Annotated in this window: 56 protein-coding genes and 3 tRNA genes; 21 read left to right on the top strand and 38 right to left on the bottom strand. The window is 40.9% G+C overall.

The genetic code is table 11. From position 1 onward, the window contains the following. The 3 genes from KVT11_RS18790 to KVT11_RS18800 form a co-directional block, all read right to left on the bottom strand. Positions 1-77, bottom strand: a tRNA-Asp gene (locus KVT11_RS18790). An 81-nt stretch (positions 78-158) separates the two neighbouring features. After that, a tRNA-Glu gene (locus KVT11_RS18795) sits at positions 159-230 on the bottom strand. A 6-nt stretch (positions 231-236) separates the two neighbouring features. Next, positions 237-312: transfer RNA gene (locus KVT11_RS18800), tRNA-Lys, on the bottom strand. A gap of 334 nt (positions 313-646) precedes the next feature. Between KVT11_RS18800 and KVT11_RS18805 the strand changes: the two genes are divergently transcribed. Then, entirely contained in the window at positions 647-1,171 is a 525-nt protein-coding gene (locus KVT11_RS18805) for a peroxiredoxin family protein (protein WP_116306588.1), read from the top strand. Positions 1,172-1,201: 30 nt separating this feature from the next. Here the strand turns inward: KVT11_RS18805 and KVT11_RS18810 are convergent, their stop codons facing one another. The 4 genes from KVT11_RS18810 to KVT11_RS18825 form a co-directional block, all read right to left on the bottom strand. Continuing rightward, positions 1,202-1,411 carry a hypothetical protein gene (locus KVT11_RS18810; RefSeq protein WP_024718463.1) on the bottom strand — a complete coding sequence of 70 codons (210 nt, stop codon included), beginning with the start codon at positions 1,409-1,411 and terminating at the stop codon, positions 1,202-1,204. Between the two features lie 15 nt (positions 1,412-1,426). Further along, entirely contained in the window at positions 1,427-2,560 is a 1,134-nt protein-coding gene (locus tag KVT11_RS18815) for a DUF418 domain-containing protein (protein WP_116306589.1), read from the bottom strand. Positions 2,561-2,693: 133 nt separating this feature from the next. Beyond that, complete coding sequence (locus KVT11_RS18820; RefSeq protein WP_007497400.1) at positions 2,694-3,989, bottom strand: adenylosuccinate synthase; 1,296 nt, start codon at positions 3,987-3,989, stop codon at positions 2,694-2,696. Between the two features lie 216 nt (positions 3,990-4,205). Then, entirely contained in the window at positions 4,206-4,808 is a 603-nt protein-coding gene (locus tag KVT11_RS18825) for a TetR/AcrR family transcriptional regulator (protein ID WP_223255611.1), read from the bottom strand. 115 nt (positions 4,809-4,923) lie between these two features. Here KVT11_RS18825 and KVT11_RS18830 point away from each other — a divergent pair, with 115 nt between their 5' ends. Beyond that, entirely contained in the window at positions 4,924-6,129 is a 1,206-nt protein-coding gene (locus tag KVT11_RS18830; protein ID WP_116306590.1) for a cytochrome P450, read from the top strand. Between the two features lie 32 nt (positions 6,130-6,161). Here KVT11_RS18830 and KVT11_RS18835 read toward each other — a convergent pair whose 3' ends face one another. The 3 genes from KVT11_RS18835 to KVT11_RS18845 form a co-directional block, all read right to left on the bottom strand. After that, entirely contained in the window at positions 6,162-6,575 is a 414-nt protein-coding gene (locus KVT11_RS18835; RefSeq protein WP_017359894.1) for a VOC family protein, read from the bottom strand. A gap of 128 nt (positions 6,576-6,703) precedes the next feature. After that, positions 6,704-8,068, bottom strand: coding sequence for a replicative DNA helicase (gene dnaB / locus KVT11_RS18840; protein ID WP_003214779.1), 1,365 nt, complete (start codon positions 8,066-8,068; stop codon positions 6,704-6,706). A 282-nt stretch (positions 8,069-8,350) separates the two neighbouring features. Continuing rightward, positions 8,351-9,307 carry a DUF4885 family protein gene (locus tag KVT11_RS18845; protein ID WP_116306591.1) on the bottom strand — a complete coding sequence of 319 codons (957 nt, stop codon included), beginning with the start codon at positions 9,305-9,307 and terminating at the stop codon, positions 8,351-8,353. Positions 9,308-9,416: 109 nt separating this feature from the next. On the opposite strand from KVT11_RS18845, the gene KVT11_RS18850 reads away from it, so the two are divergent. The 7 genes from KVT11_RS18850 (at position 9,417) to KVT11_RS18880 (ending at position 16,831) form a co-directional block, all read left to right on the top strand. Next, positions 9,417-10,274, top strand: a complete 858-nt coding sequence (locus KVT11_RS18850) for a hypothetical protein (protein ID WP_116306592.1) — start codon at positions 9,417-9,419, stop codon at positions 10,272-10,274. A 499-nt stretch (positions 10,275-10,773) separates the two neighbouring features. Next, the gene (locus tag KVT11_RS18855) at positions 10,774-11,655 is read left to right on the top strand and encodes an alpha/beta hydrolase (RefSeq protein WP_116306594.1); all 882 of its coding nucleotides are present in this window, start codon (positions 10,774-10,776) and stop codon (positions 11,653-11,655) included. A gap of 209 nt (positions 11,656-11,864) precedes the next feature. Next, entirely contained in the window at positions 11,865-13,490 is a 1,626-nt protein-coding gene (locus tag KVT11_RS18860) for an ABC transporter substrate-binding protein (RefSeq protein WP_116306596.1), read from the top strand. 98 nt (positions 13,491-13,588) lie between these two features. Beyond that, positions 13,589-14,554 (top strand): iron-hydroxamate ABC transporter substrate-binding protein, encoded by a 966-nt coding sequence (locus KVT11_RS18865; protein WP_035704087.1) that lies wholly within the window; start codon positions 13,589-13,591, stop codon positions 14,552-14,554. 89 nt (positions 14,555-14,643) lie between these two features. Then, a complete protein-coding gene (locus KVT11_RS18870; protein ID WP_116306598.1) occupies positions 14,644-15,432 on the top strand; it encodes an alpha/beta hydrolase in 789 nt (262 codons plus the stop codon). Positions 15,433-15,450: 18 nt separating this feature from the next. Continuing rightward, entirely contained in the window at positions 15,451-15,594 is a 144-nt protein-coding gene (locus KVT11_RS18875; RefSeq protein WP_008347524.1) for a YycC family protein, read from the top strand. Positions 15,595-15,616: 22 nt separating this feature from the next. Continuing rightward, entirely contained in the window at positions 15,617-16,831 is a 1,215-nt protein-coding gene (locus KVT11_RS18880; RefSeq protein ID WP_116306600.1) for a CynX/NimT family MFS transporter, read from the top strand. A 201-nt stretch (positions 16,832-17,032) separates the two neighbouring features. On the opposite strand, the gene rplI is transcribed toward KVT11_RS18880, so the two are convergent. Genes rplI through KVT11_RS18895 form a run of 3 tightly spaced genes read right to left on the bottom strand, consistent with a single transcriptional unit; the run spans position 17,033 to position 20,426 of the window. Further along, on the bottom strand, positions 17,033-17,482 hold the full coding sequence (rplI, locus tag KVT11_RS18885; protein WP_007497423.1) for a 50S ribosomal protein L9: 450 nt from the start codon (positions 17,480-17,482) through the stop codon (positions 17,033-17,035). Then, positions 17,479-19,458, bottom strand: coding sequence for a DHH family phosphoesterase (locus tag KVT11_RS18890; protein WP_017359884.1), 1,980 nt, complete (start codon positions 19,456-19,458; stop codon positions 17,479-17,481). The genes rplI and KVT11_RS18890 overlap by 4 nt, the downstream gene beginning before the upstream one ends. A gap of 20 nt (positions 19,459-19,478) precedes the next feature. Next, entirely contained in the window at positions 19,479-20,426 is a 948-nt protein-coding gene (locus KVT11_RS18895; RefSeq protein ID WP_017368456.1) for a YybS family protein, read from the bottom strand. A gap of 303 nt (positions 20,427-20,729) precedes the next feature. Here KVT11_RS18895 and KVT11_RS18900 point away from each other — a divergent pair, with 303 nt between their 5' ends. Then, a complete protein-coding gene (locus tag KVT11_RS18900) occupies positions 20,730-21,659 on the top strand; it encodes a manganese-dependent inorganic pyrophosphatase (protein ID WP_048001996.1) in 930 nt (309 codons plus the stop codon). Between the two features lie 44 nt (positions 21,660-21,703). On the opposite strand, the gene rsiV is transcribed toward KVT11_RS18900, so the two are convergent. From rsiV to KVT11_RS18915, 3 genes are all read right to left on the bottom strand, one after another. Next, positions 21,704-22,561, bottom strand: coding sequence for an anti-sigma-V factor RsiV (rsiV, locus tag KVT11_RS18905; protein ID WP_048001995.1), 858 nt, complete (start codon positions 22,559-22,561; stop codon positions 21,704-21,706). Next, positions 22,562-23,056 carry an RNA polymerase sigma factor SigV gene (locus KVT11_RS18910; RefSeq protein ID WP_007497431.1) on the bottom strand — a complete coding sequence of 165 codons (495 nt, stop codon included), beginning with the start codon at positions 23,054-23,056 and terminating at the stop codon, positions 22,562-22,564. A gap of 149 nt (positions 23,057-23,205) precedes the next feature. Continuing rightward, positions 23,206-23,865: a hypothetical protein gene (locus tag KVT11_RS18915; protein WP_060832808.1), complete on the bottom strand. Its 660-nt coding sequence runs from the start codon at positions 23,863-23,865 to the stop codon at positions 23,206-23,208. 196 nt (positions 23,866-24,061) lie between these two features. On the opposite strand from KVT11_RS18915, the gene katX reads away from it, so the two are divergent. Continuing rightward, a complete protein-coding gene (gene katX / locus KVT11_RS18920; RefSeq protein ID WP_230677060.1) occupies positions 24,062-25,561 on the top strand; it encodes a catalase KatX in 1,500 nt (499 codons plus the stop codon). 48 nt (positions 25,562-25,609) lie between these two features. On the opposite strand, the gene wrbA is transcribed toward katX, so the two are convergent. The 10 genes from wrbA to KVT11_RS18970 all read right to left on the bottom strand — a co-directional run bounded on the left by wrbA (position 25,610) and on the right by KVT11_RS18970 (position 33,517). Next, the gene (wrbA, locus tag KVT11_RS18925) at positions 25,610-26,233 is read right to left on the bottom strand and encodes an NAD(P)H:quinone oxidoreductase (protein WP_045034926.1); all 624 of its coding nucleotides are present in this window, start codon (positions 26,231-26,233) and stop codon (positions 25,610-25,612) included. A 59-nt stretch (positions 26,234-26,292) separates the two neighbouring features. After that, the gene (locus tag KVT11_RS18930; RefSeq protein ID WP_024718443.1) at positions 26,293-26,904 is read right to left on the bottom strand and encodes an alpha/beta hydrolase; all 612 of its coding nucleotides are present in this window, start codon (positions 26,902-26,904) and stop codon (positions 26,293-26,295) included. Next, positions 26,901-27,872: a ring-cleaving dioxygenase gene (locus KVT11_RS18935; RefSeq protein WP_189337179.1), complete on the bottom strand. Its 972-nt coding sequence runs from the start codon at positions 27,870-27,872 to the stop codon at positions 26,901-26,903. The genes KVT11_RS18930 and KVT11_RS18935 overlap by 4 nt, the downstream gene beginning before the upstream one ends. Positions 27,873-28,063: 191 nt before the next feature. Beyond that, positions 28,064-29,581 carry an ABC transporter permease/substrate-binding protein gene (locus KVT11_RS18940; protein WP_217609108.1) on the bottom strand — a complete coding sequence of 506 codons (1,518 nt, stop codon included), beginning with the start codon at positions 29,579-29,581 and terminating at the stop codon, positions 28,064-28,066. Continuing rightward, on the bottom strand, positions 29,574-30,539 hold the full coding sequence (locus KVT11_RS18945; protein ID WP_217609109.1) for an ABC transporter ATP-binding protein: 966 nt from the start codon (positions 30,537-30,539) through the stop codon (positions 29,574-29,576). Before KVT11_RS18945 ends, KVT11_RS18940 begins: the two co-directional genes overlap by 8 nt. A 199-nt stretch (positions 30,540-30,738) precedes the next feature. Next, positions 30,739-30,978: a 30S ribosomal protein S18 gene (gene rpsR, locus KVT11_RS18950; protein WP_008347556.1), complete on the bottom strand. Its 240-nt coding sequence runs from the start codon at positions 30,976-30,978 to the stop codon at positions 30,739-30,741. 41 nt (positions 30,979-31,019) lie between these two features. After that, positions 31,020-31,562 (bottom strand): single-stranded DNA-binding protein SsbA, encoded by a 543-nt coding sequence (gene ssbA / locus KVT11_RS18955; protein WP_007497456.1) that lies wholly within the window; start codon positions 31,560-31,562, stop codon positions 31,020-31,022. 36 nt (positions 31,563-31,598) lie between these two features. Then, the gene (rpsF, locus tag KVT11_RS18960) at positions 31,599-31,886 is read right to left on the bottom strand and encodes a 30S ribosomal protein S6 (RefSeq protein ID WP_008347557.1); all 288 of its coding nucleotides are present in this window, start codon (positions 31,884-31,886) and stop codon (positions 31,599-31,601) included. Between the two features lie 108 nt (positions 31,887-31,994). Continuing rightward, on the bottom strand, positions 31,995-33,095 hold the full coding sequence (ychF, locus tag KVT11_RS18965) for a redox-regulated ATPase YchF (RefSeq protein ID WP_007497458.1): 1,101 nt from the start codon (positions 33,093-33,095) through the stop codon (positions 31,995-31,997). Positions 33,096-33,310: 215 nt separating this feature from the next. After that, complete coding sequence (locus KVT11_RS18970) at positions 33,311-33,517, bottom strand: DUF951 domain-containing protein (RefSeq protein WP_008347561.1); 207 nt, start codon at positions 33,515-33,517, stop codon at positions 33,311-33,313. Between the two features lie 294 nt (positions 33,518-33,811). On the opposite strand from KVT11_RS18970, the gene KVT11_RS18975 reads away from it, so the two are divergent. Together KVT11_RS18975 and KVT11_RS18980 are read left to right on the top strand one after the other, a co-directional pair. Beyond that, complete coding sequence (locus KVT11_RS18975) at positions 33,812-35,131, top strand: phage hydrolase (RefSeq protein ID WP_035704112.1); 1,320 nt, start codon at positions 33,812-33,814, stop codon at positions 35,129-35,131. Between the two features lie 15 nt (positions 35,132-35,146). Then, on the top strand, positions 35,147-35,557 hold the full coding sequence (locus tag KVT11_RS18980) for a hypothetical protein (protein WP_007497462.1): 411 nt from the start codon (positions 35,147-35,149) through the stop codon (positions 35,555-35,557). Between the two features lie 25 nt (positions 35,558-35,582). Here the strand turns inward: KVT11_RS18980 and KVT11_RS18985 are convergent, their stop codons facing one another. Continuing rightward, positions 35,583-36,638: a YkvI family membrane protein gene (locus KVT11_RS18985; RefSeq protein ID WP_007497464.1), complete on the bottom strand. Its 1,056-nt coding sequence runs from the start codon at positions 36,636-36,638 to the stop codon at positions 35,583-35,585. A gap of 72 nt (positions 36,639-36,710) precedes the next feature. On the opposite strand from KVT11_RS18985, the gene yyaC reads away from it, so the two are divergent. Continuing rightward, positions 36,711-37,337 carry a spore protease YyaC gene (yyaC, locus tag KVT11_RS18990; protein WP_210552279.1) on the top strand — a complete coding sequence of 209 codons (627 nt, stop codon included), beginning with the start codon at positions 36,711-36,713 and terminating at the stop codon, positions 37,335-37,337. Between the two features lie 25 nt (positions 37,338-37,362). Here yyaC and KVT11_RS18995 read toward each other — a convergent pair whose 3' ends face one another. The 11 genes from KVT11_RS18995 to rpmH form a co-directional block, all read right to left on the bottom strand. Continuing rightward, the gene (locus KVT11_RS18995; protein WP_048001991.1) at positions 37,363-38,217 is read right to left on the bottom strand and encodes a ParB/RepB/Spo0J family partition protein; all 855 of its coding nucleotides are present in this window, start codon (positions 38,215-38,217) and stop codon (positions 37,363-37,365) included. Then, complete coding sequence (gene soj, locus KVT11_RS19000) at positions 38,210-38,971, bottom strand: sporulation initiation inhibitor protein Soj (RefSeq protein ID WP_008360890.1); 762 nt, start codon at positions 38,969-38,971, stop codon at positions 38,210-38,212. Before soj ends, KVT11_RS18995 begins: the two co-directional genes overlap by 8 nt. Before the next feature lie 236 nt (positions 38,972-39,207). After that, positions 39,208-40,044, bottom strand: a complete 837-nt coding sequence (locus KVT11_RS19005; protein ID WP_144683136.1) for a YiiX/YebB-like N1pC/P60 family cysteine hydrolase — start codon at positions 40,042-40,044, stop codon at positions 39,208-39,210. Positions 40,045-40,172: 128 nt separating this feature from the next. Then, positions 40,173-41,048, bottom strand: a complete 876-nt coding sequence (gene noc, locus KVT11_RS19010; protein ID WP_024718432.1) for a nucleoid occlusion protein — start codon at positions 41,046-41,048, stop codon at positions 40,173-40,175. 105 nt (positions 41,049-41,153) lie between these two features. Next, positions 41,154-41,873, bottom strand: coding sequence for a 16S rRNA (guanine(527)-N(7))-methyltransferase RsmG (gene rsmG / locus KVT11_RS19015; RefSeq protein ID WP_007497477.1), 720 nt, complete (start codon positions 41,871-41,873; stop codon positions 41,154-41,156). A gap of 13 nt (positions 41,874-41,886) precedes the next feature. Then, positions 41,887-43,773 (bottom strand): tRNA uridine-5-carboxymethylaminomethyl(34) synthesis enzyme MnmG, encoded by a 1,887-nt coding sequence (gene mnmG / locus KVT11_RS19020; RefSeq protein WP_017359869.1) that lies wholly within the window; start codon positions 43,771-43,773, stop codon positions 41,887-41,889. Between the two features lie 17 nt (positions 43,774-43,790). Continuing rightward, positions 43,791-45,170 (bottom strand): tRNA uridine-5-carboxymethylaminomethyl(34) synthesis GTPase MnmE, encoded by a 1,380-nt coding sequence (gene mnmE / locus KVT11_RS19025; RefSeq protein ID WP_017359868.1) that lies wholly within the window; start codon positions 45,168-45,170, stop codon positions 43,791-43,793. 402 nt (positions 45,171-45,572) lie between these two features. After that, positions 45,573-46,196: an RNA-binding cell elongation regulator Jag/EloR gene (jag, locus tag KVT11_RS19030; RefSeq protein WP_035390148.1), complete on the bottom strand. Its 624-nt coding sequence runs from the start codon at positions 46,194-46,196 to the stop codon at positions 45,573-45,575. Then, positions 46,193-46,975 (bottom strand): YidC family membrane integrase SpoIIIJ, encoded by a 783-nt coding sequence (gene spoIIIJ / locus KVT11_RS19035; protein WP_089374159.1) that lies wholly within the window; start codon positions 46,973-46,975, stop codon positions 46,193-46,195. The genes jag and spoIIIJ overlap by 4 nt, the downstream gene beginning before the upstream one ends. Before the next feature lie 158 nt (positions 46,976-47,133). After that, the gene (gene rnpA / locus KVT11_RS19040; RefSeq protein WP_116306615.1) at positions 47,134-47,493 is read right to left on the bottom strand and encodes a ribonuclease P protein component; all 360 of its coding nucleotides are present in this window, start codon (positions 47,491-47,493) and stop codon (positions 47,134-47,136) included. Positions 47,494-47,571: 78 nt separating this feature from the next. Next, positions 47,572-47,706, bottom strand: coding sequence for a 50S ribosomal protein L34 (gene rpmH, locus KVT11_RS19045; protein ID WP_008360908.1), 135 nt, complete (start codon positions 47,704-47,706; stop codon positions 47,572-47,574). Between the two features lie 620 nt (positions 47,707-48,326). On the opposite strand from rpmH, the gene dnaA reads away from it, so the two are divergent. The 7 genes from dnaA (at position 48,327) to gyrA (ending at position 57,470) form a co-directional block, all read left to right on the top strand. Beyond that, positions 48,327-49,667 (top strand): chromosomal replication initiator protein DnaA, encoded by a 1,341-nt coding sequence (gene dnaA / locus KVT11_RS19050; protein ID WP_008347594.1) that lies wholly within the window; start codon positions 48,327-48,329, stop codon positions 49,665-49,667. Positions 49,668-49,863: 196 nt separating this feature from the next. Next, positions 49,864-51,000 carry a DNA polymerase III subunit beta gene (dnaN, locus tag KVT11_RS19055; RefSeq protein WP_008347596.1) on the top strand — a complete coding sequence of 379 codons (1,137 nt, stop codon included), beginning with the start codon at positions 49,864-49,866 and terminating at the stop codon, positions 50,998-51,000. A gap of 150 nt (positions 51,001-51,150) precedes the next feature. Next, complete coding sequence (yaaA, locus tag KVT11_RS19060; protein WP_008347598.1) at positions 51,151-51,366, top strand: S4 domain-containing protein YaaA; 216 nt, start codon at positions 51,151-51,153, stop codon at positions 51,364-51,366. A 16-nt stretch (positions 51,367-51,382) separates the two neighbouring features. Continuing rightward, positions 51,383-52,495 carry a DNA replication/repair protein RecF gene (gene recF, locus KVT11_RS19065; protein WP_007497487.1) on the top strand — a complete coding sequence of 371 codons (1,113 nt, stop codon included), beginning with the start codon at positions 51,383-51,385 and terminating at the stop codon, positions 52,493-52,495. 17 nt (positions 52,496-52,512) lie between these two features. Further along, positions 52,513-52,758 carry an extracellular matrix regulator RemB gene (remB, locus tag KVT11_RS19070; RefSeq protein ID WP_008360920.1) on the top strand — a complete coding sequence of 82 codons (246 nt, stop codon included), beginning with the start codon at positions 52,513-52,515 and terminating at the stop codon, positions 52,756-52,758. A 57-nt stretch (positions 52,759-52,815) separates the two neighbouring features. Continuing rightward, entirely contained in the window at positions 52,816-54,732 is a 1,917-nt protein-coding gene (gyrB, locus tag KVT11_RS19075; RefSeq protein WP_026050185.1) for a DNA topoisomerase (ATP-hydrolyzing) subunit B, read from the top strand. 233 nt (positions 54,733-54,965) lie between these two features. Next, entirely contained in the window at positions 54,966-57,470 is a 2,505-nt protein-coding gene (gene gyrA / locus KVT11_RS19080; RefSeq protein WP_210552280.1) for a DNA gyrase subunit A, read from the top strand. Positions 57,471-57,671 lie beyond the last annotated feature (201 nt).

The following is a 57,671-nucleotide window of genomic DNA, read 5'->3' on the forward strand; positions in this document are numbered from 1 at the left end:
TGGCGGTCCGGACGGGACTCGAACCCGCGACCTCCTGCGTGACAGGCAGGCATTCTAACCAACTGAACTACCGGACCTCAGTAACTTGCCCGAAAAAGCAATCGTGGTGCTCCTTCAAGCAAGTGAGGAAAAATTAGCTTAACGCTAAAGTAAATCAATGACCCGTACGGGATTCGAACCCGTGTTACCGCCGTGAAAGGGCGGTGTCTTAACCGCTTGACCAACGGGCCAAAACATGGTGAGCCATGAAGGACTCGAACCTTCGACCCTCTGATTAAAAGTCAGATGCTCTACCAACTGAGCTAATGGCTCTCGGTTTGTGAAAAGTAATTCTGAAGAAGTTGTACTGCGTCAAACCAATCGCTTTAAAAAAGCTGGAACATCGCATCCTAACAAGTTTCAGAGACCTTTGCAACAACGAGATTTATAATATCATAGAGTAATTACATATGGCAATACGTTTTTCGACATTTTTTTAAAAAAAGTGTCGGATTTGATATCTTCTGTTAAACCGCCTAATCCTGCAAGCGCCTTCATTCAATCATTGGCTACTGCCCAATCCAGCACACAGAAACGTTTGATTCCGACCAATATTGGTTATACAAGAAACAAACAACATGGTGATTGAAAAAGGAGGAAGCATAGGATGAGTTCATTTAAATTAGGAGATAAAATGCCCGATTTTTCACTGCCAACAGTGCAGGGCGATCGCATTGAGTTTTACAAACATTTAGAGGAGCATCAAAGCTGGCACCTCATCGTTTTCTTTAGAGGATCATGGTGCCCAGTATGTGTCGAGGAATTAAAAGAGCTGGAAAAACAGCAATCCTATTTTCAAGACAAGGATATTCACTTAATGACGATTTCAACAGATAACCCTGAAGACTTGAAGGAATTTGCAGACAAAGAGGGACTTTCTTTCCCCATCATGTCTGACCAAAACCTCACATCATTGAAAGCCTATGAAGTCTTCTATCACGGGGAAGATGCCCCATATGAAGATCACGGGGTGCACGGAGAACCTGCCTATTTCTTATTAAATGAAAAAGGCCAAGTCCTCTATCAGCAAAGACAAACAAGTCCATTTGGCAGACCGCACGCCAACGAACTGCGCAAAATCATTCAATACATTCGTAAAAATTTAAAAGGCCAATATAAAAGCCTAAAATAAAAAAGAAGCTCTCATCAGAGGGCTTCTTTTTTATGAATGTTTTTTGTTGTATAGCCAATCTGCGGTGAAAAACACAAGAAGACCTGTCATTAAAATCACAAAAGTCACAGGTGTACTCTCACCTTGAAAAAAAGCGTAAGACGCATGTCCTCCTAATGCTAGAAGATAAAAAACAAACGCCGATCCTGCTGCTTTTTGTGCATTGGCTTGTTCTCTTTTCGTCGTTTTTTTGAAAAACATTGTATCTATTCCCCTTTAAGATGCTTTCTTCATTGTCACACGGCGAAGTGCCTGTGATCGGATATACTCCATTGGTCCAATTCGCCAGACGTGTAAGCAAAGGGCTGAAATGGCGATTTGCAGCAGAGAGATCAACAACCATGACAAGACGATAAGGGGGGCGTTGATTTGACCGCCAAGACCCAATCCCCAGCTGTAAAAAAGAAGCGAGCAGATGACATTTTGCAGGATATAGCAGCTAAGCGCCATTTTCCCTACATATTCAAACCAAGTCCACATGAACCATGACTCCGTGCGTGCTAGAAGCTTCGCCACGACAGCAATATAGAAAATAGAGAGGAATGGCGAAAACACATAGCGCACCACGAATTCCACTATGTCATTTGGTACAAAGACGAGCGCATTCAGCGGCAGTCCAATCCACAAACCCATTCGGAACAATGTTTTCCGCAGAGTTTGCCCACGCTCATTTGCATAAAATACACCGGCTCTCATCATCCGCACACCTAATAAAAACAAAAAGGTATTCATTGGGATAATAAAGATTGCTTCTTCTCGGTACATCAAAAAGTGCTGTAATCGGTCTTGAACTTGAGATATCCATGTCTCCGGCAGTTGTTCTTCGTACGCTGGTTCACTGCTCTCGTCATAGGATTCATTTTCCAATTCAGAGGAAGAAAATACAACGAGAAAAGCCGTCACCAACAAATGAATGACACCCGAGACAATCATGCCTTTTTTGATGCGCCGACTCCCTCCACGGACAATAAACGCCACAAGCAAACCCGTGACGGCGTAACTCATGAGCACATCATATTCCATCACTAGCGCAAAATGGACAAAGCCTTCAATAAATAAAAATAAAAGAATCCATAAATATGTACCCGGCCAAGTCGTATTTTTTCTTTTCGCCTGCTGGTATTTCAGCTCTAGCCCTACGCCAAACATGATTGTGAGCAGCGATAGCATTTTGCCATAAACGAACATAGAGACAAGACTTTCAAGAAAACTACCATTTTCATATTCATCCGCAATCTGATCTGTCGCAAAGGTATCCCCTGCGTATGCAAAAAACCAGACGTTTGTACCCAATGTACCTAATATCGCAAAACCTCGTAAAATATCTAATAATCGTATTCTTTCTTTCACTAGAACGCTCCTTCCTTTTTATACAGTTATCACATTTTGGTAATGACAGGAAGAGCGTTCCGTAGAAATTAAGGAATATTTAAACAAAAAAAGACACCAGTAAAATGTGTGATTTTACTGGTGTCTGATCAGTCTATAATGATGGACGGTACACGCTGCGGACAACGTTCGTTTGGGAACGGTCTGGTCCGACTGAGAAAATAGAAAGTGGAATACCTGTTAATTGTGAAATGCGCTCTAAGTAATGACGGGCATTTGCAGGCAGTTCACTTAAATTCTTCACACCTGTAATATCCTCTGTCCAACCTGGCATTTCTTCGTAGACAGGTTCACATTTCGCTAATTCATTTAGACTTGCTGGGAATTCTTCAGTGATTTCTCCGTTCAATTTATAAGCGACACAGATTTTCAATTTCTCAATCCCTGTCAGTACATCGATGGAGTTAAGAGATAAATCTGTAATTCCGCTCACACGGCGTGCATGACGGACAACAACACTGTCAAACCAGCCAACACGGCGCGGGCGGCCAGTTGTCGTACCGTATTCACGGCCAACTTCACGAATTTGATCGCCAATTTCATCATGGAGTTCTGTCGGGAATGGGCCATCACCTACACGAGTTGTGTAAGCTTTTGATACGCCGACCACATGTTGAATTTTCGTAGGACCTACACCAGAACCAATCGTCACGCCTCCAGCCACTGGGTTAGATGACGTCACGAACGGATATGTCCCTTGATCGATATCAAGCATAACGCCTTGTGCCCCTTCAAAAAGAACACGGCGGCCTTCATCTAGAGCATCGTTCAATACAACAGATGTGTCCACAACATATTTTTTCACTTGCTGACCATATTCATAATACTCATCTAAAATATCTTCAATTTTGAAGCCTTCTGTGTCGTACATTTTCTCTAAAAGACGATTTTTCTCTTCTAGATTACGTGCAAGCTTCTCTTCAAATACTTCACGATCTAATAAATCTGCGATACGGATTCCGACGCGGGCAGCTTTGTCCATATAAGCTGGTCCGATTCCTTTTTTCGTCGTACCGATCTTGTTAGCCCCTTTCCGCTCTTCTTCTACCTCGTCCAATTTTAAGTGATAAGGCAGAATGACATGGGCTCTATTGCTGATTCTGAGGTTATCTGTACTCACATTCCGTTCGTGAAGATACGCAAGCTCAGTGACCAACGCTTTAGGATCAACCACCATTCCATTACCGATGACACAAGTTTTCTCTTTGTAAAAAATACCGGACGGAATGAGGTGTAGCTTGTAAGTCACTCCATCAAATTTGATTGTGTGACCTGCATTGTTTCCCCCTTGATAACGGGCAATCACCTCTGCATTTTCTGAAAGGAAATCGGTAATTTTCCCTTTCCCTTCGTCACCCCACTGCGTACCTACTACGACTACTGAAGACATATCGTGCACCTCCGTTAACCTTTCAAAACGTTATCTCTTTCAAACACATTTATTTTATCAATGGACAATGAAAAAGTCAACGTGAAATCCGAACATTAATATCTTGAAATCAAATTTTGTTCGTTTTACATGTGAGGAAAAGCGCTTTAATTGCTCATTCTACGCTTAAACAAGGAGATTTCGATCAAAATTACTGTTTTTCTCATTTCCGTTTGTTCAGTGATTTTCAATCAATTGAATCATCGAACTTGCCATAAAGTCGGGTGAGTATGGTCTACCTTTTCTCAGCCACCACTCAGCTGTTCCAACATAAGCAGAAATGACAAATTGCTTCTGCATTTCGAGAGGAACGTGTTGTGGATCAGGTGGTGAACCTGTAACTTCTTCGAGCCCCAAAGTAAAGCTTTCTTCAAAAAAAGCACTGGCCGTCTGATGAATATTAAGCTCTCTTCCTCTTTTCAAGAGAATCTGATACTCCTCTTCATGTTCCTGCAAATGCTGATAAAAGCGGTAAATATACACATATGCTGCATGATCGCTCTTCCACTCACTTTCATGTACAGGAGCAAAAATAGCGATTTTCATGACATCAAACATCTCATCCATGACCTGCTGAGCTAAGTCAAACTTATCCTCATAATGCTGATAGAAGGTGGTGCGATGGATTCCTGCCTTGTTCGTCAAATCTTGTACAGAAATCTTCCCCCATTCCTTCTCCTTTAATAACTGAAATAATGCTTTTCTTAATTGTTGCTTTGATTCAGTTGCGCGCTTATCCCCTCTGTAGCAGTCCGCCACAAGCCGCTCTCCCCTTCCCATTTTCTTCAACAGATTTCGCCTTTCTGTTGGTTGAATCCTTTCTCCTGATGAATTACCTTAAATCTAACACAGTGAAAAAAAGGAATCATCTGACAACCCATAAGGAGTGATGATCATGGAAACAACAACACCTAGTGCCGTTCAGAAAGCGTTATTAAGAGGGAAAAATAAGCAGGACCCGTATCACCCATTTGATTGGTACGCCAAAATGCGTCAAGAATCCCCTGTTCATTTTGATGAACACAGCCAAACATGGAGTGTCTTCACCTATGAAGAAGCAAAGCGCGTCACCATCGATAAAGATACCTTTTCTAGTCAACCTCCTCAAGACCACCGGAAACATTCACTGATGAAAACAATGGTCATGATGGACCCGCCAAAACATACACGAATCCGTTCCATTGTGAGCAAAGCCTTTACACCCCGGGTGATGAAATTGTGGGAACCACGCATTCAAGAGTTAATGGATGATCTCATTGGACAAATAGAAGGTAAGGAAGAGATTGATCTTGTTCAAGACATCTCCTATCCGCTTCCTGTGATAGTCATTGCAGAGCTTTTAGGTGTGCCAACAGAACATAAACAATCCTTTAAAGAATGGTCCGATATTCTCGTCAGCATGCCTAAAAGTGAACATGAAAAAGATGTCGTTGAATGGCAAAAAACACGGGATCAAAGCGAAGCGGACATGATGGCGTTTTTTGCTGACATCATTGAAGAGAAGCGGCAGAACCTTAGTGAGGATTTGATTTCGCTTTTAATCCAAGCGGAGGAAGATGGAGATAAGCTGTCCGCAGACGAATTAATTCCTTTCTGCAATCTTCTCCTGTTAGCAGGCAACGAAACGACCACCAACCTGATCTCCAATATGATCTTTAGTTTGTTAGAAAATCCGGGGTCGTATGAAGCGCTCGCTCAATCACCTGACCTCATTCCTCGAGCTGTGGAGGAGGCTGTCCGTTTTCGTGCCCCTGCGCCTACCATCGTCCGGTATGTCACAGAAGACACCGAACTTGGAGGAAAAGTCTTGAAAAAGGGAGACAGTGTGATTGTCTTTCTTGCTTCTGCGAACCGGGATGAGCGTCAATTTCCAAACGCACATGAGTACGATATACACCGGCACCCTAATCCCCATATTGGCTTTGGCCACGGCATTCATTTCTGCCTAGGCGCACCACTTGCTCGCCTAGAAGCATGCACTGCCATCAAAGCCATACAGTCACGATATGGATCACTAGAGCTTCTCTCTTACGTCCCAATGACAAGCAGCGGTATGTATGGGCTAAAAGAGCTAAAACTCCGTGTCACGCCTCGATCATAACAAAAAGGACTCCCACGAGATGGGAGTCTTTCTTAATCAGGTGTAATTCCTTCTGTATTCATGAGCACCACTCGATATCCATCTGGATCTTCAATCGTCACGCCTCCTCGATCCCAGTACGGGTTCGTAGAGGTGACATGCCGTCCGCCAAATGCGATCAGTCTCTTTTTCATCTGCTGAAATTCTTCTTCATCCGGAATATAGAATACAAGCAGCTGCTCTGGGTGGGGAACAGGCAAGCTTTCGTCTTCTTCATGTTTGGTGATTTCCAGATGAACATGCTGGTGAGGAAGCCCAAGCATGACCCCATCATACCCTTCATGCTGATCAAATGAGCCTATTCGTTTCAGCCCTAAACCTTCTTCATAAAAAGAAACAACCTCTTTCATGTTGACGGTCGGACGTGCGATGCGTAATTGAGCGGCTTCGAATTGTTGAAACTTCATCAGTCATCACTCCTTTTCTCCCTTTAGTATACGATCTGTATTTCTGTCTCTCCTCCTCATTTCGAATGTTTTTCAGTCATTCTTTCGATGTAGATGGATCAAAAAAGCCCAGCTTCTTGAGCTGGGCTTTAAGCACCGGGCGGAACACCCGCATCGTCAAATCTTCTTTCTAAATTGACGAATTTGTTATATTCTTTCACGAAAGCCAGTGATACCGTTCCAACTGGACCGTTACGCTGTTTTGCAATAATAATTTCAATAATGTTCTTATTCTCTGATTCTTTGTCATAGTAATCATCACGATAAAGGAACGCCACAATATCGGCATCCTGCTCAATACTTCCTGATTCACGAATATCAGACATCATCGGACGTTTGTCCTGACGCTGCTCTACCCCACGAGAAAGCTGTGATAAGGCAATGACCGGCACTTCAAGTTCTCTTGCTAGTGACTTTAAAGCCCTAGAAATTTCAGATACCTCTTGCTGACGGTTATCGCTTGATCGTCCACTCCCTTGGATGAGCTGTAAGTAGTCAATCAGGATCATACCAAGCCCATTTTCTTGCTTCAAACGGCGGCATTTCGAGCGAATTTCACTGACTCTAATGCCAGGTGTATCATCAATGAAAATCCCACTGTTTGATAGCGAACCCATCGCCATTGTCAGCTTACCCCAGTCCTCTTCTGTGAGATTACCGGTTCTTAGGTTTTGTGCATTGATATTTCCCTCGGCACAAAGCATACGCATGACCAGCTGCTCAGCACCCATCTCTAAACTAAAGATGGCGACACTTTCATCCGTCTTGGTCGCGACGTTTTGGGCAATATTTAACGCGAAGGCTGTTTTCCCTACGGACGGACGAGCGGCTACAATAATCAAGTCATTTCGCTGGAAGCCAGCTGTCATCCGGTCAAGCTCTGAGAAACCCGTTGGAATCCCAGTGATATCACCTTTTCGATTATGAAGCTGTTCAATATTATCATATGTCTGAACAAGAACGTCTTTAATGTTTTGGAAAGCTCCTGAGTTTTTACGCTGAGCCACTTCCATAATGGTTTTTTCAGCATCACTCAATAGATCTTCTACTTCATCCTCACGCGTATATCCATCTTGTGCAATGGTTGTCGCTGTACGGATCAGACGTCTTAAAATGGATTTTTCTTCCACAATTTTTGCATAATATTCAATGTTAGCGGCAGTTGGGACAGAGTTCGCAATATCGGTTAAATACGAAATCCCGCCTACCTCTTCTAGTAAGTCTGTATTGGCAAGTTCTGATGTCACCGTGACAAGGTCAACCGGTTCCCCTCTATCACCAAGTACAAGCATCGCATTGTAAATCTTTTGATGCGACATTCTATAGAAATCCTCTGGAATTAATACTTCAGAAGCGAGCGTTAGCGCAGATGGTTCTAAAAAAACAGCACCTAATACGGCCTGCTCGGCTTCTATATTTTGCGGCGGCAGCCGGTCATCGAGAAGTTCCGTCATGCCAAGCACCGTCCTTTCATAAAAAAATACGCTACTCATCATTTTAACATTTTCATCAATAAAAAAGTGAAAAACATCAACTATAGTCAAAATTACCATGTCGATGTTTTGTTGAACAGCGAAACAACACACTTCAAATAGAAAAGACTCTGTAACATAAATTGTTATAGAGTCCTTTGTATCGCTAATGGAATTTGTAGCTGTTGTTCACACATGTGATCGATACTCCAACATGGCATGAACACGCACATGATCAAATATTGAAAATATCAGGTGCGTTTTTTAATCTATCGTTTTCTTAACTCCGTAATTCACCTTTTGTCCAATGTCATATAAAGACCCGTTTTCATACCCAATAGATAACACCAAATCGGGAATAGAATCATATCCGTTTTTGGCTAAGTCAAAGAGCTGTGCACCATAATGTGATGCAGCAATACGGGCATTTTCTGCTGTGTATGGGTTTTTCAGAAGTTCTTCTTTGTAGATATCAAAAATATTCGCTCCGGTATCCGTTACAAATTGACCGTTTACAATGCTTAAATCTTTTAAATTGTAGCCTGTCACCGTTTTGATTTGATTGACAAGGTGGAACTTTGCAAGTGAATCCGGCGTGAATTGAGTCGAATCATCATTTCTACTTTTCATAATATGAAAAAATAGTTCTCTTGTATTGTTGCTTGTATTTAATATGTCTTCTATTTGGTTGATCATTGATTCATCAGTTGATCCACTCACCACTAATTTGAAATGATTTGGGTCAATGGTAAAAGTTAAATTGGCGTTTTTAGGAATGTTCAAACCATTGGTAGAAAACAAAGCTTGCAGTTGTTCATTCACCTTTTGACGATTCAATAGTTTCTTTTCGACACTTTCTTGGGTAGGGTCGTACCGATTTTCATTACGGAAGGCGGCATCATTAAAATTATAATACCCTCCTCTCCCATGGTTAGCCCATCCAATTTCCATAGAGTAAGCAGCATCTCTTTCTGGTTTGGTTAGGTCACTTCTGAAATAAGGAGAGTATGGATTTCGATACTTATCAAATATATGACCATGAGGATCTTTGAATCGTTTGTTTTGTTCATTTATTTTTTCGTATTTTTCATCTAATATTTTCATCCGTCTATCAGATTCGGTCATCACTTCATTTGTACTTTTAATAGCTGATTGACCTTTAGAATCTATTTGGTTCAAATTGTTCGAAGAACTGGCTGTATATGACGTATTAATATTCATTTTGATTCTCCTTTTTTAAGAAAATAGTGATTATTAAATATATCGGCAATTCAGTTAAAATTTGTTAGTTTAATGTCGATATAGTAATTATTACAAGGAGGGTTAATATATGACAAATACTATCTTTAAAAGTTTATTATTACCAGCATTATTATTGGCGCTTGTTACTAGTTTTTTTGCACCTAAGTCAGCGGAAGCAGTAATTACGGGGAATAACAGTCCTAACACTGCAAGTTCAATGGGATATTGGAAAAATAGTCGTTCAGACACGACAATCTTACCTGAAGGTGAAAATGAAGCGTATTATCAATTTACGATCAATAAAGGTGAAAGAGTTTATGTCAGAAGTTCGTATAATAAGCAATATACTGGGATGAAAATCGAGGTTTATAACTCAAAATATTCTGATGCGAAAACAGAAGTAATTAATCCTGATTCAGTAACGCCCTTTATTTTTGCAAATACTGGTGACGTGACTTCAACTTCAGAAACTTATTTTGTGAAAGTAACCCGTGGTACATATAGCGGAAACATGTATTTTACTGTTTCCATTCAAGATCGTATTAAATCTGGAAATGGGACATTCAATTTTACAGGCACTGCTACAAACTTGGGGAATTCTTCTTTAAATTTTTTAGGGGTTGATTCTTCTGTCATTACAATGGATTTAACGAACAATTCTTCTATTCCTAAAAGTGCAATTGTCAAATCGATTACGACAACTAGCACTCAAACACCCAACCAAGGGAATGTCACACACAAACTGATGTCTAGCGATAGTAACATTTGGTATCAATCACTTTTCTCCTCTGCAACAAGTGGTTCTTATCGTATATCTCTGGATGATCAATTAAGAGTCGCTCAAAAATGGAGCTTTAAGTACAACGCAAAAGCTACCGCGAGATCTACTATGAGCAATGTCAAAGCCGATATCCGTTACGAATATGATGTCACAGATGGATTTTAATTGAATCGTGTTTACAGATATGTACACCAATATGATCAAAAAGTAAGGGCACATCCCTTACTTTTTTTATTGCCTCATTTTTGATGTTATATGTTATTTCGCCACTTTTAAAACAGCCCCTCCTCTTTCAACACGCTCTCTAGCAGAACCCCGACTGACCATTTCATTTTGTTATGAATGAAAATGTTAAAAAGAAGAGTAGTGTATTTTTGTATGAAAGGACGGTGCTTGGTATGGCGGAACTTCTCGATGACCGGCTGCAGACGCAAAATATAGAAGCAGAGCAGGCCGCACCAATGAATTGGGCGAAATTAACATTTACATAACTTTATGAACATTTGACTTTATAATTAATAACTATTATTATTTGGTTTGCTCACATGATAATTGAGAATCATTTTCACTTGAAATTTTCAAGTAATACTCTCATCCAACCAATATTCACAAGCCTGCTTTTATCACCATATGAGGATCATTTTGAGGAAGGGAATTTTTATATATGTTGAAGCGCCCTGAAGAAATGGGTACTGAGAATTCACTTTTCGGGGAAAGCCGTCCTTTTTTTATACCTGGGACGGAGCAACTGGATATCACAGCACACCCATACAGACTTTTTATATTTAAACCGAATACCACTCCTCCCGCCGCTGGTTTTCCAGTCATGTACATGCTTGATGGGAATTCACTTTTTGGCACAATGGTCGAAGCCATTCGTTTACAGTCAAGAAGACCTGAGAAAACAGGAATCGTACCTGCCATCATTGTGGGAATTGGCTATCAGACAGAAGAACCCTATCATCCGCTTAGGCATTATGATCTCACTCTTACCGCCCCTGATGCTTCCATTGGGAGGAAAAGAAAGGACTTCTCCATCCATACATATGGCGGCGCTTCTACTTTCTTTTCATTTTTAGAAAAGACGGTAAAGCCTTATATCGAAAAACGCTTTCCGATCAACCAAAGTCGTCAAACACTGTTTGGGCATTCTCTTGGTGGTCTTTTTGTATTACACACACTATTTGAGCACCCTGATGCTTATCAGACATATATTGCAGGGAGCCCTTCTATCCACTGGAACAAAAAATTATTTCTAGAAAAAGAACACCAATTCACCAACTATGTACGTCAGGTGCCTATGGATGTCAGGCTGCTTGTAGGTGTAGGTGAATTAGAAAAACATCATCCATGTCAAATGAATGATCATGCCAATTCACTAGCAAATCGTATGTTGCCTTTATCGTCTTACGGCTTGCATACTGCCTATCACGAGTTCCCTGAAGAAGGACATACGTCCGTTTTGCCGGTGCTGATGAATTATGCTTTTCGTTTTGCACTCTATCATGATGATCCTTTAACAACCACAGACATGAAAAAAAGCTAGTGAACACACGAAACATAGTGATCTATCTCAAAAGATTGCCCTTATCACATGCGCAGGACGGACAACGAATGCAAGTATTTCTCTACACCCTACGCACCCTGATCTCCATCAGGGTGCTTTTTTGACAGAATAAACACACCATTTTCCAGCTCTTTCTGATACAATTCAATTGAGAATATTTATCAATTAATAAGAGATCAGGTGGTTTTATGGGAAACAATCATCAATTATGTACAAAGGTAAATGCTGAACAATGCATTTATCGATTAACATATACTGAAAAAATAAATAATGCAGATCTTCCACATACGGAGCAGCAGTTGTCAGATACTTTCTGCCTCCTTTTTAGCATAAGCGGCAGCGGTTTACTTACATTGAACGATCAAAGATGGCGATTGAAACATCTGACACTCTATACGATGATGCCTGGGGAAACATTTATGTTGAAAACAGAGCCTTATCAAAAACACGAGCTCTATCTGTTTCGCTTTCAGATGTACACGCCGCAAGGTCAAAACATAGAAGAAGTATCAACTGAACATGCCCGCTCTTTACTGAATGTATGGCAATTTATCGATATTAGCTCGATTGAACACATTCATTCTTTACTGTCCGACATGACAGCAGAATGGCAAAAACCTGAATCCATTAGCATTTTTAGAAGCCAAACCCTTTTTCAACAGCTCATGATGCAGCTTTTCACACTGCATAAAGAAGACATTTGTGACACAACACACGCCCTTTTTAAAACAAAACAATATATCGATCAACATTCCGAAGAACCTCTCAGCCTTACAAGTCTATCTCATATGGCTGGTATCAGCGCCAATCATTACAGCGAGCTATTTAAAAAGCATTTTGATGTGAGTGTCACTGATTATATCACCAAGAAAAGACTGGCTAGAGCCAAACAGTTAATGGCGAAAGGTCATGCAAAGCTCAAAGACATTGCACAGGACATCGGCTATCAAGACCCCTATTACTTTAGCCGGATCTTTAAGAAAAAAACGGGTATCACTCCTTCTGCTTATATGAAAAGCCGTCAACGGAAAATGGCTGCCTATGGCCATTCCATACTCGGGCAGCTCACACCTATTCATATCATCCCATATGCTGCCCCTCTTCACCCTAAATGGACAGCACATGACTTTGAGCATTATGCAGAAGAAATTCCGATCCATCTGAGTGCACATCGTATCAACGAGCACGCTGAAGCCAATATACAGCAATTGAAGAAAGCACAACCTGAGCTGATCATTGCCAATGATCATGTGACAGAGGCAGAAAAACAAGCGTTGGAAACCATCTGTCCTGTTCACTTTGTTCCATTCACACAATTGGATTGGCGCACTCAATTCAGACAAACAGCTCTGTTCTTAAACGAAACGAGGGAAGCAGAAGAATGGCTGCTTCATTACGAAGAACTCGTTAATCAAGCGAAAAAGGAATGCCTTGTTGATCATCCACCAAGAACCGTCCTGCCTCTTCGTATCTTTCAAGATCAGCTCTACTTATCTGTCAATCGCACCTTGTCAGAAGTAATTTTTCATGACATTGGCCTTCTGCCAGCTTTTCAGAATGATGGCCAGCTCATCGAAAAAAAAATCAGCATTCACTCTATACAGCAGTTAGACCCAGATGCCATCTTCCTTTTGTTGCATAAAGAACCAAAAACCCTTGCTTTTTATCAAAAGTTAAAGCAACAGGAGGCTTGGCAAAATCTCAAGGCTGTGACGCAACAAGCCGTCTATCCACTCGCTTCTGACCCTTGGCGTGAATACACAGCAGCCAGTCATCAACGAGTCATTCAGGACCTTTTATCTTTTTTTCCGTAAAAAGTCCATCACTAGACAGATCATTGTCTATGGATAAAAGGACGAATGACTACTACAATCTTTAATTGAGAACAATTATCAGTTAAAGGAGAAAACAAATGAAAAAATGGTTCGCATTGCTTATCCTTTGTATCATGACGATCATCGCAGCAGCCTGTGGTGCTGCAGAAAATAAACCGGCTTCAAACACAACCAAAAGCAAGTCAGCTGAAGCAGCAGAAACAAACATCAAATACTTAGATCAAACGTACAAACTGAAAACACCAGTGAAACGAATCGTCATTGCTGGAAGCCTAGAATCGATGGAAGATGCAAAACTACTTGGTATCGACCCTATTGGTGCTTCTACTGTCGGCGGCACTTTCCCTGAATTATTTAAAGACATTACAGCAAAAACAGAAGGCATTGGGGAAAAAACAGAACCAAACCTAGAAAAAATCTTAAAACTAAAACCAGACGTGATACTCGGATCAACCAAGTTCCCGCCTGCAACAATTAAAAAACTAGATAAAGTCCAAACGACGATCCCAGTATCACATGTCTCTTCCGACTGGGAAAGCAACCTTTTATTACTCGGTGAACTGACTGGCAAAAGTGAAGAAGCGAAAAGCATCATTTCTGATTATCAGAAAGATCTCAAACAAGCGAAAGAAACCCTGAAAGACAAAAGCAACAACAAAACAGCTGTCATTTTACGCATTAGACAGGGCGACCTGTACGTGTACCCTGAAGACGTATACTTCAACTCTACTTTATATGGGGACTTAGGGTTTACAGCACCAAGTGATATCAAAAAAGCCAAAGCACAAGCAATGATTTCATTGGAACGCCTAGGCGAACTCAATCCTGACTATATCTTTGTTCAGTTCTCCCAAGAGGAAAACTCATCGAATCCAAATGCATTGAAGGACTTAGAGGGAAATAAAATTTGGAACAGCCTAAAAGCTGTGAAAAATGGGCACATCAATGAAAATGTCGTTGATCCTATGCTTCAGGGAGGAACAGCACTAAGCAAAACAACTTTCCTTGATCAGGCTGTCAAATGGCTAGATCAAACCAACTAAAAAGATGCGCATCTTGACAAAGGGCTAAACATTTTAGCCCTTTGTTCTTCTTTTCAGCGAAGCTTGAAAACTTGAAGGAGAGAATACACATGAACGGAACGTTTCTATATGACGAATTGAACGGGCGGCAGCTTGATATTTACCTTCCACCGGACACCTCTATTGATGTTCCAGCTGTCTTTGTACAAGATGGCTCTTCTTTGTTTAGAACCCACCTGCTAGAGATCGAAAGCATGATTGAAGCCAAAACCATCTCGCCAATCATCATCGTCGGTATACACCCCTTCAATCGACTTGACGAATATACACCATGGAAAGCATCATCACTGCATTCTGGATTCCCTGACTTTAAAGGTGAGGCACAGACATATGTGTCATTTTTAGCAAATGATTTGCTTCCATATATCAAAAGAGAATACCCAGTCAAACAGACCGGTCATGAACATAGCCACGTAGGTGCTTCATTAGGTGGACTCTTTGCTATTTATACCTTATTCATGTACCCTGACCTTTTTAAAAACATCGCATCTATCTCTGGGTCATTTTGGTATCAAGATTTTCTACCGTTTGCTAAACAACAAAGCATTCAGTCTGTGGACCACCTTGTCTATTTGTCTGTAGGCAGTGAAGAAGGGAAAGGCAAAACATCTGCCCAACAGCACATGCCTTTATTCAACAAACAACTCCATGATCTTTTATTACAGAAAGGGATGCAGGAACGAAAGCTTCACTTTCACATTGAACAAGGAGAGGGCCACCATCTGAAACAATTTCAAAAAAATTTCTTATCGGCCATCAAGTGGTTTTATAAAAGAAAACCCAAATTTTTTATCAGCAAGTCACAAAGTCGATATGGTATATTGGAACGTATAGATTGAAAGAGGAGGGATTTGCGCATGAGACCTTTACAAATCTCAGCCGATACCGCACAAAAGCTTGCTGCATCACTCAATGTACCGTTAGAGCAAATCATGCATATGCCGCAGCACATCTTATTAGCTAAATTAGCGGAGCTTGAACAGAAGAAAGATCGTTCTTAAAGAAATAAAGGAGTTTACATTCATGGAACAACAACTAGAAAAATCAACATTTCATCCTCGCAGTACAGGGCAAACCATTTTGCTGATTGCTGGGATTTTACTCATTGCCTTTAACCTGAGGCCAGCCATTACGTCTGTTGGTCCTGTGATCGGTGCCATTCGTTCTGATTTACAGCTTTCAAATGGACTGGCTGGTTTCCTCACGACATTACCACTGCTCTCATTCGCATTGCTATCTCCCATTGCACCTAAAATCGGAAAACGTCTTGGGAATGAACGAACACTTTGGCTTGGGCTTGCTGTCCTGCTCTTTGGGATTGTCATTCGTTCATTGGGCAGCATCACCTTTTTAATGATGGGAACAGCGCTAGTCGGCGTCGGGATTGCGATTTGTAATGTGCTTTTACCTGGACTTGTGAAACATAAATTCCCTGCACATGCTGGATTAATGACAAGCGTGTATACGACATCGATGTCCGTTTTTGCTGCACTTGCATCTGGTGTCAGTGTTCCGCTCAGTCATGCGATGCCTGGCGGCTGGAATACATCATTCCTTGTCTGGGCCGGACTTGCCCTTCTTGCGATGATGGTGTGGGCGCCGCAGCTTCTTCATCAGAACACAGCGGCTGTCAAAAGCATTTCACTCAAAGAGCAGCCAATATGGCGTTCACGTGTCGCATGGCAGGTGACCTTTTTTATGGGCTTGCAATCATTCCTTTTCTACAGCAGTATCGCATGGTTTCCTGATATTTTGACATCACATGGCATGAACCTAGCGACAGCGGGATGGATGCTCTCTATTATGCAGTTCACTGGTCTGCCATCCACCTTCTTAACGCCCGTTTTTGCAGAAAAATTAAAAACGCAAAGACCGCTTGTCGTCGGCCTTGTCCTTGTGTATTTACTCGGCATGATGGGTCTCCTTCTCGGAGGGTCGACGCCTATTCTTGTCATCTCTGTGCTATTCATCGGCGTCGGACAAGGGGCCAGTATCAGTCTTGCCCTCACATTTATCGGATTACGAACAACCAATATGGAACAAGCAGCTGCCCTTTCTGGAATGGCGCAGTCACTCGGTTATCTATTAGCCGCTGTTGGTCCATTCATGATCGGTATCCTTTTTGATGCGACACATACATGGACGCCAGCCATTATCATCTTTATCATCGTCCTATTTTTCATGTTTATATCCGGTATGCGTGCTGGACGAAGCGTCTATATTTCAGATCCATCATAAACAAAGGGCTAAAATAAAGTTCATTTTACCCCTTTGTCTTCTTTTTAGCGTGATAGAAAACCTTTGCATTCTAGGAAGGACGAGTATCGGCGCGGAGCGAATTTGACATTCGTGAGCACCGAAACGCAGGACTGACACCGAATGCGATGGTTTGTCTACACGCTAAGAACCCGTCTCACGAGGAGACGGGTTCTTTTCTGTTTATGCTTGTTCTGTGACGTGCACTTTTAATGTTGCTTGTACTTCTGGGTGAAGCTTCACCGGTACATTTGTGTATCCTAACGCACGGATGGCATCATTCAACTCGATTTTACGCTTATCGAGTTTGATTTGATGTTCTTTTTGCAATTTATCAGCGATCTGTTTGCTTGTAATCGAACCAAATAGACGACCGCCTTCACCTGATTTAGCAGTGAGTTCCACTGTCAGCGCCTCAAGTGTTTCTTTTAATTGTTTCGCTTGCTCAAGCTCTTGGATGGCATTCTTTTTCTCTTTGTTTTTCTGCCCTTCCAATGCACTTAGGTTCGTTGGAGTTGCTTCAACAGCTAACCCTTGTTTGATGAGAAAGTTGTGAGCGTATCCGTCAGCTACATTTTTGACTTCGCCTTTTTTCCCTTTGCCTTTTACGTCTTTTAGAAAGATGACTTTCATCTTTGAACCCCTCCTTCGAAATATTCGTCTATGGCAGCTTTTAACTTCTCTACCGCTTCTTCAATGGTTATACCATAAATCTGGGTCGCAGCGTTAGTTAAATGACCGCCGCCATCTAATGCTTCCATAATAATTTGAACGTTGATATCCCCTAACGATCTTGCACTAATACAGACCGTATCGTCATCTCGCCTTGCGACAGCAAATGATGCTTCAACCTCACTCATCGACAAGAGAGAATCAGCCGTTTGTGCGATCGTAATTTGATCATAATACTCAGACCTGTCAGACGGCAAGGAAGCAATCGCTACCTGATTTTGATACAGCTCTGTATGCTGAATGAGCTTTGCCCGTTTGATGTAATGATCGACTGTCTCTTTCAAAAACTTTTGCACAAGGACAGGATCTGCCCCTTTTGCACGAAGATAGGATGCTGCATCGAACGTTCTTGACCCCGTTCTGAGGGAGAAACTCTTCGTATCCACGATGATCCCAGCAAGAAGTGCTGTGGCCTCAATCATGTTAATCCGCAATTTCTTCGGCTGATACTCTAACAGCTCTGTCACAAGTTCTGCTGTAGATGAAGCATACGGCTCCATATAGACAAGTAAAGGATCACGGATAAATTCCTCACCACGTCTATGGTGGTCAATGACAACGACGTTTTCGATCTTATTTAGCAGTCGTTCTTCCATCACAAGGGACGGTTTATGTGTATCTACGACCACAAGCAATGTGTCATCCTTTGCAAGCTCCATCGCTTCCTCAGGCGTGATAAAACGGGACCAAAGTTCTTCATAATTTTTAATTTCACTAATTAAGCGTTGAACGCTGTCCCCAATCTGGTTGGCATCAATGACGATGTAACCTTCTTTTCCATTCGCCTGAGCAACCTTTAAAATCCCGATCGAGGCACCGATAGAGTCCATGTCGGGGAACTTATGCCCCATGATCATGACATTACCGCTTTCAGATACAATTTCTTTTAAAGCATGTGAAATGACCCGTGCGCGTACTCGTGTCCGTTTTTCCATTGGATTGGTTTTTCCGCCGTAGAATTTCACTTTCCCATTCGGCTGTTTAATCGCTACCTGATCCCCGCCTCGTCCGAGGGCAAGGTCAAGACTTGACTGCGCAAGTGCGCCAAGTTCTTTTAAAGAAGGAACAGACGCACCGATTCCAATACTAAGGGTAAGCGTGGCGCTATGTGCCCCTGTTTTCTCACGAACCTCGTCTAAAATGGAAAACTTCGACGCTTCAAGCTCTGCTAAGATGCTCTCGTTTAATACCGCCATAAATCGTTCAGATGAAATTCTTTTTAGGAAAATGCCGTATTCTTGTGCCCAATTGTTTAACAGCGATGTGACTTCACTATTTATCGCGCTACGTACCTGATCATCAAGACCCTGCGTCACATCATCATAATTGTCTAAAAAGATATAAGATAACACCGTTCGTTCATTTTCATACTGTCTTTCAATCTGCACTTGTTCCGTGACATCAAAGAAATATAAAAGGCGCTCTGACCGTTTAATAATGACTTTGAATTTCCGGTCATTCAGCGTCACATTTTCTGTCTCAACCTCTTGTTTAATAAGAGGCACAATGGATTCAAATGTATCATACAAGGATCTGCCGACAAGTGTGCTTTCATGGAAGCACGAAGCGAGAAATGGATTGGTCCATTCGATATAATACTGGTCATTAAACAGCATAATACCAATTGGCATCTCCATTAATGCTTCTTCTCCAACCTTTTTGACTCGATAGGATAATGTTGAAATATATGAATCAATCTCTTTTTGTACCTGCGTATCTGCCCACTTTAAAAAGTAGAGCACACCCGCAAGGACTAAAAGACCAACCGCTCCTATGATCCAATTAAAATAAAGGTTGAGGAGGACTGTGATCACCGCAAGAACAATTAACGCGAAGATCGGATACTTGATGACAGGTTTTCGATAGAAGCTTGGCACTGATATCAACTCCTCAACATTCAGAGTGAATTATTTGTTTTTACTTTTTCTCTTAAATCAAAGCCTATGTCAGCAATCCCTATAATACGCACAATCACACCGATTGGCGGAAAGAGAATCGTCAATACGACGGCAAAAATGGGTACCACTTTTGAGATGTTTTTTTCGTGGCAATAATAGAAGATAAAAGAAAAGCCCTGAATAAGCACCAGTATAAATAAAATTTGAAAAGCACTCGTTTGCACGAGCGATAAAAAGCTGCCTTTCTCCGGCTGAATCAGCATCAAAAGCAGTGTGAGTAAATAATACCATACCATGCTTTTTGGCAGTCGCATATCCTTAAATTTCTTAAGAGCTGGCATGTCTGGAACAAACCGTTTGATCAACGGCCGCACAAACCAATGATTGACGAAAGACATCAGCGTGACAAAAATCAAAAGCGCTACAGGTAAAGAATTTAATGCCGTATCCTGCATCTCTCTAAACTGCTTGAGTTGTTTTGCTATGTCCTGATCAGAAGCGCCAGATTGTTTTAAGGTACTCTCTACCATCGGCATGATTTGGTCAATTGATTCCTTTGCGACACCCAGTATATCTACTTGAAACAGCTGGACACTGACAACAAAGTAAATGAGAAAACTGAATAAGTAGATCAGCGCACCCGTAATGATAGCCTGACCTGGCTGCCTCCTGCTGTAGAAAACACCCATACCTATTCCAACAGCAATCAGCATTGGCGCACTTAACAGCCCATTAATAGACCCAATTAAAAAGCTGATCACTATGCCAATAGCGCCAGCCGCAATTCCTTTTTTCAAGCCATGCCTGATTGTATAGAGAATGATCGGAATCGGAGCAGCCATGAAGAAAATAATGGATAAAAGTGGCACATACAAATAAAACAGCGTCATTACCGCAAAAATACTGATCATGATAGCGCCTTCTACTAACGCTTTTGTTTGTTTCACACCTTCACCTCAATCCAATCATTTTTCTATATCTTGCTCAATGTGTACTTCTATGTATACGTACGATGTACGCTCCGTCATATCTTGACCCAACCTTTATTTTACCATAGCCGCAAATCGCAAGTAAAATGCAGGCTATCCCAAGAGCGTTTCACGTGGAACAACTTAGATCGTCTTGTACATGCAACTTTTCAGACAGCATGTTACAATTTTTTAGATTATTCTTAGCTATAAACCCTGAATTCAAGGTCAAAAGCTGTTAGAATAGAAACATCATCAATAAAAGTAAGAAGGAGAATTCACATGGGAAAAACACTCGTATTCGGACACAAAAACCCTGACACAGACACGATTTGCTCTGCTATCGCTTACGCTGATCTGAAAAACAAAATTGGCGTTCAAGCAGAAGCTGTCAGACTTGGAGAAATCAATGGAGAAACACAATACGCATTAGATTTCTTTAAACAAGAAGCACCTCGTTTCATTGAAACGGCTGCAAACGAAACAAAACAAGTCATTCTTGTCGATCATAACGAATTCCAACAAAGTGTAAGCGATATTGATCAAGTACAAGTGACAGAGGTCATTGACCATCACCGTATTGCCAACTTTGAAACAAGTGAACCTCTTTACTATCGTGCTGAGCCAGTTGGCTGCACAGCAACGATCTTAAACAAAATGTACAAAGAGCACCAAGTCACAATTGAAAAAGAAATCGCTGGTTTGCTTTTGTCTGCGATCATTTCTGATTCCTTGCTATTCAAATCCCCAACATGCACACAGCAGGATGTTGATGCTGCGCATGAGCTGGCAAAAATCGCAGGAGTAGACCCTGACGTATATGGTTTAGATATGCTGAAAGCAGGAGCTGACCTAAGCCAAAAAACAGTTCAAGAATTAATCACACTGGATGCAAAAGAATTTGCACTAGGTAACAGCAAAGTCGAAATTGCACAAGTTAATACAGTTGATATTGCTGAAGTAACAGCAAGACAAGCTGACATCGAAGCAAAAATCAATGAAGTTATCGCAGCGAAAGGTCTTGATCTATTTGTTTTAGTGATCACAGACATTCTAGAAAATGATTCTCTTGCGCTTGCCCTTGGTGCTGAAGCAGCAAAAGTAGAAAAAGCATTTAATGTCACACTTGAAAACAACACTGCTTTACTCAAAGGTGTTGTATCAAGAAAGAAACAAGTCGTGCCTGCACTAACAGACGCACTTTCTTCATAAACATAAAAAGACTGCTGACATCTTCAGCAGTCTTTTTTCTTCTTTTAATGAATGTACATATCGCTGACAAGAACATCCTTTAGCACGCTTGTTGGAATCGTGAATTCAACTACACCCATGTAACCAGGCGCCACATCATATTCGTTGAAGGAAATCACCAGTTTGCCTTTTGAATTGATATAGAAACTTTGATCTGGCTGAATCTTCTTAAACGGATCAACCGTATCTTGCTTCGTCATCCAGTAAATCTTATTTGAATCCTCTTTCATCTGTTTCTTCATTTGTTCTTTAATATTTTCACTAATCACATCAATATAACGGTCATCTTTAAACAGACTTGGTAATGTAATGAGTACATGGTTTTTCTTATCCACCGTATCATATGTCATTTCCTCTGCCGCAGAAGCCTGAGTTGTCACCTTGTATCGACCTAGTGAAAGAATTTGATCATTATTTGTTCTTACTTCATATCCGCTCTCTACACTCAAATGACCATTTTTATAACCCTTTGTTTCCTTTTCAAAATCTTGATACAGCTTTTTGTTTTCAGCTAAATATTTTTGATTCAGGCTGTCTTGTAATTTTCCGTCCCCAAGCCCTGAAACGTGTGGTGTTTTGAGATCAATATTTGTTCCCTGATCGCTCTTTTTAAATTCTGTGAACGTCACGACTTTCACAAGCTCTCCAATGACGGGTACTTCTGAAATCGCTCTTGCTGCCTGCGGACTGACATTTACAGTGGTGACAAATAAAGCAGCCGCAGCAACCAGTCCGATCGTCCATTTCTGAAAATGAGGTTTCTTGTTTTTTCGTTTTAATGTCCGTTCAACCATAGCATCGTATTCCGGGGGAATAGGGATTTCTAAATATTCCTCTTTTAACTGTTCCAAATGCTTATCCATTTATATTTCCTCCTGCGATAATTCTACTTTTAAAAGCCGCAACGCCTTATATAATCTTGTTTTAATGGTGTTTTCATTTTCTCCAAGAATATGAGCAATGTCCTCTAGCTTTAAATCCTCAAAGAATCTTAATATAATGATGACCCGATACATCTCCGGCAAATCTTCTATCGCCCGTCTGACATCTTGATCCTCATAGACATCCGATTCACCCTGTGATAAAAATTCCAGCGTGTCATCGTCTGTCACTTGCACACGCTTCTTCTTTCGTAAAAAGTCGAGGGCAGCGTTTACGACGATTTTATAAAACCAGCTATGCATCTTAGTCGCATCCTCTAATCGGTGAACAGATTTGAGTGCTTTATGAATCGCCTCTTGAACGACATCCATCGCATCTTCTGGGTTTTTGACATAGCTATAGGACAATCGATAAAAACTGTGTTTATGCTCCATTACGTAATCCGCAAATTGATCATCAATCTTTCGTTTCTTCATTTTACAAAGAGCTCCTTTATCTTAAATGCGCATCTGTTATTTCTTACATTGGATAGACGCGCATCTGTTAAAAATAGTTTGCGCTCCATTATTTTTTTAACATGTCATCCCATTTACGTTTCTATACAAAAAGAGCGAACCTGACGGGTTCACTCTTTTAAAGCCGTTATTTTTTGATAAACAAATGGTTTGAGTGGTGATAGCGGATGAATGATGGACACTCCTGTTTCCTGCTCCACCTGCTTTGCAGCGTGAACCATCGAGAGCTGCATCACACAAATATCTCCATGCTGCTGCTTCACAGATTGCCTTAACTGTTCCATGATTCGCTCATGGTAGGCTTGTATATCACCGTTCAAGCAAAGATGAAAGACATCCTCTAGCACAACCACTTCTGCCTTCAACTGCTTTCCCCGCTCTTTTACATATGAAGACAGTCGCTTCATCGTTCCTTCTACTGTATCTGGGTTTGAAAACACCAGCTGAAGCGGACCCTCTCGCTCACAAATCTGCTCAAATAACGGCTCATCTATCGGAACAATTGGTTGTTTGAACAGGTGCTGCTGCTCCCCCAAAGCCGCAATGTATTGTGTACACGTTAATAAAACAAGATCAGCCTCTCCTTCTTGCATGAGTCTGTTGATGGCATAGGTTTGCTGCTGCTCAAGATCAAATGCGGGATCTTGTTTGGCTCGTTCCATAAATGATGAATCGACGATGTGATGCAGATCAAATCCTGTGTCATAGAAAGCGTCGTCAATGTAAGAAATATTAGATGGATGTGCGTGAAGGCAGTGTAATCGAATCATTAGGTCCGCTCCTCATAAAAGTTTTCACTCATTATATCAATCCTTGTATGAAATAGGGAGCAACATGACCATATTGTTAGGGAGATATTGAAGGAGGGATTCTACCTTGAAAGAAGATCAACAGCCTAAATCATCTTCAGAGTCAGAAGAAACCTTGACGAATCGACAAGGTCACCCGGTAACAGATAATCAAAACATGAGAACCGTTGGGAATAGAGGACCGACTACGCTTGAAAACTACGATTTCCTAGAGAAAATCAGTCATTTTGATCGTGAACGCATCCCTGAACGTGTCGTTCACGCACGAGGTGCCGGCGCACACGGATACTTTGAAGCCTACGGTACATTCGGTGACGAACCCATTTCCACTTATACAAGAGCCAAATTATTTCAAGAGAAAGGAAAAAAGACCCCTGTCTTCGTTCGATTCTCTTCTGTTATTCACGGCGGACATTCACCAGAAACTTTACGCGATCCGCGGGGATTTGCGATCAAATTTTATACAGAAGACGGCAACTGGGATCTCGTTGGGAACAACCTCAAAATTTTCTTTATTCGAGATGCTTTGAAATTCCCTGATTTGGTTCATGCCTTTAAGCCTGATCCTGTCACCAATCGTCAGGATGGCGAGCGCATTTTTGATTTCGTTTCACAATCACCTGAAGCAACACATATGGTGACATTTCTCTTCTCACCATGGGGCATTCCCGCCACATACCGGCACATGCAAGGCTCTGGCGTCCATGCCTATAAATGGGTGAATCATGAAGGAAAAGCAGTACTGGTCAAATATCACTTTGAACCAAAGCAAGGAATTCGCAACCTGACACAAGAACAAGCCCAAGCCATTCAAGGGGAAAACTTTAATCATGCCACACAGGATTTATATGAAGCCATTGAACAAGGGGATCATCCTGAATGGGAAGTATACGCGCAAATCATGGAAGATGACACCCACCCCCATCTAGACTTTGATCCACTCGATCCGACAAAGCTCTGGTACAAGGATGACTATCCATGGAAACCGATCGGACGAATGGTGCTAAACAAAAATCCAGAAAATTATTTTGCAGAAGTGGAACAGGTTGCCTTTGGGACGGGGGTTCTTGTAGACGGATTAGATTTCTCAGATGATAAATTGCTGCAAGGACGTACCTTCTCTTACTCTGATACGCAGCGATATCGAGTCGGGCCAAATTATTTACAGCTGCCGATCAATGCACCGAAAAAGCATGTTGCCACCAATCAGCGAGATGGGCAAATGGAATATCATGTGGATCAAGGAAAAGGACAAAACCCACATGTGAATTATGAACCGTCCATTCTCGGAGGATTAAAAGAAGCGCAGCAAGATGGAAAGGATCATACGCCTTTTGTAGAGGGTGAAGTCAAGCGAGAAGCCATTGACCGCCCGAACAATTTCGGACAAGCCGGAGAAACCTATCGCCGCTTCAATGATTGGGAACGTGAGGAACTGATTAAAAACTTAGTCAACACCTTAGCTACCTGTCAAAAAGACATCCAAGACCAAATGATCGAAAACTTCACAAAAGCTGATCCTGACTACGGAAAACGTGTGGCCGATGGCTTAAAAGCCTTCAAACAAGAGGAGCCAAGCGGTCCCATTGGCTCAACAGGCGCGGCACAGGCTGTCAACGATGCGATCAACAACAGCACCCCTTCAGATCCTTATTAATGAAAAAAGAATGCAGCGGAGTGGCTGCATTCTTTTTGTATACATCTATTATGCGTTTTGACCTTTTTTGATCCATTCTGCTACATTTACTGTACGTTTCGCCTGATGTTTTGCGGCTGCTTCTGCATCCTCTTGGATCTTTCCATTTTGGTCAACAGTCACACTCACACCGTAAGGGTTACCCCCTGCGCCGTATAAGGAATCATCCGTGTATCCAGGAGCGGCAATAATGGCTCCCCAGTGGAACATCGTTGTATAAAGGCTCAGAACTGTCTGCTCCTGTCCGCCATTTGGGTTTTGTGCAGATGTCATCGCACTCACTGCTTTGTTTGCTAGTTTCCCTTGGAACCATAAACCGCCTGTTGTGTCTAAGAATTGCTTCATTTGAGCCGGTAAGTTACCGAAACGTGTCGGCATGCTGAAAATAATGGCATCTGCCCACTCTAAGTCACTTAACTGAACTTCAGGGACATCTTTTGTTTCATCTAAATGTGCTTTCCATGCTGGATTTGATGCAACAACGGCTTCTGGTGCCAATTCAGGAACCTTTAAAATTTTGACTTCAGCACCAGCTTCTTTCGCTCCAGCCTCAGCCCATTTTGCCATCTGATAGTTTGTACCTGTTGAACTATAATAAATAATCGCTAGTTTTACGTTTTCCACTTGTTCCATCTCCTTTTGTTTGGTTTGCCCAAATAGCTTCTGTAAAAATCCCACCTGTATTCCCCACCTTATTTAAATTGACGACGATACCACAATGCCGCAGCATCGACTTCTTCTCTCGTTAGCTGATGTCCACGATTTTCCCAATGAAGCGTTACGGATGCTCCCGCCTCCTGAAGCAGTTGCTCCAGTTCCTGAGATTCCTCAGGACGGCACATTGGGTCATTTTCACCAGCTGCTATAAAGACTTGTTTCCCCGCTAATGAAGGTAATGAAACCCCTCGTCTTGGGACCATTGGATGATGCAGGATCGCTCCTTTCAGCGCATCTCCGTAATGGAATAACAGACTTCCAGCAATGTTCGCCCCGTTTGAATAGCCGATGGCTACCACATTGTGACGATCAAATCCATACTTATCTGCTGCTTCCCCGATAAATGTATATAATTCCTCTGTACGCTCAATTAAATCTTGCTCATCAAAAACACCCTCTGCCAAACGCCTGAAAAAACGCGGCATGCCGTTTTCTGATACATTTCCTCTCACACTAAGAACAGATGCTTCAGGGTCTACCACTTCTGCAAGCGGCAATAAGTCTTGCTCTGTCCCGCCAGTTCCATGCAGCATGAGAAGGACAGGTTTTTGTTCATTCTTTCCTTTTTGAAAAAGATGCTTCATCATGAATCTCCTTTCCCTTTGATTTCTCTTACCTCAATCGGCAGCACAATTTGTTCAATTTGACTACGCTGCGCCTCATATTGCGGTGGCAGTTTCAACGCTTCACCCATCGTTTCCACAGATTCATCGTGTGCAAACCCTGGAGGATCGGTCGCAATCTCAAATAATATGCCGCCAAGCTCTCTAAAATAAATCGCATTGAAATAATTTCGATCTTGCACAGGCGTCACTTGATATCCGCTTTGCGCAACATGTCTTTGCCAATCTAATTGATCCTGATCATCTGTTGCTCTCCACGCAATATGATGTACAACTCCCACGCCCATACGTCCTCGTGCAACAGGTGTCTTGTTCACATCAATGACATTGCCGATTTCTCCAAACGAACGGAATCTCACATAATCTCCTTCTGTGCCGACTTTTTCAAGTCCCATCGTTTGTTCTAGCAGCTGCATCGTTTGCTCAGGCTGTGAAGTTAATAAAACAGCTCCGCCAAACCCTTTAATCGCTACTTCTGGTGTCACCCCATTAAATGTCCAGTCATTCTGTTTTCCTTCTTCACGCTCTACAAGTTCTATCAATAAACCGTGCGGATCTTCAAATGAGAGAAAGGCCTCACCAAAGCGTTCAATCAATTCATAAGAAACGTCAAACTGCTCAAGGCGTTCCTTCCAAAAAGAGAAGGCACCGGTCGGTACGACATATGTTGTCACACCTACTTGACCTGCTCCAATTTGTCCCTTTTGTGCACCTGGCCAAGGGAAAAACGTAATAATGGTACCTGGAGAACCTCCTTCATTTCCAAAATATAAATGATATGTGCCTGGATCATCAAAATTGACGGTCTTTTTCACGAGACGCAGACCTAAAACACCTGCATAAAAATCAACGTTCTCCTGAGGATGACCAACAATTGCTGTGATATGGTGAATTCCTTCTGTTTTCTTCACTTCTAATGACCTCCTCTTCATGACGTAACATGTCCCTACTCATTATGTCTTGACTGACGCTTTTATATTATCTCGAATTCGAGATATATGACCAAAAAAATATATTTATCTCGAATTAAGGATATTCTTTTTTGAAATAGATGTCAATGATTTTTGTTTTTTTCTTTTCAAAAGCAGGTCGCTTTATATATAGCAGACCTGCTTCTCCTTAATTATTGAAGCAATTTTTTCTTTTTTAAATAGGCTTCGGCTACTTGAAATGCATCTTTCCCCTTCACATTGACTTCGTAATTCATTTCTCTCATCTCATCATCTGTGATTTGACCAGCGAGCTTGTTGAGAGAGGCCTCAATCTCAGGATACTCTTTTAATGTCTCCTGTCTTAGCAAGGGCGCTCCTTGATAGGGCGGGAAAACATGCTTGTCATCATCAAGCACCTTCAACTTGTATTGTCTCAATTCACTGTCTGTTGAATACGCATCGACCAACTGGATATTCCCTTTTTGAAGGGCTCGATATCGAAGTTTCGGTTCCATCGTGACCACATCGTCAAAAGAAAACTGATAAGCTTTTTGAATGCCTAAATATCCATCCTGACGATCAGAAAACTCTAAAGTAAAGCCAGCACGTATACGATTCTTGATTTGACCCAGATCTGAAATCTTTGATAAATCATATTGATCCGCTAGTGATTGAGGCACGGCTAAAGCATATGTATTGTTATAAGCCATCGGCTGAAGAAGCTGAAGCTGAAAGGATGACGCCAAACCTTGGCGCGCTTGCTCATACACTTTTTCCTTATCCGTGCTTTTCGCTGTTTCTTTCAGAAATTCAGAAATCGCTGTCCCTGTAAATTCAGGATAGATGTCAATATCACCAGACCGCAGTGCTTGAAAAACAAAGGACGTCTTACCAAGACCAGGCTTAAGATTGACTTGGATATCTGTATCCTGCTCAATTAAAAGCTTATACATGGAGATCAAAATTTCAGGCTCTGACCCCAGCTTCCCTCCAATGGTGATCTCTTTCTTTTCTTGTTGAAACAGCAATGGGGTAGCGACAACTGCTCCTGCTATTACAGCAAATACCGTCACAGAGATCACGGTTTTTTTAAAGGAGATTTTCTCAAGTGTCCGCAAGACCACATCAAATAAGAGCGCAAGTAATGCAGCTGGAATAGCACCAATGATGATCAAAGACATATCATTTCGATCAATTCCAAGCAGAATCAGACTCCCTAATCCACCTGCCCCAATAAGAGCTGCAAGAGTGGCTGTCCCTACAATGAGGACCATCCCCGTTCGGATACCTGCCATGATCACAGGCATAGCAAGAGGGAGTTCTACTTTTAATAAGCGTTTGCGGTGATTCATTCCCATAGCGAGCGCCGCTTCCCGCAGCGACGGATCGACCTCACGAATGCCTGTATATGTGTTCCTTAAAATAGGAAGAAGAGCATAGACGACAAGAGCGATAATTGCAGGCACTTGACCAATCCCAACGAGAGGAATCAGCAGTCCAAGCAGCGCCAAAGACGGAATTGTCTGCAAGACAGCCGTCACCCCAATGATCCACTCTGCTATCTTAGGGACTCTCGTTAAATAAATCCCTAATGGAATGGCAATCAAAATCGCTAGAAATAACGCAATGAAGGAAATTTGAATATGCTCAAGTAAGGCGTGTCCGAGCTGATCTTTTCGAGCCCATAGCACACTGGTCCATTCATTCATGTGTCTCGCCCCTCTCAGCAGAAGTACCGGCTAAATACTGAATCACCGCTTGACGAGTGATGAGTCCAATCCGTTCCCCATCCTTCTCAACAACAAGCTCTTCATGCTCTGCCAGTCGAGATAGAACCTCTTCCAGCGTCGCATGGATGGAGACCACCTCATCGCCTAACAGATCATCTTGAGGCATGGGCTGAGAAATAGTTGTCAGCTCAAATGCTTGATGGTCTACATGACGGGCAGCTCCTGAAACAAACTCCCGCACAAATGGATTAACTGGATGCTGAATCAATTCCTCTGGGCGACCAACCTGCACCACTTTTCCTTCATTCATCACACATATCCGATCTCCAAGTTTCATGGCTTCCTGCATATCATGTGTCACAAAAACGATGGTCTTTTGAATACGGCGCTGTAACTCAAGCAGATCATCTTGTAATTTCTCTCTCGTCAGTGGATCTAACGCACTAAAAGGTTCATCCATTAGGACAATCTCAGGATCAGCAGCAAGTGCCCGTGCTACGCCTACTCGCTGCTGCTGTCCTCCTGAAAGCTCTGCTGGCTTTCGATGTCGATAGGTAGAAGGCTCAAGCCCCACCATGAACATCAACTCATCAACACGCTGATTCGTCTCAGTCCGCTTCCATTGTTTCAGCTCTGGCACTACAGCAATATTCTCTTCTATGGTCATATGAGGGAACAGCGCAATTTGCTGAAGCACATAACCAATATCCCAGCGCAGCTCATAAATATCATAATCGCTGATGGTTCGACCCTTTATGTAAATCTCACCTTCTGTAGAAGAGATGAGACGATTGATCATTTTCAAAGTCGTCGTTTTCCCGCTTCCACTAGGTCCAATCAATACAAAAAATTCACCTTTTTGAATCTCCAAATCAACAGATTGAACGGCATAGCGGTCATCAGAAAATTGCATCGATACATTCTTAAATTCAATCATCTTCCCACGCCCTGACTGCAAGTATATTTTAAAATACCAATATGACAGATTAACCTAGTATTTGTATAGAACAAACTGTCACGTTGACTCTCTTTTTACATACTTCCCCTAGTTAGACTGCCAGAAACGACTTTCTCATAAAAGTGAGACAAATAAAAAAAGCGAAGAGCTCAAGGCCCTTCGCTTTTAAGTCAACGACTTACTCACCAGTAACGTATGGAAGTAATGCCATTTGACGTGATTTTTTAATCGCTAATGTCAATTTACGTTGATACTTAGCGCTAGTTCCTGTTACACGACGAGGTAAAATTTTACCACGCTCAGAAACAAACTTTCTAAGAAGATCAACATCTTTGTAATCGATGTGCGTGATTCCGTTAGAAGTAAAGAAACATACTTTACGACGTTTCGCACGACCGCCTCTGCGTCCACCTGCCATTTGTTTTCACACCTTTCCTTTGGTCATTTTTTTCAGATCAATTAGAATGGCAAATCATCATCGGAGATGTCAATCGGTTTACCATCATTCGCAAATGGGTCATCATTGAAGCTATTTCCCTGATTACGATTTTGGTTGTTTTGATTGCCATATGGATTTTGACTTGGTTCATTTCCAAATGGATTCTGATCATTTTGGCTGCCGCCATAATACTGGCCTCCGCTATTGCCACCGCCGCTGTATCCACCTGAACCAGCACCGCCGCTTTTAGGCTCAAGAAATTGAACACTTTCAGCTTGAACTTCTGTCACGAAGACACGCTGTCCTTGCTGGTTTTCATAGTTTCTTGTCTGCAAGCGACCGTCTACACCGGCAAGACTTCCTTTTTTCAAGAAATTAGCCACGTTCTCGGCTTGTCTTCTCCAAGTAACACAGTTAATGAAATCGGCTTCACGCTCTCCAGATTGATTCGTAAACGTACGATTCACAGCTAGAGTAAACGTGGCTACAGCCGCACCATTAGGCGTGTAGCGAAGCTCAGGGTCTTTTGTTAGTCTTCCGACCAATACAACACGGTTTAGCATATTGAAAGACCACCTTTAAATATATATTTCAATGATTTATTCTTCTTCTTTAACAACAATGTGGCGAATGATATCGTCACTGATCTTAGCTAAGCGGTCAAATTCTTGAACTGCTGCAGCGTCAGATTGAACGTTTACGATTTGGTAGAAGCCTTCACGGAAATCGTTGATTTCGTATGCAAGACGACGTTTACCCCAATCCTTTGTTCCAGTGATCTCCGCACCGTTAGAAGTTAACACGTTATTAAAACGGTCGATAACTGCTTTTTTAGCCTCATCGTCAACTGTTGGGCGGATGATGTACATAACTTCGTACTTTCTCATCTGATTGCACCTCCTTTTGGTCTAAGCGGCCCTATACGGGCAAGGAGCAATAAATTATATTACTCACAATTGTATATTATAACAAATTACTTTGCCTATGACAAGAACCTATACGTTAAAACGGAAATGAATGACGTCTCCATCTTTCACTATATATTCTTTACCTTCTAAACGAACTTTTCCTGCTTCTTTTGCAGCAGACATACTTCCGCCAGCTAGTAAATCTTCATAAGCAACCGTTTCAGCACGAATAAATCCACGCTCGAAGTCCGTATGAATGATTCCAGCACATTCCGGCGCCTTCATTCCTTTTTTAAATGTCCAAGCACGTACTTCTTGCTCACCTGCTGTGAAATACGTAGCTAAGCCAAGAAGTGAATAAGACGCTTTAATCAACTGATCTAAACCTGATTCTTTGATGCCTAGCTCTTCAAGGAACATTTGCTTCTCTTCTCCTTCAAGCTCTGCAATTTCAGACTCAATCTTCGCACAAACGACGATGACTTCAGCGTTCTCGCCAGATGCAAACTCACGAATTTGCTGTACATATTCGTTTCCGTCCTGATCTGCTACTTCGTCCTCACTCACATTTGCTACATACAGAATAGGTTTTGACGTGAGTAAATGAAGTTGCTTTACAAGCTTCTGCTGCTCATCTGTAAATTCAACCGATCTTGCAGATTTTCCAGCTTCAAATGCGTCCTTCAGCTTTTCCAAAATATCAAATTCAGCTACCGCTTCCTTATCTTTTTGTTTCGCAAGCTTACTCACACGAGTTAAACGCTTTTCAACCGTTTCTAGATCAGCCAAAATCAATTCTAAATTAATCGTTTCAATATCTGACACTGGGTCAACCTTACCTGACACATGTGTAATGTTATCATCAGCAAATGCTCTCACCACGTGACAGATTGCATCTACTTGACGAATGTGAGAAAGGAATTTATTCCCTAAACCTTCTCCTTTAGATGCCCCTTTCACAATACCAGCAATATCAGTGAATTCGAAAGCAGTCGGAACTGTCTTTTTTGGCTGCACTAATTCTGTCAGTTTTTGCAAACGCTCGTCTGGAACTTCTACAATTCCGACGTTTGGATCAATGGTACAGAACGGATAGTTAGCAGACTCCGCTCCAGCCTGTGTAATTGCATTAAATAGCGTTGACTTCCCGACGTTAGGTAAGCCAACAATACCAGCTGTTAAAGCCATTCTTTCATCTCCTCTATATGAAACGTGCTCGTTATACTGCGTAATATGAACCTAGAGCAATTATAAGTAGGTTTACATGAAAAGACAAGCTAACCATCATGCATTTTCAATAGAAGAAACATTACCAAAAAGACTAAATCGGAGCTTTAAAATGAGAAATTACAGCTGTTTCTCTGAACAAAAGACAAATTTCATCAAAAAAGCATGAGGCCTACTTAAGCAGTTGGCTCCTCATGCTTGACGAGAATTTTCTTCATTTTTCGTTCAAAATCTCTTCTTGGGATCATCACGCTGTGCCCGCACCCTTCGCATTTAATACGAATATCCATGCCCAAACGAATAACTTTCCACCGATTGGCACCACATGGATGGGGTTTTTTCATTTCAACGACGTCATGTAACCCAAATGCTTTATCTGCCATCAGCATTCACCTCTCTTGCTCACTTCATTAAATCTATTGTACAAAAAAATGCCGATAGAGAGCAATGCACAAAATAAAGAGCCGCTGTCATGTATCAATCCCGTTCTTTTTTATAGAAAAAACCCTTCTTTTAGATCATTTTATTTGTGACCAATAGTTACTTAAACTCCGCTTTTTTTCAATATTGTCACAAACACTGTAGGTCAAAAGGTTTTTATTGGTAGAACGCTGTGGTTTTTCCATATTTTTTGATTTATGATATCTGCATAAATGTTATGTGAGGGAGCAGGTACGATGGTCAATCGAAAGGATAGATTAACCGACAAAGATTATAAAATCATATCCGATCACGCTGGAAACGCAGAGAATTACCAGCAGAACCATACGATAGAAGTAGGTCAGCATACGCTCACTGTCAACGATTTTCTAAAAATAGATCATCAATTATATGGTTTAACGATGCAGCAGGAACAGTCAGATGAGTTCATTGTCGCGTTTCACTGTCCTCTGCCAAAACAAATGACGGTGACATCGACACAAGATGTTCAAACGGCTACCCAATCATTGTTAAAAACGGATTATGCCTACCCCATTGAAAGAAAATCCTTAGCCGGGAAACAAGATCATGTCTTTTTTAAAGGGAAGGAATACATCGAGGACGTCTGTCAGAAGCACCCGAATGCAACCATCTATCTCACTGGACAAGCGCTTGCCGGTGCTGTTTGTGCTTACATTGCGACAGAACAGCCAGCTGTCAAAAAAGCCATCACATTCGATAGCCCAAATATATGGAGCAGCCTGGCACCTTCCATTCAGCAAAAAGCAGTAGAAGGAAAATATACCCATGTTCTCACGGAATATATTCAACCCAATCATTATGTAGGTTTACTCAATCGCCATGATCATGGAGTTGGACAAGTCAAGTACACCGTACCACCCCGGGAGCAGGGATCGGTCCAAGAATCCATAAAATATAAACCAAGAGAAATTGACACCTTTTTAAGATCAGCTTTTGCATCAATGAATATAGAGTGGAACGAATCATTTGATACAAATGCATTTTTAGCTCTCGTTTCAGGAGAATTCAAAGTAAATGGGTATTCATTCCATTCGAATGGAACCGCTCGTATTTTAGATGAACAGCTTGATCACAATACAAGTTTTACAGCGATGCTTTTACAAGAAATCCATTCAGGCCGTGCATATGCACAAAGCGGGCTTGAAATTATCATAAAATCCCATTTACTAAAAAATTCATCATATGATCTACAAAGTATTATTGAACATGAAGTACACACTGTATTTGAGAAAATAGATGGAATTGATGATAGTGTAAAAGATGCCGTCCATCATGTAAAACAAGAACTGAAAGGACTTGTCGGCTTCGGTCACTATGATTTATTAACCCATAGCGATGTAGAAGCACTGTTAGAGGAAGTAAGGATGGAGCAGCCGCAATCAACCTTTTATTCTCATGAAAAACAACTGAATGCCTTGTACACCTTGAGAGACTACGAACAAGAACTTTCCACCCTTTCAAGACATATGTACACAATGGGTGATGACTATGCCAAGGCAGATAGACGCCTTGCGATGCAAATGGGTATTCGTTAAGAAAGGAGTCGCCATATGATCAATCAAAATAAACCTCCTAGTGACGCCCAGCGTTTCTTGCAAAATGTGAGTGCCCGCCGCTCCATGTCTGTATTCGAAAGTCAATCTGCACCACAAACACAATCGCAATCACCTGAAGAAATTGCCGCTATTCAGGCAATGCGCAGAGAAGGACAACGAAAAGATTTAAAGCGATTGCTGAAAATGCGGCTTCACGATGAATTGGCAAACACACGCATGCACTTGGAGTACCAATTGTCCAAAACAGAAGACATGATGAACCAGACAACCATTGTCAAACAACACGTATCCCAGCATTTAAAGGGACAAGCCATCTCAGAAATAGAGGAACGCATGCAGCGTCTCCAGCACATGCCTGTATATGACGATATCAAGGAAGCGATTGATTCCATTCGGATAAAATAAGCACTTCTCTTTAAAAGAGAGGTGTTTATTTTATTTTATCAGTATAATTTTTAGAACGGAAAAATATCTTTTTACTTAAAATCGGATACAGCATTAAACAGACAAGCAAATAAAGATTGAGCAAGCTGTAAATCGGATACAAGAAAGCAATCAAATCAGCAAATCCAAGAGAGGTTAAAGGTGCCATCAAAAGAAGCATGATGAATACAATGAACCAGCGGGGCATTCGTATAAAAGAGAGCATGCGGCTGGATAAACCAAATAATCCCGCAGCGGTTGTTGTATAAATCGCTAAACAAAGAACAATGGTCATAAACACAAACAATGATGTTGGTGCCCCCTCTAATACTGTAAACAAAGGAATCCCTTCTGCTGAAAGACTCCCAGAAATATCAACTAGTATTTCGTTATACACATAAGAAATGACACCAAAAATCAAACCGCTTAATATACTCGCAACTTTGGCCTCTCCAAGCCCCTTCATTTCTTTCCCCACTGAAGATAGCACCGCCACAACAGATAATATATTCAAAGAAGCAAAGACGATACTGGCAGGCCAATTGTATTGCTGGCCAAAATCAATTCTCCACATATGATCATGATTCATATAATAAAAAACAAACGCATAGATGAGCCCCGCCACCAAAATTGGTATAATGAAAGCATTCACAGATAAGAGCCCTTTCACATCCCAGAAAAAAATCATAAATGAGAATAAACAAAATGCACCGATTCCAACCCAAAATGGCACATGATACATCTCAAGTGTCACCCCGCCACCGGCAATCATGACTGTTGTTGTCGTGAATAGATAAAGAACAATTAAAATATCATACACCTTGGCCAGCCAAGGACCTACAAGACGCTCTAACACCGGCACAAAATGATCGGCACGAACCTCATAACTGATTTTTAACACCACATAGGTAGACAGCATAAACATGAGCGTAAACAGTAGAATGGCTAGTCCGCTATCAAGGCCAAAAAACTGCCAAATTTCTTGACCGGAGGCATATCCCGCTCCTATCAAGCTTCCTAAAATTAAAAGCGTCCACCTTGAACCAGCCTTCCACACAATCATCACCTCATAGGTATAGAATTAAGCTTGTTTCCGTATACTGATACTAACTACTATGACAAGGAAGTGAGACCTATGAATAGCAAGAACGGTCTTTTTTTAAGAAATAGGGTGAAAGAATACGTGTCCCATACGGATACAAATGCCATTCAGCAGCTTAAAAGTATTTTATTCTCGCATCTTCAGAAAGCAGGAAAAAGACCCGTTGCCATCGTCTGCATAGGAACAGACCGCTCAACCGGTGACTCTCTAGGTCCACTTGTAGGAACAAAGCTTTCAAGTCTTGATTTAAAAAAGCTGCATGTATACGGCACTCTCTCTGACCCAGTGCATGCGGTCAATTTAAAGGAAAAGCTCGCTGAAATTGAACAAGCTCATAAACACCCATTTATCGTAGCCGTTGATGCCTGTTTAGGTAGAGTGAAAAGTGTAGGATCGTTTCAAATTGGAGAAGGACCGTTAAAGCCCGGTGCAGGTGTGCAAAAAGAGCTGCCAGAAGTAGGTAATATTCATATTAATGGAATCGTCAACGTGAGCGGTTTTATGGAATACTTCGTTCTCCAAAACACACGTCTTCATCTTGTAATGTCTATGGCCAATACACTTTCTGAAAGTCTATCCCACATTGATCAAATGGATTGGACGAGAGAAAAAAGCCGTTCTCTTTTCATCCCTATTCAAAATATCACGGGAAGAATATAAAAAAGACCATCTCATATCAAGATGGTCATTCCGATAATTCTCTCGTAGAAAGCAATTCAAGAATTCTTTCTAAATCTTCATTTGAGAGAAATTCAATCTCAATTTTCCCTTTTTTCTTCTGTTTCTTGATCGTCACTGAAGTACCAAAGTAATTTTGTAAGAAAGATTCTCTTTCTTTCAACATGCGATCCTTTGGTGCTTCTTTTTTCTTTGTTTCACGTGGAACATTTTCATTTAATTGCTGAACAAGTTTCTCAACCTGACGGACATTCAATCCTTCGTCCACGACCTTCTTTACCAATGGAGCCAGCTTCTTTTTGTTTTTCAAACTAAGCAACGTGCGTCCATGTCCCATGGATAATGTTCCATCCGCAATTAGCTTTTGTACTTCATCTGGTAATGTTAATAAACGAAGGTGGTTCGCAATATGCGGTCTGCTTTTTCCTAACCGCTTGGCTAATTCCTCTTGAGTCACACTTAAGTGATCTAGTAAGGAGGCATAGGCTTCCGCTTCCTCTAATGGAGATAAATCCTCGCGCTGTAAGTTTTCTAAAAGAGCGATCTCCCTCATCAGTGTTTCTGAAAATTCCCTGACGATCGCAGGAATCGTTGTCAAACCAGCTTGTTGTGCTGCACGGAAACGGCGTTCTCCTGCGACAATGTCATATCCTTTAATCGATTTACGAACAATAATCGGCTGTAAAACACCGTGCTGCTGAATCGATTCCTTGAGATCAGACAATGCATCATCATCAAACGTTTTCCTCGGCTGATAAGGGTTCGGACGCAAATCCTTCAACTTAATTTCTTCGACAGTTTCTTCATTGGAATCCACATTGTTAAATAGCGCATTAATACCCTTTCCAAGACCTTTAGCCATTCGCATCCACTTCCTTTGCTAAGTCTAAATAGACATCTGCACCTCTTGAACGTGGATCATACAAGATAATAGGTTTCCCATGACTAGGCGCTTCACTTAGTCTCACATTTCTCGGAATCACGGTCTGATAGACTTTATCTCTAAAGTATTTTTTTACTTCTTCGATGACTTGGATTCCAAGGTTTGTTCTTGCATCAAGCATTGTCAGTAAGACACCTTCAATGGCAAGGTCGGTATTTAGATGTTTCTGCACAAGACGAACCGTATTCAACAATTGACTCAATCCTTCAAGCGCATAATATTCACACTGAACCGGTATTAAAACAGAATCGGATGCAGTTAACGCATTAATCGTCAGTAATCCAAGTGATGGCGGGCAGTCAATAATCATATAATCATAATTTTGCTTCACAGATTCAAGTGCTCTTTTCAGCCTCACTTCACGTGAGATCGTAGGCACAAGCTCAATTTCCGCCCCTGCAAGCTGTATCGTCGCAGGAATGACATCAAGATTTTCGACCTCTGTCGTCTTAATCACATCAAGTACATCTGCATCGTCTACTAAAATATCGTACACGCACTTCTCTACATCGGCCTTCTCAATCCCAATACCACTCGTGGCATTTCCCTGCGGATCAATATCAACTAACAACACTCGTTTTCCTATGTATGCTAAACACGCACCCAAATTAACAGAAGTTGTCGTCTTCCCAACGCCGCCCTTCTGGTTGGTAATCGCTATGATTTTCCCCACGATGTCACCCACTTTCAACTTAACAAGTTTCTCATTCATTCATACTTCCTATTCTATCAAAAAAAGTATGAAACGTTTGCTTTTTTTGTTTCTCCACTATAAATTCGTGAATGAATCTGTGTTTCCGTACATGGATAGATGCATAAAAATACGTTTTAAAAGTATATTAATATATCTTTTTGAAGAAAATAACGAGACAAAAAACCCCCACTTTTATAAAAGTGAGGGAGATACAATCAAAAGTTTAGCCCGCCAATTTTTCGGCCTTCACTTACAATGACTTTAGGTGTCACTGTTTTATAGTTCTTCTTTTTCAAAAACCCATAGGGTGCTTTAATGGTAAATGTCGCATGTCCAACAGCGTCCCCGGTTTTCGCGTAAGCCTGCCATACAATCTTTGAACAATAAGTAGGGTCCAAGGATTGAATAGACATAGTGATCGAATATCGAGCCTTCGGATGGTCTTTCACGTAATCATGCGCCCAATCCCCTGCTAAATCTGCCTTTTCCTGATGATTAATCCGAATCACCTTTGTATTGGCACTATAGCGAAACCAGCTTTGAATGGAATCAATATTTGGATGCTGCCGGAACCCAGGAATGGATGCATAGCTTTTCTCATTAATGACGATGCCTGCATGACCAATTAAACCATTCAAAGCACCAGTGCTCGTCACCAATATATCCCCTTTTTGAGGCATAATATCGGTTCCAGGATACGGTTTACCAAAAAGATGGCGAATGGTATTCGGCCTTTCATCCGTTACCACTTCATCCTGTTTGTTTTGCCTTAAACCATAGTTCTCCAAATCATCATCAGCTGTGATCACATCGATCGCATCGTCCTGAGACGCTTGCTCTTGATTTAATTGTTGAACCGTTACATCTGTCGAAACCACACCTTGTTTCTTCAGAGTACTCAGTTCTTCTTTCGTAATCGTTTCTTCTTCCGCTGAATGAGTATTATGATTCGTTGACGTGCTCACAGCAAATACAGTCGTTTCATTTGAAAAAAGAGAAAAAGAGAATAGTAAATAACAGATAATAGCAAAAATAGTCTTTTTCATTTTCATCGGTTACATGTCACCTCCCTTCTACTATGAAAATCATATTTTACCAATTAATTAATAATAAGTAAATATCATGAATTGAAGGGAGAGAAAGACAAAAAAGCTGACGAGTAATGCTCATCAGCTTCTTTCTATTTAGGAATTCGAATCGTTAATTGGATATATTCCTCAAATTCTTCTTCCTCGGTATTTATTTTAAGTCCGCTGTCTTCTACCATGTGGAGAGACTGACGAATGGTATTCATCGCAATTCGCGTATCTCGGCTAAACGCCTTACGTTTCGGCTTCGGTTTGCGATCTGTTTTTTGTTCAAGCATCTTCACTACACGCTCTTCAGTCTGTTTCACATTCAGCTGCTTTTCGATGATTTCCTGCAACAGCGTGATCTGTAATTCTGGCAGCTTTAGAGGTACAAGTGAACGGGCATGCCTCTCAGAGATTTTTTTCTCCAAAATGGCTTGCTGTACCTCTTCAGGCAACTTTAAAAGTCTTAGTTTGTTTGCAACAGTCGATTGTCCCTTACCTAAACGCTGAGCAAGCGCTTCTTGCGTTAAATCATGAAGCTCTAAAAGACGTGCATAAGCATGAGCCTCTTCAATTGCAGACAGCTCTTCTCTTTGCAAATTTTCAATCAATGCCACAGATGCCGTTTCCGTATCAGTAAAATCTTTTATAATAGCGGGGATCTTCTCCCATTGAAGAGTTTGTACCGCTCTCCAACGTCTTTCGCCGGCGATCAGTTCATATTTTCCTTCTTCTTCTGTTGGTCTAACAACAATCGGTTGAATAATGCCATGGGTATGAATGGTTGTGGCCAGCTCTTGTATCTTTTCTTCTGAAAAAATGGTGCGTGGCTGAAAACGGTTAGGCATAATTGTGTCGACCGGGAGCTCCTGTATCTCTTCCTTTAATGTTTCATGCTCAGCAATCTCTGCCTCTATTTCGGTATCACGCTCAGGATGTTCTTTGTCACCAAGCCCGAAGAAGCGTGAGAGTGAATGCTTCATGAACCTACACCACCTTTAAAAACTACCTTTTTATAATTCTATTTTCTCATGTTTTTTCCTTCTGTAAAATCATAAATATTGAAGAAAAACCGACCTTTTACATGATCAACCCTCTATTGGCGATTTATTAGGTGTTCCTGGTTTTCTAGGATATTTTTTTGGTGTTTGTTTTTTCTTTTCAATGACAATGATGTTCCGTTCGCTTTCTTCTAAAGGAAGAACAAAGGAATGCTTTTCAACAACCTCTCCTCCGAGGACAGTAACGGCTTTTTTTCCTGCTTGCATCTCTTCATCTGCAGCAGATGCTTTTAATGCAACAAACAAACCTTCCTTTTTCACAAGAGGCAGGCATAGTTCGCTCAAGACAGATAAGCGCGCAACTGCTCTAGCGGTGACAAGGTCATAGCTTTCACGTTGATCTTTACGTTGTCCAAAGGTCTCCGCACGATCATGATAAAAAGTAGTATCTTGTAAGTTTAACCCTTTTGCTAACTCATTGAGAAACGTAATGCGTTTCTGGAGAGAATCAACAATGGTCACATGTAGATGAGGGAAACAAATTTTAAGAGGAATGCTTGGAAAACCAGCACCAGCTCCAATATCACAAATTGTTGTCACATTGTGAAAATCAATAAAAAATGCTGCTGATATCGAGTCATAAAAATGCTTTAAATATACTTCTTCCTTTTCTGTAATGGACGTTAAATTCATCTTCTCGTTCCATTCTACAAGCATATGGAAGTAAGTTTCAAATTGTTCAAGCTGCACTGGAGAAAGAGTGATCCCTTTCTCCTCTAGTGCTGCTGTAAATTGTTCAATGTTCATGCCGACATCCTTTCTACTCTGCTATCTTCGCAATACGTCCCTGCTCCAAATACACTAAAAGGATAGAAATATCAGCAGGGTTAACGCCTGAAATACGAGAAGCCTGTGCAACAGAAAGCGGTCGGACTTCTTTTAGCTTTTGCTTCGCTTCAGTTGCAATCCCTTTGATGGCATCATAATCGATTCGATCCGGAATCTTTTTGTTTTCCATCTTTTTCAGCTTTTCAACTTGTTGGAGCGACTTTTCAATATAACCTTCATATTTAATTTGAATCTCTACCTGTTCACACACATCAGCAGGAAGCTGTGTGTCAGCAGGAGCTAGTTTCACAACAGATTCATAGTTCATCTCTGGACGCTTCATCAGATCACTAGCGCGAATACCGTCCTTCAATTCACTTCCACCAAGAGAACGGATATATTCCTGTGTCTCTGCTGTAGGTTTAATAATGACAGAATATAAACGTTTTTTCTCTGCTTCAATAGCCTCTTTTTTCTGTGTGAATGCTTGGAATCTCTCTTCAGAAATTAAACCAATGTTATATCCAAGTTCCGTTAATCTTAAATCAGCATTGTCATGACGCAGAAGTAAGCGGTACTCTGCACGAGAAGTTAAAAGACGGTAAGGTTCATTTGTACCCTTCGTGACAAGATCATCAATGAGAACACCGATATATGCATCAGATCGGCTTAAAATGACTTCTTCTTTACCCAATGCTTTTCTTCCTGCATTGATACCTGCCATAATTCCTTGACCTGCAGCTTCCTCATAACCAGAGGTACCATTGATTTGGCCAGCTGTATATAATCCAGAAATTTTCTTCGTCTCAAGTGTCGGCCACAATTGTGTAGGCACAATCGCATCATACTCAATGGCATAACCCGCTCGCATCATTTGTACATTTTCAAGCCCTGGAATGGTTGACAGCATTCGCTGCTGTACATCCTCTGGCAGACTTGTAGATAAACCTTGAACATACACTTCTTGCGTATTACGGCCTTCTGGCTCTAAGAAAATTTGATGTCTCGGTTTATCATTAAAACGAACCACCTTATCCTCAATAGACGGGCAGTATCTAGGACCTGTTCCTTTAATCATACCTGAATACATAGGAGAACGGTGAAGATTCTCATCAATAATTTGATGAGTCTCTAAACTCGTGTATGTTAACCAGCATGGTAATTGATCTGTAATATATTCCACAGTTTCATAAGAAAACGCACGTGGTACATCGTCACCTGGTTGAATTTCCGTCTTACTATAATCAATCGAGTGGCTGTTTACTCGAGGTGGTGTCCCAGTTTTAAAGCGAACCAAATCGAATCCTAATTCTGCTAGATGATCCGATAATTTAATGGAAGGCTGCTGATTATTAGGACCGCTTGAATAAGAAAGATCCCCTAAAATAATGCGGCCTTTTAAGAAAGTACCAGTCGTTAGAACAACAGACTTCGCGCGATAATTTGCACCTGTTTGAGTCACAACACCTTTACATTCATCATCTTCTACAATTAAATGGTCTACCATCCCTTGCAGCATTGTTAGGTTTGGTTCATTTTCCATTGTTTTTTTCATTTCGTGCTGATATTGAAACTTATCTGCTTGCGCTCTTAACGCACGGACAGCAGGTCCTTTCCCAGTATTCAGCATACGCATTTGAATATGCGTCTTATCTATATTTCGTGCCATTTCTCCGCCTAGCGCATCAATTTCTCTGACGACAATCCCTTTAGCGGGACCTCCTACGGACGGATTACATGGCATAAAAGCAACCATATCGAGATTGATGGTCAATACAAGTGTTTTGGCGCCCTGTCTTGCAGAAGCAAGAGCAGCCTCAACACCAGCATGACCGGCACCGACGACGATTACATCATATTGGCCAGCTTCATAACCCATTTCTTTTGTTCCTCCCTTTACTTTCCTAAACAGAATTGAGAGAATAACTGATCAATTAAGCTTTCATGAACAGCATCCCCAATAATTTCACCTAGCTGCTCCCAACAGCGTGTTAAATCTATTTGAACAATGTCGATCGGTACATCCATTTCAATTCCTTCTAGAGCATCCTCAATCGATTGTTTTGCTTCTTGAAGGAGCGCAATATGCCTAGTATTGCTTACATATGTTAAATCTCCACTTTCAATTGAGCCAGTGAAGAATAAAGATTGAATGGCCATTTCAAGCTCATCAATCCCTTTTTCTTGTAATAAAGATGTTGTCACGACTGGACGATCTTTCGCTAACTCTTTTACTTTTTCTACATCAAGTTTAGGCTCAAGATCAGTCTTATTGACAATCACAATAATATCCATACCCGAGACAGCCTCAAATAGCTTAATATCTTCCTCAGATAACTCTTCACTATAATTGAGCACAAGTAAAATCAGGTCAGCTTCTTTTAAGACCTGTCTTGATCTTTCGACCCCAATACGCTCAACAATGTCTTCAGTCTCACGTATACCTGCAGTATCTACTAAACGGAGCGGTACTCCTCTTACATTCACATATTCCTCGATGACATCTCTAGTTGTACCAGGAATATCGGTCACAATCGCCTTTGTTTCCTGAACAAGACTATTTAATAAGGAAGACTTCCCAACATTTGGCCTTCCAATAATAACAGTAGATAATCCCTCACGAAGGATTTTCCCCTGCTGTGAAGTCGTTAGAAGCGATTCAATTTCCTTTTTCACAGATGTCGCCTTTTCAACTAAGACTCGATGTGTCATTTCTTCCACATCGTCATACTCTGGATAATCAATATTCACTTCTACATGGGCAAGTGTCTCCAATATCTCACCACGAAGACGTTTAATCAAACCGGAGAGACGTCCCTCCATTTGAGTCATTGCGACATTCATCGCACGGTCAGTTTTTGCACGAATCAAGTCCATGACGGCTTCTGCTTGTGACAAGTCGATTCTTCCATTTAGGAAAGCACGTTTTGTAAACTCACCTGGCTCCGCTAATCTCGCTCCTTCTTTTAAAGCAAGCTGCAAGACTTTATTGACCGTGACAATTCCGCCATGGCAGTTGATCTCAATAACGTCTTCTCTCGTAAATGTTTTTGGCGCTCTTAATACAGACACCATGACCTCTTCTATCACTTGCTCGGTACTTGAATCTACAATATGACCATAATGAATTGTATGAGAATCCACTGATACAAGTTTTTTCTCCTTAGGCCCCTTATACATGCGATCAGCAATCTGAACTGCATCAGGCCCGCTTAAACGTATAATGGCAATTGCCCCTTCACCCATTGGTGTAGAAATTGCTGCAATTGTATCCACCGCTCATTCACCTCTTTCTCTATTCAATAGACAGTCTTATATCTATTAAATGGACGTTGTCCATCTCTATATCAAAAACGCTTAATCCAAAATTTAAAGATACCATAAATGCATGCGAAGCGAAAGTAGCCCACATTTAATTATCCACAGTTTTGCACCCTGTCTATTTTAACACTTAACTTATCCACATGTGAATAACGACGTTCTAAACTTGTCTTCACATCTTACACCTAAATCCAATAAATTAAAACGCCCTTCTCCCTTTGCAACTAAGGGAAAATGACGTTTTCGATCTAAATAACACACTAACTTTTTAGAAATAAAGGAGGAATCTACTATTAAAAGTTAATTTTTCAATAAAAAAAGACTAAAATCCAGCTTTGCTGAATCTTAGCCTTTCTGCTATTTTTTATACATCACCACAACATGACGCTTGCTGCCTGTATCTTCGGATGCCGTGGCAAGTTCTTTAGAAAATGCTGCAATCGTATCATGAACGACTTTTCGTTCATTCGAAGGCATCGGTTCTAAATGAACCTTTCTCTTCGTTTTTAAAACACGATTTGCCGTTTTGATTGCGTATTGTTCAAGTGCTTCTTGTCGTTTCTTCCTATAATCTCCAATATCAATTGTAATATGATGATACTGATCAGAATAACGATTAAACACTAACTGCACCAAGGTTTCTAAAGAGTACAGTGTTTGTCCTCTTTTTCCAATCATTAATGAAGTTTTGTCTCCATCAATGTGAAAAGAGATCTTTTTCGTTTCTTTTTTCGAAACAATGTTTGCTTTAGGATCAATTGATTTAACAATTTTATCTAAATACTGTGTTGCTAATTTGAGCGCATCTCGCTTTTCTACTAACTTGACAACAGCTTGTCTTTTACCAAATAATCCTAAAAACCCTTTGTTTCCTTCATCTACTATTGTGATATCTACTTCTTCTTGTAGTAGTTGAATTTGTTTCAGTCCGGAATCTACTGCTTCTTCGACTGTGCGACCGACAGCAGTTATTTCCTTCATTTTTTGTTCCCGCCAGCTTTTTCTTTTGTATCAACTTTTACTTGAGGTGTTTTAATGACCAACGTTTGAATGATCATGAAAATGTTACCTACAACCCAGTACAGTGAAAGTGCCGCTGGGAAACTGATTGCAAATACAATAATCATAATTGGCATCACCCAAAGCATAATCGCCATTTGAGGGTTGTCCGAAGGATTTCCAGCCATCATTAGCTTCTGCTGAATAAAAGTAGCTACACCTGCAATAATCGGTAGCAGGAATAATGGATCTGGACTGCCTAAGTCAAACCATAAGAAAGTATGCTTCTTGATTTCAGCTGTTCTCATGATCGCATGATAAAAACCAATTAAGATTGGCATTTGAATTAAGATTGGGAAACACCCTGCTAATGGATTTACACCATTCTTTTGGAAAAGAGCCATTGTTTCCTGTTGAAGCTGCTGCTGTGTTTTCTGGTCTTTTGAGCTATATTTTTCACGAAGTTTCTTTAGTTCTGGCTGAAGTGCTTGCATTGCTTTTGTACTTCTTAACTGTTTAATCATTAATGGTAAAATGAGCAAACGAATCAAAAGAGTTACAATAATAATCGCTACACCATAGTTTTCACCAGTTAAGTTTGCCATGTAAGTGATTAATTGAGATAGCGGGTATACAATGTAAGAATTCCAGAATCCCTTACTATCTGATGTGATTGGTTCATTGATTTGTGTACATCCTGCCAATAGAACCAACACGCCAATCAAGCTAAATATTAGTAATAATCGCCTTTTCAACAAGATTCCTCCCATTACTTCAAACTTTATTTAAGTTGGAATTGATTACGAAAGTGACTCACCTAATCAGTATGGTAACATTTTTTCATTACAAAGTGGTGGTTTCATTTTAATTCACTAGATGAAGGAAGCGCTTTTAAAAATTGATTCAACGAAAGTTTCTATTACGAAGACTTTTTCGGTTGTTGTTGATAAACAGCGGATTTTCTAAATAAATGCTGGAGAGACTTCTTTGTTTCTTCAAAGGTCAATTCGCTTGCTGGTTTTCGTGCGATAACAATGTAGTCTTTTTCTTGCTTTAGCCTATGACCTTCCTCTAAGAACACCTGACGGATCAGTCGTTTAATCCGGTTTCTTATCACTGCATTACCTATCTTCTTACTGACAGACAATCCTAAACGAAGTTCTTCTTGATTTGGTTGGTCCAGCTGATAAATGACGAATTGGCGATTAGCCATTGATTGACCTTTTTTGAACACTGTTTGAAACTCTTCATTTTTTTTTAGCCTGTTTCGCTTCTTCATGTTTTCTTCCACTCCGATAAAAACTGACAGTTCATTTACGATTTTATGTAAAAAAGACCACTGACATTATTCAGTGGCCTAAGCTGATAATTTTTTTCTACCTTTGCTGCGGCGTCGCTTTAAAACTAGACGTCCGTTTTTAGAACTCATACGGCTGCGGAAGCCATGAACTTTACTACGCTTACGGTTATTTGGTTGAAACGTTCTTTTCATTTATGACACCTCCCTGAGGAATAGCTGTTTAAGACAGTCTAACTCATTATATTTGTGTAACCCATCGATTGTCAATATCAATGATAAAACTCTTATTATCAACCTTATAAGCATAACACAAGTTATCAAGTGAAGAAACCTTCTTTTTTAGTTTCCAGCATTTTATTCTTTTTTTCCTTCAAAAAAACCTTCAAAACAAGGTTGTGGATATTTTTCCGGCATATTTTGACTATCCACATCCATTATCGACATTTTTTTCACACAAATAACCTATGTGGATAATTATTTTTCAACAGGATGTAAAGTGTGTGGATAAGTTTGTGACACCCATTGCACCATCTTGTTTATTTTGATATTATATTTGTGTTTTAACTCTTAATTACTTATCTGGCCTATTTATCTTATCCACAATTTGTGGATAACCTGTGGAAAGTTATTACACAGCTTGTTGAATTGTTTATCCACAACCTGTGTAATTTGTCGAAAAGACGTTTTTCTACTATATTAATTGTTTTCAACAAAGTATGTGCACGAATGGTGATGACCATTTGCTCTTTTTCGTGTTCTATAACAGTTTGATACTGGTCATTTTAAAAAGAAAAGGAGGGGGGAGAAGCCTTATGGAAAATATTTTGGATCTGTGGAATAAAGCACTTCAAAAAATAGAGACAAAATTGAGCAAACCTAGTTTTGAAACATGGATGAAGTCCACTAAAGCCCATTCTCTTCAAGGAGATACGCTGACTATTACTGCACCTAATGAATTTGCAAGAGACTGGCTCGAGTCAAGATACCTTCACTTAATTGCAGATACCATCTATGAACTGACAGGCGAAGAGCTCAGCATCAAATTTATTATTCCTCAAAATCAGGACGAAGAGGAAGCCATGCCAAAATCTCCAATCAAAAAAATGTCGAAAGAAGAACCCGTTGAAATTCCACAAAATATGCTGAATCCAAAATATACATTTGATACTTTTGTTATTGGTTCAGGCAACCGTTTTGCTCATGCCGCTTCACTTGCAGTCGCAGAAGCACCAGCAAAAGCATATAACCCGCTTTTTATTTATGGGGGCGTTGGTTTAGGAAAGACTCACTTAATGCATGCGATCGGTCATTACGTCATCGACCATAATCCATCAGCCAAAGTGGTCTATCTATCATCTGAAAAATTCACAAATGAATTTATCAACTCAATCCGGGACAACAAAGCAGTCGATTTCCGTAATCGCTATCGGAATGTAGATGTGCTTTTGATAGATGATATTCAATTTTTAGCAGGAAAAGAACAAACACAAGAAGAGTTTTTCCATACATTCAACACACTTCACGAAGAAAGTAAGCAAATCGTCATTTCTAGTGACCGTCCGCCAAAGGAAATTCCGACACTTGAAGACAGATTACGCTCTCGATTCGAATGGGGCTTAATTACAGACATTACCCCGCCAGATCTAGAAACGCGTATTGCGATCTTACGTAAAAAAGCAAAAGCAGAAGGTTTAGACATTCCGAATGAAGTCATGCTTTATATTGCCAATCAAATCGACAGCAACATTCGGGAACTGGAAGGTGCTTTGATTCGTGTTGTTGCTTACTCTTCTTTAATCAATAAAGACATCAATGCTGATCTAGCAGCTGAAGCCCTAAAGGACATCATTCCTTCATCGAAACCTAAGGTGATTACAATTAAAGATATTCAAAGAATTGTAGGGCAGCAATTTAATATTCGATTAGAAGATTTCAAAGCGAAGAAACGTACGAAATCAGTTGCTTATCCAAGACAAATTGCGATGTATCTCTCTAGAGAAATGACAGATTCCTCTCTACCTAAAATCGGAGAAGAATTTGGCGGACGAGATCATACGACCGTCATTCATGCTCATGAGAAAATTTCAAAATTAATCGTTGAAGATGAACAGCTTCAGCAGCATGTCAAAGAGATCAAAGAACAACTAAAATAATCAAGCTGATAAGATAAGTACGGGAAAATGTGAATAACTAGAGCATAGTCATACACAGTCTGTCCACATGTGGATAGGCTGTCTTTCCTTTCTTTCTACTGACTTATCCACATATTCACAAGCCCTACTAGTACTTCTACGATTTTTATTAAATAAATATATATACATGTCATTAAGAAAAATTAGGAGGACCACTATGAAATTCACGATTCAAAAAGATCGTCTTGTTGAAAGTGTCCAAGATGTATTAAAGGCCGTATCCTCTAGAACAACGATTCCTATTTTGACAGGGATTAAAATTGTTGCATCTGACGAAGGGGTTTCTCTCACAGGGAGCGATTCTGATATCTCAATCGAATCTTTTATTCCTCAAAGAGATGGAGATTTAGAAGTCATTACAATTGATCGACCAGGAAGTATTGTGCTGCAAGCCCGCTTCTTTAGCGAAATCGTTAAGAAACTGCCTATGTCTACTGTCGAAATTGAGGTAGAACAAAATCATCTGACCATCATCCGCTCTGGTTCAGCAGAATTTAATTTAAACGGCTTAGATGCTGAAGAATATCCGCATCTGCCACAAATTGAAGAGCATCATGCTTTTCAAATTCCAACAGATTTGCTTAAAAACCTTATCCGTCAAACGGTTTTCGCAGTGTCCACCTCAGAAACACGACCTATCTTGACAGGTGTAAACTGGAAGGTTGAAAAAGGTGAATTAATATGCACAGCAACGGATAGTCATCGTCTTGCTTTAAGAAAAGCGAAGTTGGATATTAACGAGGAAAGCTCGTACAATGTGGTCATTCCTGGAAAGAGTTTAACAGAGCTAAGTAAAATTCTTGATGATGGACAAGATCTTGTGAGCATCGTCATTACGGAGACACAGGTTCTCTTTAAAGCACAGAACGTGCTGTTCTTCTCAAGATTGCTGGATGGTAATTACCCAGATACAGCTCGCCTCATTCCGCAAGAAAGTAAAACGGATGTAGTGGTGAATACGAAAGAATTCCTTCAAGCGATTGATCGCGCGTCACTTTTAGCAAGAGAAGGGCGTAACAACGTTGTGAAGCTTTCTGCTGATCCTGCGCAAAGCCTTGAAATTTCTTCTAATTCGCCTGAAATCGGTAAAGTAGTTGAAACGGTGCAAGCAGATGACATTAAAGGGGAGGATCTCAAAATCTCTTTCAGTCCGAAATATATGCTTGATGCTTTAAAAGTATTAGAGGGAACAGAGATTCATGTCAGTTTCACTGGCGCAATGAGACCATTCCTATTACGCACGCCAAATGATGATTCCATTTTGCAATTGATTCTTCCAGTTAGAACGTATTAATTTGGTCTAAAATGGCTGCTGTGTGAGCGCACAGCAGCTTTTTTCCTCATTTCCTCAGCTTTCTTTCATCCCAGTTCGCTTTCCCCCTTTCCTTCTTGTCTTGTTTTTTAGTACAATTAGATATTAGTGATATTGAAAGAGGTCGATACAATGCCTAATCTGATAACGATTGAAACAGAAATGATTACATTAGGGCAGTTTTTGAAATTAGCCGAAGTCATTCAATCTGGTGGAATGGCGAAGTGGTTTTTAAGTGAACATGAGGTGTTCATCAATCAAGAGCCAGATAATAGACGGGGACGCAAATTATACCCAGGTGATGTTGTCGAGATAGAAGGTCACGGCACATTTCAAGTTGTGAATTAGAAACGGGTGACAATACATGTACATTCAAAGTCTGGCGTTAACTTCATACCGAAACTATGAACACACCGAGCTTCAATTCGACAATAAGGTGAATGTGATGATTGGTGAGAACGCCCAAGGTAAAACGAACCTGATGGAAGCGATCTATGTATTGTCGATGGCAAAGTCTCATCGTACGTCAAATGATAAAGAACTTATCCGATGGGACGAAGACTATGCTAAAATAGAAGGTAGAGTCATCAAAAAAAATGGTCCACTCCCCATGCAGCTCGTGATCTCAAAAAAAGGAAAAAAGGGCAAGGTCAATCACATTGAACAACAGAAACTCAGTCATTATGTTGGTGCCTTGAACACCATCATGTTTGCACCAGAGGATCTCAGCCTTGTGAAAGGTAGCCCGCAAATCCGCAGAAGATTCCTCGACATGGAGATTGGACAAGTGTCTGCTGTCTACTTGCATGATTTATCGCTCTATCAAAAAATCCTCACTCAGCGAAATCATTACTTGAAACAATTGCAAACAAGAAAGCAAACGGATCAAGCGATGCTGGAGATTTTAACAGAGCAGTTGATTGATGCGGCAGCGAAGGTTGTCAAAAGACGACTGACTTTTACGAAACAGCTCGAAAAATGGGCGCAGCCGCTGCATTTTGGGATTTCAAGAGAGCTGGAAACGCTCACGCTCCAATACCAGACGGCCATAGAGGTATCAGAAGCGTCAGACTTGTCGAAAATAAAAAATAGCTATGAAGAATCGTTTCAGAAACTAAGAGACAGAGAAATAGACCGAGGGGTGACGCTATGGGGGCCTCACAGAGATGATCTTCTTTTCTTTGTGAATGGTCGGGATGTTCAGACATATGGCTCTCAAGGGCAGCAAAGAACAACAGCTCTTTCACTAAAGCTGGCAGAAATTGATCTGATTCATGAAGAAATCGGTGAATACCCAATTCTTCTACTCGATGATGTTTTATCTGAACTTGATGATTACAGACAGTCTCATTTGCTCCATACCATTCAGGGACGTGTACAGACCTTTGTCACCACTACGAGTGTTGAAGGCATCGACCACGCCACCCTGAAAGAAGCGGAAATTTTCAGAGTAGCCAGTGGAAAAGTAATTGACTGATAAATGAGGTGTGAGTCTTGTATATTCATTTAGGTGATGATTGTGTTGTTTCTACACGAGAGATTGTCGCAATTGTTGATTACAAAATGAGGTCATCTTCTGTTGTAGAGGAATTTCTTCAAAAACAAGAAGAACAAATCATTTCGTTGTCACAAGGGACACCCAAATCCATCGTCGTCACAACTGAATCCGTGTATTACTCTCCTCTTTCCTCAAGCACGCTCAAAAAACGTGCTTCATTTGTGATTGAAATTGAAGTCTAAAAGCTCAATTCATATAAATATATCGTTTAAGAAAAGTGTAGGTGAATGTACGTGGCAATGGAACAGCAACATAATAGTTATGATGAAAATCAGATACAGGTGCTCGAAGGACTAGAAGCGGTTAGAAAACGTCCAGGAATGTACATTGGGTCAACCAGTGCAAAAGGACTTCACCATCTTGTATGGGAAATTGTCGACAACAGTATTGATGAGGCTTTAGCTGGTTATTGTACAGACATTACAGTGCAAATTGAAAAAGATAATAGCATCACAGTGAAAGATAACGGCCGCGGAATTCCTGTTGGGATTCACGAAAAAATGGGACGTCCTGCTGTAGAAGTCATTATGACGGTTCTTCACGCTGGTGGTAAATTTGACGGCAGCGGTTATAAAGTATCTGGCGGTCTGCATGGTGTAGGGGCATCTGTTGTTAATGCGTTATCTACGACCTTAGACGTGACCGTATATCGTGATGGGAAAATTCATTATCAACAATTCAAACGCGGTGTTCCAGTTGGAGATTTAGAGGTCATTGGTGAAACAGATGTAACAGGGACAACCACTCATTTTGTGCCAGATCCAGAAATTTTCACTGAAACCATTGAATTTGATTACGACACACTTGCTAACCGTGTACGTGAGTTAGCTTTCTTAACAAAAGGCGTCAACATCATCATTGAAGACTTACGTGAAGGCAAAGAGCGAAGAAACGAATACTGCTATGAAGGCGGTATTAAGAGCTATGTAGAACATTTGAATCGCTCGAAGGAAGTCGTTCATGAAGAACCAGTTTACATCGAGGGTGAAAAAGACGGAATCACCGTTGAAGTTGCACTGCAATACAACGATTCCTATACAAGCAATATTTATTCTTTCGCCAATAACATCAACACATATGAAGGTGGATCACACGAAGCTGGCTTTAAAACCGGTCTGACGCGTGTCATCAATGATTATGCTCGTAAAAATGGCGTATTCAAAGATGGTGACTCGAATTTGAGCGGAGAAGATGTACGAGAAGGCTTAACAGCCATTATCTCTATCAAACATCCAGACCCTCAGTTCGAAGGACAAACGAAGACAAAGCTCGGTAACTCAGAAGCAAGAACCATTACCGACTCCCTCTTCTCCGAAGCACTTGAGAAATTCCTCTTAGAGAACCCTGATGCTGCAAAGAAAATTGTGGAGAAAGGTGTGATGGCAGCTCGTGCAAGAATGGCTGCCAAAAAGGCACGTGAGCTGACAAGACGTAAAAGTGCACTGGAAGTCTCTAGCTTGCCTGGGAAACTGGCAGACTGTTCTTCTAAAGATCCTTCCATCTCTGAGCTTTATATCGTAGAGGGAGATTCTGCGGGCGGATCTGCTAAACAAGGTCGTGATCGACATTTCCAAGCGATCTTACCGTTAAGAGGGAAGATCCTAAACGTTGAAAAAGCCCGACTAGATAAAATTTTATCCAACAACGAGGTTCGTTCAATGATTACAGCGCTAGGGACTGGAATCGGAGAAGACTTCACTTTAGAGAAAGCACGTTATCACAAAATTGTGATCATGACTGATGCTGATGTTGATGGAGCGCATATACGGACGCTACTCCTAACATTCTTCTATCGCTACATGCGTGAAATTATTGAAAATGGTTATGTGTATATTGCACAGCCGCCTTTATATAAAGTGCAGCAAGGAAAACGTGTTGAATACGTGTATAACGATAAACAGCTAGATGAACTGTTAAAAACACTGCCTCAAACACCGAAACCTGGACTTCAGCGTTATAAAGGTCTTGGAGAGATGAATGCTACTCAGCTTTGGGAAACAACAATGGATCCTGATGCGAGAACACTTCTTCAAGTGACACTTGAGGATGCAATCGATGCTGATGAGACTTTTGAAATGCTAATGGGAGATAAAGTAGAGCCGAGACGTAACTTTATCGAAGAAAATGCACAATACGTAAAAAATCTTGATATTTAGATAGGTATCCCCCTTGAGAGCAACCTTATTTCTTGTTTGGAATAAGGTTGTTTTTCAAGAAACAGGGGCGTGAAACGAATGTCCTGGTTTTCTGCGTTTCGTTGATTTTCTAGTAAATAAATGTGTATAAAGGCAAGATTATTGATATAATGGAGAATAGTCTTGTGAAGATAAATACATATTTTACTCCCACATAATTTATTTCATGTGATACGTAAAGGGAGGTTCTTATAGTGAGTGAACAACATACACCAAATGTACGCGAAGTGAATATTAGCCATGAAATGCGTACGTCCTTTTTAGATTATGCAATGAGTGTTATTGTTTCGCGTGCATTACCAGATGTGCGAGACGGATTGAAGCCCGTGCATCGAAGAATTTTGTATGCGATGAATGACCTAGGTATGACAAGTGATAAACCATTTAAGAAATCTGCACGTATCGTTGGGGAAGTTATCGGTAAGTACCACCCTCACGGTGATAGCGCTGTATATGAAGCGATGGTTCGGATGGCGCAAGATTTCAACTATCGTAATATGCTGGTTGAAGGGCACGGGAACTTTGGTTCTGTCGATGGAGACGGTGCAGCAGCCATGCGTTATACCGAGGCACGTCTTTCTAAAATTTCGATGGAGATCCTGCGTGATATCACAAAGGACACCATTGATTATCAAGATAACTACGATGGCAGTGAAAGAGAGCCAGTCGTTATGCCTGCTAGGTTCCCGAACTTATTAGTGAACGGGGCAACTGGAATCGCTGTAGGGATGGCAACGAATATCCCGCCTCACCAACTAGGTGAAGTGATTGATGGGGTATTGGCAATTAGTCAAAATCCTGAAATGACGACACAGGAACTAATGGACATCATTCCAGGTCCAGACTTCCCAACTGCGGGACAAATCATTGGCCGAAGTGGTATTCGTAAAGCGTATGAAACAGGACGAGGCTCTATTACATTACGTGCAAAGTCAAATATCGAAGAAACATCTAGTGGTAAGCAGCGCATTGTCATCAACGAGATTCCTTATCAGGTTAACAAAGCTCGTTTGATCGAAAAAATCGCTGATCTTGTCCGTGATAAAAAGATTGATGGCATTACAGATCTTCGTGATGAATCTGACCGTAATGGAATGAGAATTGTCATTGAACTACGAAGAGACGCAAACGTCCATGTTCTATTAAACAATCTTTATAAACAAACGACACTTCAAACGTCCTTCGGTATTAACTTGCTTGCACTTGTTGATGGACAGCCGAAAGTGTTGTCTCTCAAACAATGTCTCGAATATTACCTTGAGCATCAGAAAGTGATCATTCGTCGAAGAACGGCGTATGAATTGCGTAAAGCGGAAGCAAGAGCTCATATTTTAGAAGGCTTAAGAATTGCGCTTGATTACTTAGATGAGGTCATTGCCTTAATTAGAGGCTCTCAAACTGCTGAAATTGCAAGAAATGGTTTGATGGAAAACTATAGCTTGTCTGAAAAACAAGCACAGGCCATTCTCGATATGCGACTCCAGCGTTTGACTGGTTTAGAAAGAGAGAAAATAGAAGATGAATACAAAGGGCTTGTTGACTTGATTGCTGAATTGAAAGCCATTCTAGCAGACAATGAGAAAGTTCTAGAAATCATTAGAGAAGAATTAACAGAAATCAAAGAACGCTTCAATGATACGCGCCGCACAGAAATTGTGACAGCGGGTATAGAAACAATCGAAGACGAAGATTTGATTCCTGTTGAAAATATTGTGATCACACTGACTCATAATGGTTATATTAAGCGCCTGCCTGCATCAACATACCGCAGTCAAAAAAGAGGCGGTAAAGGTGTACAAGGAATGGGAACCAACGAAGATGATTTCGTTGAACAGCTGATCTCAACATCTACGCACGATACGATTCTCTTCTTCTCTAATAAAGGGAAGGTTTATCGAGCGAAGGGCTATGAGATCCCTGAATTCGGACGAACAGCGAAAGGGATTCCGATTATTAACCTTCTTGAAGTAGAAAAGGGAGAGTGGATAAACGCCATTATTCCAGTCAGCGAATTTGATGAAGATTCGTATCTCTTCTTTACAACAAGACACGGTGTATCGAAACGAACGTCATTGTCTCAATTTGCAAACATCCGAAACAATGGTTTGATTGCACTCAGCCTGCGTGATGAAGATGAATTGATGGCTGTTCGTTTAACCAATGGTGAAAAACAAATCATCATCGGAACGAAAAAAGGAATGCTCATTCGTTTCGACGAGACAGATGTTCGTGAAATGGGACGTACAGCAGCTGGAGTTAAAGGGATCACACTTTCTGAGGATGACATCGTCGTTGGAATGGAAATCCTTGAGCCAGATGCAAACGTATTGATCGTAACTGAAAAAGGTTATGGTAAATTAACGCCTGAAAAAGAATATCGTGTCCAAAGCCGTGGTGGTAAAGGTCTGAAAACATGCAAGATCACTGACAACAACGGTCCGCTTGTTGCAGTGAAGGCGACTAACGCTGAAGCTGAAGAAGACTTGATGATTATTACAGGTAGTGGTGTCATCATCCGTATGGCTGTTTCAGATATCTCCACAACAGGCCGAGTCACTCAAGGTGTCCGCCTGATCCGTCTAGGTGATGATGAACATGTCGCTACAGTGGCATTAGTAGAACAATCACCAGAAGACGATGAAGAGAATAGTGAAGAAAACGTAGAAAATGTAGAGTCAGATCAAGAGCAATCTGAGTAAAGATAAAGCCGGTTTTTCACCGGCTTTATTTTTTTTTGAAAAAACATGATTTTTTTTGAAGTTTATAATGCTTTTTTCATAGATATGTGTTAATCTTTCAAAGGAGCAAAAAGAGGCTCTATTTTTTATCTCTTTCATAACAAAAACTTCTTAAAAAAATAAAATGTTTTTCAAGAAAAATGTTGACTATTGATAGAGATA

This window comes from Bacillus sp. GbtcB10, from assembly GCF_019091365.1.
GTDB classification, from domain to species: domain Bacteria; phylum Bacillota; class Bacilli; order Bacillales; family Bacillaceae; genus Bacillus; species Bacillus altitudinis.

Bases quoted from the DNA above. Each gene is read 5' to 3' on its own strand.
- KVT11_RS18805 (WP_116306588.1), top strand. From the start codon at position 647: ATGAGTTCATTTAAATTAGGAGATAAAATGCCCGATTTTTCACTGCCA.
- KVT11_RS18810 (WP_024718463.1), bottom strand. From the start codon at position 1,411: ATGTTTTTCAAAAAAACGACGAAAAGAGAACAAGCCAATGCACAAAAA.
- KVT11_RS18820 (WP_007497400.1), bottom strand. From the start codon at position 3,989: ATGTCTTCAGTAGTCGTAGTAGGTACGCAGTGGGGTGACGAAGGGAAA.
- KVT11_RS18825 (WP_223255611.1), bottom strand. From the start codon at position 4,808: ATGGGAAGGGGAGAGCGGCTTGTGGCGGACTGCTACAGAGGGGATAAG.
- KVT11_RS18830 (WP_116306590.1), top strand. From the start codon at position 4,924: ATGGAAACAACAACACCTAGTGCCGTTCAGAAAGCGTTATTAAGAGGG.
- KVT11_RS18835 (WP_017359894.1), bottom strand. From the start codon at position 6,575: ATGAAGTTTCAACAATTCGAAGCCGCTCAATTACGCATCGCACGTCCG.
- dnaB (WP_003214779.1), bottom strand. From the start codon at position 8,068: ATGACGGAACTTCTCGATGACCGGCTGCCGCCGCAAAATATAGAAGCC.
- KVT11_RS18845 (WP_116306591.1), bottom strand. From the start codon at position 9,307: ATGAATATTAATACGTCATATACAGCCAGTTCTTCGAACAATTTGAAC.
- KVT11_RS18850 (WP_116306592.1), top strand. From the start codon at position 9,417: ATGACAAATACTATCTTTAAAAGTTTATTATTACCAGCATTATTATTG.
- KVT11_RS18855 (WP_116306594.1), top strand. From the start codon at position 10,774: ATGTTGAAGCGCCCTGAAGAAATGGGTACTGAGAATTCACTTTTCGGG.
- KVT11_RS18860 (WP_116306596.1), top strand. From the start codon at position 11,865: ATGGGAAACAATCATCAATTATGTACAAAGGTAAATGCTGAACAATGC.
- KVT11_RS18865 (WP_035704087.1), top strand. From the start codon at position 13,589: ATGAAAAAATGGTTCGCATTGCTTATCCTTTGTATCATGACGATCATC.
- KVT11_RS18870 (WP_116306598.1), top strand. From the start codon at position 14,644: ATGAACGGAACGTTTCTATATGACGAATTGAACGGGCGGCAGCTTGAT.
- KVT11_RS18875 (WP_008347524.1), top strand. From the start codon at position 15,451: ATGAGACCTTTACAAATCTCAGCCGATACCGCACAAAAGCTTGCTGCA.
- KVT11_RS18880 (WP_116306600.1), top strand. From the start codon at position 15,617: ATGGAACAACAACTAGAAAAATCAACATTTCATCCTCGCAGTACAGGG.
- rplI (WP_007497423.1), bottom strand. From the start codon at position 17,482: ATGAAAGTCATCTTTCTAAAAGACGTAAAAGGCAAAGGGAAAAAAGGC.
- KVT11_RS18900 (WP_048001996.1), top strand. From the start codon at position 20,730: ATGGGAAAAACACTCGTATTCGGACACAAAAACCCTGACACAGACACG.
- rsiV (WP_048001995.1), bottom strand. From the start codon at position 22,561: ATGGATAAGCATTTGGAACAGTTAAAAGAGGAATATTTAGAAATCCCT.
- KVT11_RS18910 (WP_007497431.1), bottom strand. From the start codon at position 23,056: ATGAAGAAACGAAAGATTGATGATCAATTTGCGGATTACGTAATGGAG.
- KVT11_RS18915 (WP_060832808.1), bottom strand. From the start codon at position 23,865: ATGATTCGATTACACTGCCTTCACGCACATCCATCTAATATTTCTTAC.
- katX (WP_230677060.1), top strand. From the start codon at position 24,062: ATGAGAACCGTTGGGAATAGAGGACCGACTACGCTTGAAAACTACGAT.
- wrbA (WP_045034926.1), bottom strand. From the start codon at position 26,233: ATGGAACAAGTGGAAAACGTAAAACTAGCGATTATTTATTATAGTTCA.
- KVT11_RS18930 (WP_024718443.1), bottom strand. From the start codon at position 26,904: ATGATGAAGCATCTTTTTCAAAAAGGAAAGAATGAACAAAAACCTGTC.
- KVT11_RS18935 (WP_189337179.1), bottom strand. From the start codon at position 27,872: ATGAAGAGGAGGTCATTAGAAGTGAAGAAAACAGAAGGAATTCACCAT.
- KVT11_RS18940 (WP_217609108.1), bottom strand. From the start codon at position 29,581: ATGAATGAATGGACCAGTGTGCTATGGGCTCGAAAAGATCAGCTCGGA.
- KVT11_RS18945 (WP_217609109.1), bottom strand. From the start codon at position 30,539: ATGATTGAATTTAAGAATGTATCGATGCAATTTTCTGATGACCGCTAT.
- rpsR (WP_008347556.1), bottom strand. From the start codon at position 30,978: ATGGCAGGTGGACGCAGAGGCGGTCGTGCGAAACGTCGTAAAGTATGT.
- ssbA (WP_007497456.1), bottom strand. From the start codon at position 31,562: ATGCTAAACCGTGTTGTATTGGTCGGAAGACTAACAAAAGACCCTGAG.
- rpsF (WP_008347557.1), bottom strand. From the start codon at position 31,886: ATGAGAAAGTACGAAGTTATGTACATCATCCGCCCAACAGTTGACGAT.
- ychF (WP_007497458.1), bottom strand. From the start codon at position 33,095: ATGGCTTTAACAGCTGGTATTGTTGGCTTACCTAACGTCGGGAAGTCA.
- KVT11_RS18970 (WP_008347561.1), bottom strand. From the start codon at position 33,517: ATGGCAGATAAAGCATTTGGGTTACATGACGTCGTTGAAATGAAAAAA.
- KVT11_RS18975 (WP_035704112.1), top strand. From the start codon at position 33,812: ATGGTCAATCGAAAGGATAGATTAACCGACAAAGATTATAAAATCATA.
- KVT11_RS18980 (WP_007497462.1), top strand. From the start codon at position 35,147: ATGATCAATCAAAATAAACCTCCTAGTGACGCCCAGCGTTTCTTGCAA.
- KVT11_RS18985 (WP_007497464.1), bottom strand. From the start codon at position 36,638: ATGATTGTGTGGAAGGCTGGTTCAAGGTGGACGCTTTTAATTTTAGGA.
- yyaC (WP_210552279.1), top strand. From the start codon at position 36,711: ATGAATAGCAAGAACGGTCTTTTTTTAAGAAATAGGGTGAAAGAATAC.
- KVT11_RS18995 (WP_048001991.1), bottom strand. From the start codon at position 38,217: ATGGCTAAAGGTCTTGGAAAGGGTATTAATGCGCTATTTAACAATGTG.
- KVT11_RS19005 (WP_144683136.1), bottom strand. From the start codon at position 40,044: ATGAAAATGAAAAAGACTATTTTTGCTATTATCTGTTATTTACTATTC.
- noc (WP_024718432.1), bottom strand. From the start codon at position 41,048: ATGAAGCATTCACTCTCACGCTTCTTCGGGCTTGGTGACAAAGAACAT.
- rsmG (WP_007497477.1), bottom strand. From the start codon at position 41,873: ATGAACATTGAACAATTTACAGCAGCACTAGAGGAGAAAGGGATCACT.
- mnmG (WP_017359869.1), bottom strand. From the start codon at position 43,773: ATGGGTTATGAAGCTGGCCAATATGATGTAATCGTCGTCGGTGCCGGT.
- jag (WP_035390148.1), bottom strand. From the start codon at position 46,196: ATGAAGGAAATAACTGCTGTCGGTCGCACAGTCGAAGAAGCAGTAGAT.
- rnpA (WP_116306615.1), bottom strand. From the start codon at position 47,493: ATGAAGAAGCGAAACAGGCTAAAAAAAAATGAAGAGTTTCAAACAGTG.
- rpmH (WP_008360908.1), bottom strand. From the start codon at position 47,706: ATGAAAAGAACGTTTCAACCAAATAACCGTAAGCGTAGTAAAGTTCAT.
- dnaA (WP_008347594.1), top strand. From the start codon at position 48,327: ATGGAAAATATTTTGGATCTGTGGAATAAAGCACTTCAAAAAATAGAG.
- dnaN (WP_008347596.1), top strand. From the start codon at position 49,864: ATGAAATTCACGATTCAAAAAGATCGTCTTGTTGAAAGTGTCCAAGAT.
- yaaA (WP_008347598.1), top strand. From the start codon at position 51,151: ATGCCTAATCTGATAACGATTGAAACAGAAATGATTACATTAGGGCAG.
- recF (WP_007497487.1), top strand. From the start codon at position 51,383: ATGTACATTCAAAGTCTGGCGTTAACTTCATACCGAAACTATGAACAC.
- gyrB (WP_026050185.1), top strand. From the start codon at position 52,816: ATGGAACAGCAACATAATAGTTATGATGAAAATCAGATACAGGTGCTC.